Raw genomic sequence first — 57,671 nt, 5'->3', positions numbered from 1 at the left:
GCGCGGTGGTGCGCCGGTGGGACGGCGGCGACCTGCTGGTGCCCAACACGCGCTACCGCTTCGACGACGGCATCACGCTGGCGTTCGACAACATGGAAGGACGCGCGACCGAATACTGGTCCTTCTCCGTGCGAGTGCGCGCGGCGGACGGCGCGGCCCGGGGCGAAGTGGAGCAGCTCACGGACGCGCCCGTGCACGGTCCGGTGCACCACTGCGTGCCCCTGGCGCGAGTGACCGGCGGCGAGACGCGAATCTTCGAGGACCTGCGGCCGCGCTACCTTCCGCTCGCCCAGGTGCGAGACAGGTTGGTGGAGCTCTCCGAACGCGTCATCGGCCCGGGCGTCTTCACGGTGGTGGTGGGCGACGGCGTGCGCAGCTTCGGCGACGTCGACCAGGACCTGCTCGAAGGCATCACCGGCGACGAGGCGCTCCAGGCGGCGGTGGACCGGATGGGAGGGCAGGGCGGCTCCATCTTCGTGCGAGCCGGCCGCTACAAGCTGGAGCACCCGGTGCTGCTGCGCAACCTGTCCTCCGTGCACCTCCTGGGCGACGGAGAGGCCACCGAGCTGCGCACCCAGGGCTCCGGCGGCGCCTTCTTCGTGGACCGCTGCGGCCTGGATGGCGACGTGCGCATCGAGGACCTCAAGCTGGTGGAGGCCCCCTTCGAGGACGTGGTGATTGGCGGAGGCCTCCAGCCCGTGGTGAAGGCGGTGAAGACGAGCGTGGCCATGTCGAACGGCCAGCGCTTCGTGCCGCTGGTGGAGGTGGACGACGACCGGGTGCTGGAGGAGGACGACGTGAAGCACCCGTCCGCAGAAGCCGACTTCGTGGACGTGGTCGTCGACCGCATCAAGGCCATCGTCCCGGGCCAGGGCCGCGCGGCGGGCTCCGTGGTGGCCACCCTGGTGCAGCTGCGCAAGCTGCAACGCCAGCATCCAGGCCAGCCACTGGAGGACGTGCCGGAGGCGAAGCCGCTGCTCGACGCGCTGGCGGCGCTGCCTCACGGCGTGGTGACGCTGGCGGACTCCAGCGGCGTGACGCTGCGCCGCTGCCTCATCCAGGCGAACCAGGCCGGCTCCGAGGCGACCGGCGTGCTGGTGACGGGCACCTGCGCTCGCATCGTCATCGACGAGAACCGCGTCGGCGCGGCGACAGGCATCGCGGTGGCGCCGTATGCCCCGTATCTCGCGGAGCGCTTCCTCGCGTCCTTCCCGCGCGCGGGCCTCTTCGTGGACGCGCTGGCCATCACCAACAACCGGCTCCAGCCGCTGGGGGACGCGACCACGGGCATCCACGTGGCGGATGGGCGCCTGGCGGGCGTGGAGGTGCGCGGCAACCGCATCCAGGGCTTCCAGGTGGGCATCCTGGTGCAGGACCTGGCGGAAGGGGGACTCGCGGGGCCGGTGGACCGCGTGGTGGTGGCGGAGAACCAGATTCTGGGCTCCGCGGCCGTGGGCATCCAGGTCGCGGGCGACGGCGTGGACGTCGTGGGCAACGAGATCCGCAACGCCGTGTCGGACGGCCTGTTCCAGGTGGGCATCCAACTGGCGGGCCGGGCACTGCGAGTGCGCGAATCATGGATCTCCCTCCCTGCCGTGCCCGCCGCGTCCGTGCTGGGCGTGGTGGCCGGCATCGTCGTGGGCGACGGCCTGGATGACGGCGCGTCCAACGGCCGCCCCGCCTCGGACGTGGAGGTGGTGGACAACCGCATCGAAGGCGACGGCGAGTCCACGCCGGGCTTCGGCATCCTGCTGGGCGGTCCACAGCCGGTGTTCGACGTGCGCATCCGGGGCAACGTGGTGCGCGCGCTGGGGGACTCGGCCGTGCGCACCTGGGGCACGGGCGGCGCGGTGGGACGCCTGCGCGTGGAGGACAACCGCTTCGAACAGGTGGCGCTCGCGGACGTTCCGTCGCAGGAGGACAACACGCTGGCGCTGTCCCGCCTGGACCCGGGCCTGGAGGCCGTGCTGAGCGCGGACGCGAAGTCCCGTCCCCGGCCGCTCGTGGAGGCGCTGCTCGCCAACGCCACGACCCGCGTGCGCGCTCCCCTGGACGCTGCGCTGCGCTGGCTGGAGCGGTTGACACTCCGGGGCGCGGTGGTGCTCGCGGGCGTGGACGAGGCGCAGGTGCGCGGCAACCGGCTGCTCCAGGTGGGGCGCACGGAGGCCTACGGCGCGCCTGGACTCCCGGACGCGGAGGTGCGCGCGGCGGGCATCGCGGTGGTGTCCGGCTCCAGCATCACCGTGGAGGGCAACGAGGTGGACGGCGTGCACGCGCCGGTGACAACAACGCAGCCGCCGCCCGTGACGGGGCCGGTGAAGCTGCCGCCCATCACCGTGGTCCTCCAGCAACTCAGTGTCACGAGCGCCACCGTTCGCCCGGAGCGCGCGGACGTGCACTCCGCCGTGGTGGGCCTGTACGCCATCGTGTTGCAGTACACGGGCGCGAACGTGGACGGACGCCAGAAGCTTGGCCGGGGCCTGTATGGCCCGCTCGACACCCTGTTGGTGGAGCTGGAGGACCTGGGGACCGTGCCCGACTCCATTCTCTCCGCGCTGGAGAACGACGTCGCGGATCTGCGCGCCGCCCAGAGCTTCAACGACCACACCCAGACCGCGCACGCGGTGCGCTCGTCGCTGAGCCGCGCCTCCAGCTTCACCGCGCCGGACCCCGTGTCCCAGGAGGCGTGGGACATGGTGGCGCAGTTCGATCTGGCCACCGTGTCCGGCAAGGACGCCGTCGCGACGACGGCGGACCGCATCAAGGGCGCCTTCGACTCGCTGGTGCAGGGCCTGCCCTCCGACACGAAGGAGATCCTCCTCAAGGCCCTGGCCCGGGTGCAGGGCGGGCCGGGTGACCTGACCGCGATCGTCACGCTGGCGGGGGCGTTGAGCCAGGTGGCCCAGCTGCGCGAGGCGCAGGCGCAGCGCGCGCGGCAGCCCGTCATCGGCCAGGCCGTGGGACCCAAGAAGACCATCATCGGGACCTTCGCCCAGGCCGCGCTGCAACAGCTGCCGCTCCAGCCGGGCACGCGGGGCGCGAAGGCCAATACGGACGTGCTCGTGCAGCTGCGCCTGTCCAAGGATGCCCTGACGGATCAGCTCCAGCAGCTCCACCCCGCGCTGGCCTCGCAAGTGGAGGCGGACTACCGCGACGTGGAGCGCACCGGGGGCCAGATGCAGCCGGTGGTGGACCGCATGCGCGCCACCCTCAAGCAGGTGCTGGACTTCACCACCGGCGTGCTGCCCTCGTCGGACGTCACGCCGGAGGACGGCGCGCGCGTCGCGGCACAGGGGCTCACCGCCACCATCGGCCTGTACGCCACGAACCTGGACCGGCAGGCGGCGGGCCTCGTCTCTGAGTCCGACGACACGGTGGAGAAGCAGCTGCGCTCCTTCGGCACCGCGGTGGGCCAACTGGGCGAGCTGGTGAGCGGCGACGCGGAGCTGTCCGCGCTCTCGTTGCAGGCGCACCAGGCGGTGCTCGACGCCATTGCCCAGCCGCAGAAGCGCATGGAGCAGGTGGCCATCGCCCGGAGCCTCCTGGACCGCATCCGTGTGCAGACACTGGAGGTGCTGCCCATGCCCCTACCGCCCGTGCCGGTGAAGGCGGAGCCGCTGGAGCGCTGGGTCTCCGCCCTGGGCGCGCTGGTGCTGGCGGTGCGCGGCATGGCGCCGGGGCCGGTGCTCAGCGGCTCGTTGCAGCTCTACCTCTCCCAGTACGACCGCGTGCTGGACATCGCGGGCATCCAGGGGAGGCTCCGCACGCTGGCGCTCCAGCGAGTGAGCGACGCCATCACCGCGCTCACCAGCGGCAACGGCGGTGTGCCCGCGCGCCAGGCCCTGCACCTGCTGGTGGACGAGCCCGCGACCACCGCCGCGGAGGCCGTCGCCAAATCCAGCGCGGTGACGGCCGAGCTGGACGCCGCCGCGGTCCTGCTGCGCGCCGTGGAGCAGGCCCTGGACCCCGCCGAGGACGACGCATCACGAGTCGCGCGGCTCCAGGAGTACCTGCGTCAGCGCTCCGACAAGGTCTCCGCGTCGCTCGTCGCCGTCGTCACCGGCATGCAGGAGCTGGACGGCATCCTGGACATGCTGCGCAAGTCGCTGGAGCAGCTGGCGCGCGGCGAGGCCCCGGACCCCGGCGACCTGGTGGATCCCGTCTTCGACACCTTCCCGTTGCCAGCGGACGGCCTCTTCGTGTCCGGCGTGCAGGGCCGCGTGCGGCTGGCGGACAACACCGTGCGCGACACCGTCACCGGCATCACCGCCCTGGGCGCGGCGGGGCACCTGCTGACGGAGGCGCCCACGGATCCAGGCTCACTGCTGGACGTGGATGGCAATCGGCTGGAGGGCTGCGCGGTGTCGGGCCTGCGGCTGCGGCCGGACCTGTCCGTGACGGTGGTCTCCGACAACCACCTCTTCGCGTGCGCGGGCCTGCCCACCGCGGGCGAGCCCGGCATGGGCCAGGCGGTGGCCTCCTTCGTGGGCTCCGGCGAGCTGGTGGTAAAGGGCAACGTCTTCCTGGAGAGCGGCAACACGCTGCCGCAGGCGGTGCTCCACGAGGTGGCCATCGACTGGCGAGGCGAGACGGTGGTGCGCGGCAACACCGTGCGCCACGCGGGCGGTGGTGGCGGAGGCGCGGGCGTCCTCGTCGTCACCGACACGCTGCCTCCGGACCTGGTGACGAAGTTGTCGCGCGTGCCCTTCCTCGCCACGGACCCGGTGCCCAAGCCGAGCACGGATGGCCGCACGGTCCCCGGCAATTCATCGCCGTCCTCCATCGCCACGCTCGCGTCGGTGCCCCGCGTGGAGGACCTGGTGCAGCTGGGTTCGTTGAAGCAGAAGTTCGCCACGGGGCCGGTGCTCAACCGCGCGCTCGCGGTGACGGCCGCGGACTTCGCACCCACCCTGAGCGCCAGCGCGGCGGCCTCGCGCTATCTCACGGCGACGACGGCGCTGGTGCAGCCCGCGCTGGTGGACTTCCTCGTCAAGCCCATCCCCATCCTCCCGAAACCAGTGGTGAAGGAGAAACGGGGCGTGCAGGTGGAAGGCAACGACATCACCGCGCGAGGCCCTGCGCTGCTCCTGCTGGGCAACGGCGGCGCGGTCATCTCCGCGGCCGTGTCCGGCAACGAGCTGCGCAGCGAGGGCGGCGTGGGCGCGGTGTACTTGCGCCGCGCGGACTCCACCGTCTTCAGCGGCAACCGGTGCCAGTGCCTGGACGCGGTGAACGTCGTCGTCCTGCGCGTGGAGAAAGCGCCGGTGACCTTCACCGGCAACGTGGTGCTGGGAGCGGAGACGGTGACGCCGCCCCCGCCGGTGGTGCGTCCCCAGTGGCTGATGCCCTCGGACAGGCTGACGCTCCAGATTCCCGTGGGCGGAGGCTCCACCCTGGGCGTGCCCCTGGACCAGGAGCTGCTCCTGGGCGGCCTCCAGCGCCGCCGCGACGTGGCAAGCGATGCCTTCTCCACGCTGCTCGCGGAGCTCGTCTTCCAACCCACGCCCCTCCCTCCCCAGGCCCGGGCGGAGGTCCCCGCCAAGGGCGTGCTGGACAACGCGACGATGCAGGACGTCCGCTCGAAGCTGCCCGCGACCATGGACGTGAGCATGGCGGCCCGGACGCTCTACGGAATCGCGGTGACGAAGGACGACTCGCCCACGAGCGCGCTGCGGGACCTGGTGGACCGCGTCGCGATGCACGCGGACAAGCCCGAGGACGTGCAGGGCCAGGTGCGCTCCGTGCTGACCGCGGCGGACGGCGACCCGAAGAAGGCCCTCCAGTTGGTGGACAAGAGCGTGCTCGGCATCGACTCGGCGGCGTCCACCGTGAAGGAGAGCATCCTCAATGTCTCCGTGCTGCACGAGGTGCTGGCGGACTCGTTCTACACGGGCGGCACCACCGGCCCCATACCGGTGCAGGACGCGGGCATCCGGCCTCTCCCACCGGAGCCGCTGCCGGATCCGTATGCCCACTCCGTCATCATCCTGGGCGGCTCGCGCGTGGCGGCCGTCGGCAACGCGACCACCTCCGGTGTGCACGTCCAGGAAGCCGACGCCGTGGTGGAGCTCAACCCGTAGCGCTGGAAGTCCCTTTCGCGAGGACACCCCCATGCCCGACCCCTTCGCCCTCAGTGGCCGTGTCGCCCTCCAGCGCACCGCGCTGCCCGAAGTCTCCCTCTCCGCCACGCCGGACGCGCCCGACGCGAAGGCCGCGACGCTGGAGAACCTGGCCGGCACGCGCGCGAAGCTGGACCTGGACACCGCGGTGCTCAGGGCGCTGGACGTGCGCATCTCCCGCCTGCCGCCGGTGCCCACGGTGCCCGTGACGCTCCAGGACCTGGTGCGCGCCGCGCGCCGCAGGCTCGCCTCCGAGCGCCAGCGCGACGTGGGCATCTGGGTGGACACGCGCGTGAAGCTGGCCACTCGGCTGGTGCAGAAGCTGGAGGAGTGATGCGCAAGCTGCTCGAAGCCAGCATGGGGCAGCGCTGCTACCTCTTCACCACGTTGGGCCAGGTGTACGTGGGCCTGGTGGTGGAGCTCATCGACGACGTCGTCCACCTCACCGGGCCGGATGGCGCCACACCCGTCTACATCAACCTGTCGGACGTCTCCGGCGTGCGCCAGTACGACGAGGACGACGACCTGGGGAGCGCGCGATGATCGAACAACTGCTGCAGCAGCTCATCGAACGCACGGAGAGCCGCTACTTCGGCAAGTACCGGGGCTATGTGACGAACGTCTCGGACCCGCTCAACCTGGGGCGCATCCAGTGCGTGGTGCCGCGCCTGATGGGGGATGTGGCCACGGGCTGGGCCATGCCGTGCACGCCGTACGCGGGACCGGATCAGGGCCTCTTCGTGGTGCCGGACGTGGGCGCGGGCGTCTGGGTGGAGTTCGAGGGCGGAGACCTGTCCCAGCCCATCTGGAGCGGCATGTGGTGGGGGCAGCCCGCGCTCGCGGACCTGGGCCAGCCAGACTCCACCGCGCGAGTGGCTCCGGACGTCAGCGAGATTCCCAAGCACGACTACCCGCCCCAGTCCGCGGTGCCGGGCGTGCGGATGCTCAAGTCCGCCACGGGCCACTACATCGTCCTGGACGACCGGCCGGAGACCGCGCGTGTGGAGATCCACGACCGGCAGGGCAACCGCGTCATCCTGTCCGCGGAAGGCCTGGACCGGCTCATCAGCAACGAGCGCACGGTGAACGAGGGCAACCGCTCCGCGGAGGTGGACGGCGACGACCACCTGGAGGTCGCGGGCAAGCAGGACGAGACGGTGGACGGCAGTCACACCCGCGACGTGGGCGGGGACGTGTCGCTGCACGTGACGGGGTCGCTGACGGAGAAGGTGGACGTTGCGGGCTACTCGCGCACGGTGGGTGGCAGCGGCGTGAAGGAGATCGTGGGCGGTCCGCGCGAGGACCGCATCCAGGGCAGCCACACGCGCATCGTCTCCGGCGCGTCGCAGGAGACAGCGGTGGGAGGCTACGGCGTCACGTCCGGCGGCAACGTGAACCTCGCCGCGGGCAAGGCGGTGAAGGTGGCCGCGGCGATGCCGGACATGCCGGGCCCGTCGCTCAACGCTGTCTCCATCGACGCGCTGGCGGGCAACGTGTCCATCAACACGATGCTGGGCGTGTGCCAGATGGGAGGAATCACCGCCATCTCGCCCATGGTGTTGGGGGACGGGCTGGCCATCCACTTCACGATGCTGGCGCAGATCCTCAAGGCGGTGAACCCGATGACGGTGGCCGCGTACGGGCCACTGCTGGATGTCTGGGCGGCGATGACGCCGATGCTGGACTGGTCCTACTTCGGCTTCGTCAAGCGCATGCCGGTGGGGTGACGCGATGAAGGCTCCCGACTGGAAGCCACTGGAAGCCTCGGTGCTGCGTGAGCGGCTGGAGGAGGTGAAGGCCCTGCTGCTCCAGGCGGCGGCGGTGGGCGTGGCCCAGGACGCCGAGCGGCTGGAGAAGCTGATGGAGCTGGAACAACGCACCCGGGAGGACGCGCGTGGCCGAGTTCAACGACGCCGCTATCGCTGAACTCCACGGCGCGCTGGAGGCCTGCTGCGAGGACCTGGCGAAGGCATTGGAGGATGCGGAAGGCACGGACGCCACCGGCACGGACGCCGGGAGTGGGCCCGCGTGGCGGCCGCTGCTGATCGGCGTGCCGCCGGGGCTGGAGCAGTTGGTGGGCATCGTCAAGCCGCCGCTGCAGATCATCATCGCGGTGCTCCAGTTCGTGCAGGCGCTGCTCCAGGCGCTGGCGGCCATCCTCCTGGGGCTGCCGGATCCGTTCCGGGCGCTCATCCTCGCGGCCTACGAGCTGCTCAAGGACATCATCAACGACCTGCTCAACGCGGGCGCGTACCTCTACGCGGACGCGCCGGGCATCGGGCCCACGGAGACGAACCTGGCGGAGACCGGCTTCATCCCGAACATCCCCAAGGACTTCAAGGCGGGCTTCGCGCTGGAGCGCCCGCCGGTGACGCCGGACGGCTTCGCGCGCTGGGCGGGGCGGTTCGTCGCGTCCTTCGATGATCCAGGGGATGACTCACGCCCGACGGTGACGGACGGCGCGCCGGTGCAGGCGGTGTTCATCGTGATGGCGGCACCGTCGCTGGATGCGCTCCGGCAGGCGCTGTACCTGCTGGGCAAGCTGCTCAACATCAGCGCGTTCAAGAAGGCGTTCGAGAAGTACCCCAAGGGCGCGTTGGATCCTCGCCGCAGCCGGGCGCGCGGAAGGTCAGTGAATCCGGACTGGAAGTCCGCGCGCATGCGCGACCTGTTCCCGGACCTGGAGAAGCTGCTCATCCTCCCGGAGGCGCTGAGGGCGCTGCTCCTGTCGGTGGACAACCTGGCGACGCTTCTCCGGAGTCTCGCCGCCGCGATGCAGGACAAGGTGCAGGTGTTGATGAAGCTGGCGCAGGCGGTGCAGGCCATCATCGACCTGCTGAACGCGCTGAAGTCCGCGGGCATGTACGCGCTGCCGGTGTCGACGACGGGCGGAGTGGCGGGGCTGAAGCAGGCCTTCCTCACGGCGACGAGCCGGCCCCCCGGAGGCTACGTGGGAGGCATCTGCCTGCTGGCGGCGGGGCCCAACCTGGCGAAGGCCGCGATGCTCTGGGAGCTGCTGGGCCTGTCGTCCGCGATGGAGCTGGCGTCGGGAGACCTCACGCTCCAGGACGTGAAGAAGGCCCTGCTGGAGAGCGAGGCGGCGCAGGTGCTGGAGGCGAACACGGACGAGGTGAAGGACGCCTGGGGCAATCTGAAGACGACGGCCCAGAAGCAGGCGGACAAGTTCGTGAACGCGGTGGAGAAGGCGCCCCAGAGGTTCGTGAAGGCGATGGGGCGCACGCCAGATGAACTGAAGGCCGCCGCCGAGCGGAGCCGCTCCGCGCTGGTGGAGGTGCTGGACCAGTCGAAGGAGCACGTGGAGGAACAGAAGGAGATCCTGGAGGGCATTGCGTCCACGAAGCACGCCCAGCGCCGGGGAGGGCGTTCGCTGGCGATCGGCTTCGGAGGTCCGGGCGCGTCCGAACGTCCGCCGGGTCCGCAGCCCCCCGCGGCTGACGCGTCCACGCCGCCACCCGGCACGCCAAAGAAGGGAACTGGCCCGTGAGCGCGGTGACACGCCTGAGCGCGGAGCTGGATGGCTGGCAGGCGGCCTGGAAGCAGCTGGAGGCGTTCCTGGACCGCATGGACGGCGTGGCGGATCAGGACGCGCCGCACGTCCAGACGGTGTGCGCGCTCCTGCCCGTGTTCAACGTCATCGAGCGGGCCCGTCGTCGCGCGGTGGGCATCGCGCTCGCGCCAGCGCTGGCCTCCGCGCCCCGGGGCGAAGGGCTGCCGAATGTGTCCGTCGGTTCGCTCGTGGGGAGTGAGAGCCGGCTGCCGGGCGTGGAGGAGCTGGAGTTCGCGGTGGGCACCATCGGAGCGGATGGAGACGGGAAGCTCACGGGTGCGGCGTTGCTCGCGGGCACGGTGACGCTGTTCGCGTTCCGCGACGAGAAGCACGGCGGCGAGGTGGCGGTGCGAGTGCCCACGTATGACTTCGGGCCCCTGTCGGTGAGCGGCACCGTGGACGACGCCATCGACGCGGGGCTCTTCACCACGGACCAGCGGAAGGATGCGGCGGAGAGCGGCGTCGCGGAGCTGGGGACCTGGACGGGCCTGCGCACCACGAGGCGGGCGGAGTTGAAGACGACATCGGAGACGGTGTCCCTGAGCAGCGTGCTGAATGGGCTGTCCGTCTCGTCCGCGTCCAGCGCGTTCGACCCCGTGGCGTCAGGCGCCGCGACGCGCCAGAGCGAGTGCCTGGCGGACCGGAACGTGCTGCTCCAGGCGAAGGCCACGCTGGAGAATCAGGGCGCGGCCCTGGAGTTGACGGATGCGCTCCAACGCGCGGCGGATTCACTTCAGGCGTCGGCGACGGACTACGGCGCGGTGGCCACGGCGCTCCAGCCGCCACGCACCGTGATTGCGTCCGTGTCGGGGCTGGCGTCGTTGAAGACCACGCTGCGGAGGGCGGATTCACCCGGCATCCCCGGACAGCTGTCCAACGAGCTGATGACGTTGGACATCGAGGCGGGGAAGGGAATGGACGAAGCGGTGGCGTCGCGGCTGGCGTATCCGGACGGGTCGCTGCGGATGCTCCGGACGTTGGAATGGTCGCTGCGCTTCCACTGGGTGTTCCGTCAGCGATGGTTCGACGTGCGCAACCGGGCCGCGCTGGCACCGCTGCTGAAGCTCGTGCTGAAGCCATTCTGCGACAGCCTGACGCGGGTGCTCGCGGGACAGTCCACGGGAATCCCGCTGGTGGGACCGGTGGCCCTGGTGAAGGACACGCTCACGCAGGCGACGGCGTTGTCTGTGACGCCCACGGTGGACCTGGGGCAGGTGCAGGCGGGGCACGTGGCGAACGTGGGAGGGGACCGGCCCACGCTGGCGCTGGTGCTGGGCTGGGAGGTGAAAGGGGCCGAGAAGCGGCTGCTCATCGCGCCGCTGAATGTGTCCATCGCGACGGATGCGAAGCTGCCTGGAGTCGCCGGAATGGTGAGGATCGGGTCGCCCGTGGGTGGAAGCGCGGTGTCCATCTCCACGCAGGAGTTGCTGGATGGGCACGCGGCGGCGGGACCGCAGGTGGACGGGGTGGTGCAGGAGATCATCGCACTGGGCGCGAAGCTGAACCTGATCCTGGGGCAGGGCGGTGGCGCGCTGGGTCTGGTGCCGTCATCGGTGGCCGCGCCGTATCCAGGCCAGACGTTCAAGTTGCTGCCGCCGGTGGAGGTCGGAGCGACGCGGCTGTTCCTGGATGGCATCCCGCTGACGAGCACATCTGGCTCGAGCAAACCGGTGCAGGTCGCAAGGCCGGGGGAGCTGTTGCTCGTGCGCGGAGCGGACGACGAAGGAACGTGGTGGCAGGGCGTAGCCACCGTGGACACGGTGGACGTGCGCACAGGCGCGGCGGCCCGAGCGGACGACGAGGTGGCAACGACGCCCACGCCGCTGTGCTGCGAGGACGACGAAGAGGTCGTGGTCATCACGCTGCGCGATTTGCAGATGCCCAAGGCGCTGGTCCGCGACGTGACGCTACGACGCGACTTCAAGGGCTTCGGAGGCCCGAGCCTCGCCACGGGAGTCATGCTCCCCATCGAGCTGGATTCAGGCACGGCGAACATCACGGTGCAGGATGGCGGTGTGACGAAGACGGTGTTGCGGGATCCGGAGCTGAGGGCCGCGACCACGGTCCTCAAGTCCTGGCTGGGAGTTCCGACATGAGCGAAGCCAGAGACGACCTCTTCGTGGTGGCCGCGCTGCTGACGGAACTGGACCGGGTGCTCCATCCCCTGGAGCGAGGAGAGCGCGGAGACTTCAAGGTGGATCCGCCGCTGCCACCGTCCCTGCCAACGCCGGGTGCGCGGAGGCGGGAAGGGGAGCCAGGCCGCGCGGTGAAGACCGCCGCGCCCTCGACAGGCCCCAGGTCCATGGGATTCACGGAGCCTGACAACGTGATGCCACCCGTGTTCAAGAGTCCTGAGCGGGTCGAAGTCCCAGCCGCAACGGAACCCATCCCACCCATCCGCCGTCGCGTTCCCCGACCTGGCGGCACGTCGGCGCAGCTCCAGGAACCACGGCCACCGGTCGAACCCGTGACCCGGAGTCCAGACGGGAAACTGCCTCCGACGCTCGCGCTCCCCGTTGTCCCCAACGCCCCAGAACTCCAGACGGAGGTCGCGGAGCCACGACCACTTCGTCCTCGCACCGAGGGCACGGATGTCCCTTCACAACGAGGCGACCGGCCCAAACCTGAAAGCCAGACGGCCTCAGAGGTCCCTCTCGCCGTCGAAACACGCGTGAAGGCTCCAAGTCCGCGAAGGAGCCGGGTGCCGAGACCCGCCATGGAGAAGAACGCCGAACGCCCACGGATCAGCGCACGGGTCCCGGAGTCCTCAACACGCCGCCATCGCGTCGCGCGCGCCACCACACAAGCGTCACCACCCGCTCCCCCAGTGGAGCAAGGGGAGACGTCCGCACGGGTACCTCCACGGAGGAGACGGATACCACGAGCCCTGGACCGACCGCCGGCACCGGACACACGGAAGGCCCCACCGTTCCAGGAGGAACTCGGGCCACGTCGTCACGACCGACCTGAATCACGGACTCCGCGACCTTCCCAATCGGAGGAACAGGGCGAATCCATCCTCCCCCCATCACGGGCCACGAGGCACACAGCACCAGGCCCGGTGCACATCGAAGTGAAGACGTTGCTGCCTCCGCCGCGAGTCTCAGCACCGCCACGCCCCGAAGCACCGGATGAAGAACCCGTGTGGGAAGAAGCACCGGAATACGAACCAGAAACCAACGCACGGGCCTTCTTCGTGAACGGCCGCCGCCTCACGGCGAGGGACGCCGAAGTGCTCCAGCAAGCAGAACAGCGACTGCGGCGCCGGATGACCGGCCGCTCGCTGTGGAGGAGGCGAGGATGAACGCATTTCCTCCAAGACAGCGATTGGGCCATCTGCTGCGCTCCCTCGCGAAACAGCTTCCGGGCCAGCTCGACGGCCTGTTGGAGAACGCCCGGTTCAAGGACGGCGCAGCGGCGCTCCAACGACTGGCGGACCCTGCGCACGTGGATCAGGCTCTGACACGCATGTCGCCAGAAGAAGCCGGCTGGCTCGCGGACCTGCTCACCGAGCGCTGGTCCTGGCTCGCGGACATCCAACTGGATCCCGAAGTGGCCATCGTCGCGCCGGACGAACTCTGGCTGGGCGCGGAGCCCATCCGCGTGCCGTTGTCGCTCGCGGCGGTGGGACTGGACGAAGGGTTCGAAGCGGTCTGGGAAGGCGCGGTCCTCCCAGGTCCACCCTCGGACAGTGCCACGCTCCTCGCGAGACCTCCCGAAGACAAGACACCCGGAGTCGCCCGGATTCGGGCCCAGGTCCGAGCGAGCGTGAAGGGTCGGCGCTGCGTGCTCATCGCGCAGGCGCAGGTCGCATTGAGGCGCCCGTCGGTGGTGGTGAGCGACGACCGGCGCAGGCTGCTGGTCCAGGACCACGCGGGACGCCCGGCCGTGGGCTGTCGTCTGGAGATTGGCCCGGACGTGCACCTCACCGGCGCGGGGGGCCTGGTGAATCTGGAAGTCCCAGCGCAGCCCGGTGTGTCGCTCAAGCTGGAAGGCATCCCCGCCGGACGCATTCCCGGAGGCAACCCATGAAGACAATGACGTCCCAGACGCGGAAGACACCCGACCGCAAGCCCGCCATGAACAAGGCCATCGCGCCATCGCAGCAGCCCAAGACGGACACAGCCAGGGCCCAACTGGGAACCGCGGCCAAGGGGCCCACGATGAAGGCCGCGGCCGGTGGCAGCTTCAAGGCGAAGAGCACCCCCCGAGTCACGGCGAACCCCAATATCCGGATGCCGAAGAAGTAGCCCGCCCCGACTCGGCGGACGAGGACACTGGCTGGTGGTTCCGAGGGGAGAGGGCCTTGGGGCTGCGGCCTCGGGAAACTTGTCCGACAATCGGACAGGTTCGAGGCGCTTCGTCCCCGGAGGTGGCCGCCAGCCTGAAACTCCCCCGACATCCCAGGGGCCCCAGATTCGTGAGCGGCAGCCCCTGCGTCCTCGAACTGCCAGTCAGCCTCAGGGGGCCAGCACCCACCGCACGGCGCCCACCCCTGCCAACACCTCGCGGCGCGAAGCGCACAGCGGCTGTTCCCGTCCCCCGCACAGCAGTCCCGCCCGCGCCCACTGCGGAAGCGAAGCCACGAGCTTCTCCACGCCCCAGGGCGAAGCCCGAGCAGCCCCGTCGTCCCGCATCGAATTGCCCCACGGGAACAGCCGTCCATCAGGCCCACGGGCCGCCATCTCCCATTCCTCACCGGAAGGCAGCCGCAGCTCCACGCCTTCAATGCGTGACAGCGCCGAGTACAGCTTCTCTGCCTCCACGAGAGTGCACGGCAGCGGTTCCTCCGCGTCCGGCCCCGCAGTCCCCACCGGCCCCTGTGAAGCCGCCATCGCCCAGGCCGCCGCGGCCCGGCTCACGGGCACCCGAGCGACGAAGAACCCCGGTGACGTCACCCGCCGCAGCGTCGGCCCTGTCCCCAGCCAATGCTCTACCGGAGGCACCCAGCGCGCCTCCAACCCAGAGCGGCGCAGCCGGTACGTGCCTTCCCGTTCCACCACCGCTTCGGGCAGTCCCACCGGACGCGGCCCCGGATCCACCGGTGTCGTGAGCGCATGCAACAGCAGCGTGGGGTCGTCCCGAACTTCCGCGGGACCCGACAGCGCGCGCAGCAGCGGCGCCATCCGCTCACGCTTCGGCGAACCCTCCGGAGGCAGCGGCCGGCCCGCGAGTACATGGGCCACCAGGTCCCGCAGGTTTGAATAGAACTGCCGGTCCCTCGGGTCCGCGCCCTCCCGCGTCGACGTAGGCATCCGAGCCTCGCGCAGCGCCGGCAGCACCTCCCTCGCCTGGAGCCGGGCCGCCGCCATCACCGCCGTCACCCGCACCTCCGCGTCCGCGTCCACCAGTGCGGAGCGCAGCACCGCGTCGACGTCCGGATTCGACGCCGCCTGATCATGGATGAGCCAGCGCAACACCTGCCGCCGCTGCTCCTCCCCCGGCAGGTGCGCGAACAGCACGGAGCGATCCGGATGCGCCTCCTTCTCCGCCTTCAACCGCGCGAACGCCTCTTCCGTCCCGTCCGGCACCAGCGACGCCAGCACGCGCTCCGCTGTCCGAGACACGCTGAACTCCGGATGGAAGCGAAGCGCCGCCACGCGCTCCATCGACGAGCGCTCCCGCAGCGTCTCCGTGGCCATCAACCCCAGCAGCACCTCCCGTGTCTCCGACGACGCCAGCAGCGCCGCGAGCGCCGGGGCCTCCATCACCGGCACCGCCTTGCGCACGGCCACCCATTCCCCCACGGCGTTGCCTCCGGAGAACTCGAGCACCCGCAACCGGAGCACCGGGTTGAACGTGCAATGGAGCGTCGTGTCCGTCCCGCGCTTCACGTACACCGCGAACTCCGGCTCCCCTGGGATGAGCGGAGGCGTCTGGCTTTCGGACTGGAGGAACCAGCCCAGCGCGGACAGCACCCGGTCCATCACCTCGAACGAAACCTCAGGCCGAGCAACGAGGGCAGGGGAGCGCATCAGTCCGGTTTCACGAGCGCATGCAGCGACTCACCCACCCGCGCCACCGGCCGCCCCTCCACGCCCACGAAGTACGCGCGAGCCGCCCAAAGCAGGTCACTCCACGAGACCTGATCCGCGGCCTTCTTTTTCGGAAAGCCCTCCACGAAGGACTCCCACGCGGGCCGCACCGCTTCAGACGGTGCCCCGACCTTCATCGCCGTCGCCAGGTAGCGCACGAAGCCCTGGACGTTGAAGCCGAACCGCTCCCCGGGCGTGAGCGTCTCCGGAAGCTTCCCACCTCCCACCAGCTTCGCCGCCAGGTCCGGCTCCCCCAGACAGAGCGCCACCAGCCCGCAGCGATAGAGCAACACGTCATCCAGCTTCTTCACCTTCTTCGCCAGGGCCTCCAGCCACGCCTTCGCGGGCGACGCCTGCACCAGCCCCTGCGCGGCCCCGCACGCCTCCGCCGCGTTCACGAAGGACAGCACCTGGAGGGCGACTCGCGGCGGATCCACTGAATCGAAGAGCCCCCCGGCCTGCTCGATTCCAGCCGCACACAGTGGCACCAGGGGCGTGGCCGCCGCGCGGGCCTCCTCGGCTCCCGTCAACACGATGAGCGACGCGAGCACATCCGCCAGCGTCCGCAGGTATTGAACGGGCGTGTTCGCCTTCGTCAGCGCGATGGGCGAGAAGCGCTTCATGAGCTCGCGCGCGTGGGTGTCCTCTCCCCACTCGGCGGAGAAGAGCCCGGCCCAGGTGCCTGGAACGTTCACGGGGATTCCAGCCATGTCACTCCGCCTCGTTCACGGCTGCTGCCGTTGCTGGAAGAGGGCCATGTGGTGCTTCCACAGGGCGCGGTGCGCATCTTTGACGGTCGTCGCGGCGCGCTGCAATCGCTCGAAGAGGCCACCGTCCTCCGCCTCCTTGCGAAGCTTCGAGACGAACTTCGTCTCCGTCTTCAGCCCCGCATCCTTGCTCCGCTGGAGCCGCGCCAGGTTGCCCGACTCCCAGGACTCCAGGTCCAGTTCGCGCGCCAACGTCAGCAGCGTGTCCACCTCCGCCTCCGTGCGGGTGAAGCGCTCCAGGAACCGCTCTACCGTTCCGTATGTCTTCTTCTCCTCCGGCGCGCCGGCCTCGGTGAGCAAGAGGCTCTTGGCCACGCCCACGTCCAGCTTGGGGATGCTCCGCAGGGGCGCATCACAGAAGGGACAGGCCGACGGTTCCTGGAGGACGGTCCGTCGGCCTCCGGCCAGGTCCACCCGGTTGTGGACGGTGAACGTGGAGCCGCACACGAAGCAGGTGACGGAGGTGGAAGGAGCGACGCGCATGTCGGAACCTCATCATGGAGGAGGCCAGCGAGGCGGCAAGAGATCGATGACGCGGCGGCCGAAGCTCTCCGCGTCCGTTTCAATGGGCTGCCGGAAGTACCGGGGGTCTCCCGGCCCGTAGTAGTGGCCGCCGGAGCCAGGCAGGTTGCGCCACCACCGGCGTGAGAACGGATGCGACTGTCGGCCAATCGAATACTGGTAGGCCTGATACGCCTGATAGTAGTGACGCGACTCGTGGACGGCGGTGCCCACCGCGTCGCCCACGTCCAGGTTCTCGTTGATGACGATGACGCCACGCCGGCTCACGGGCGCGAGCCGGCCCTGGTGCGTGACGTTGAAGTCCCATTCCATCCAGCCGTAGTCCCCAGCCGGCAGGTTCTGGAACTGGACTTGTGGACGGCGCGACCGGGGGACGCCCATCGCGTCCATGGCCGCGCCCACCGACTTCTTGAGGGCCTGCTGCCGGTCCCGGAGCGACAGCGTGCTGAACGTCGAGGGGTCCAGCTCCGGGATGTCCTCCAGCCCCGCCTGCAGGTCCCGCATCTGCGCCAGCTCGAAGCGCTTGAATCGGCGGCTGCTCCAACTGCGCGAGACGGTGATGTCGAAGTCCCCCCAGCCCAGCACGTTGCCGGTGGGACCGATCGTGCGAATGCGCTTCGCGGTCTCGAACGGTTCGATGATCCGGGTGATCTCCCCCGGCTTCACGTTCGGATCCAGGCTGTGGATGAGCCCCTTCAGCTCGCTTGGATCGATGTTGTACTGGGCCAGCAGGCCTGGCTTGCGCTTCGTGCCCTTGAGCGCCTTCTCCACCTTGTCCAGCGCTTTCAGCGTGGACCCGACGCGGCCCTTCTTCAGCTCGTCCCTGAAGACAACCATCAGGGCATCGATCTCCGCGCGAGGGGCCGAACCGTGGGGCATGACCTCGCGGACCAGGGACATCTTGCGCCACGCGTCCGCGATGCGTTCGACGCGGTCGACGAGCTCCCAGCCCGGCGGAGGCATGGGGGTGATGGGCCCCACGCGCAGCTCGATGGAGATCCGCCACTCGTCGATGGCCTTGGTCAGCGCCTCCAGGTGCGCCGGTCCCAGGCCTCTCGCCCGGGCCCAGGCCAGGTCCGACAGCTGCGCTTGCAGGTCGTCCAGGTTCTTGCGGAGGTTCTCTCCCACCGCCGTGACGTCCTTGAGCCGGGGGGCGTGCTTGCCGCCCTTAACCTCGATGAGGTGGAGCTTCGCGCTCGTCGGATCCGCGGCGTGGTCGAACTCGACGATGATTTCATCGATGCCGCTGCCTTGCTCCTCGCCCCTGGGCTTGAAGTCCAGCCGCCGGAATCGCTCCGTCGGTCCCAGGTGTTCGCCGAGCAGCGCCTCCGTGAACGCCCGGGACTGCTTCTTCTCCAGCTCCTCGCCGGCCTTGGTGGTGAGCGTGCCGCGCGGCTCCCAGCGGTTGCCGGAGCGCTTGGACAGGATGAGCTCGATGTATTCCTTCTCACCGCTGGCGCGCGTCACCTCCACCAGCTTGTAGTAGCGGAGCTCCTTGGGGCGGTACTTGACCTCCTGCCACGCGGGGCCGATCTGAGCCACCGTGTCCGCCGGATCCAACTCCAGCGTGGTGCGCGCGCGCTGCGCCTCGGTGAACACCTGTCGCTCGGCGCCCTGGATGAACGGATCATCCGGCGCAGGGCCGGCCTTCGTGAACGGACCCACCTCCGGGTGGTCGGCGTGAAGCACGGTGTTGGGCCACACGTCGTTGGGCCGGCCTGACTGCCGGATGACAGGCTCCGTGTCCGTCACGGTGAGCTCCAGGGCCTTCTTCTTGCCTCCTCTCGTCTTCGCCGCCGTCTTCGCCGCCGGAGGCTTCTTGGTGAACAGCCGCGGCGGTTCCTTCAGGTACTGCGGCTTCGCGCGCACGCCCTGGGCGAACTCCGCCATGTCCAGGGGCGTGAAGGCGTCCACCTCCTTCATCCGCTGGCGCAGGTTCTCCAGCGTCGCTTCGCTCTGCCGGATGCGGCGAGTGGCCTCCGCCGGATCCATGGACACGCCGCGTTTGCCCTCCAGTGACGCCATCAGCGACTGCTGCGCGTCGATCTCCAGGAGCAGCTTCTTGCGGTAGAGCTCGAACTGCTTCTCGATGGGCAGCTTGTCCCAGTGCCGCAGCGCCCTTTCGTCCAGTGCCTTGATCAGGTCTCGCGTCGCCTTGTCGTGGCTCTGGAGCAGGTGCAGGCCCTCCTCGCCCAGGTCGGACAGGTCCGCGCCCGCCTTGACGACGATGGTGGGCTTGCCCCGCCGGAACATCGCGACGGCCTGGGCGGACTTGCTGTCGGTGAGCGCCTCGAAGTCCGCCTCGGAGATCAGCTCGATGGGCGTGTTCGCGAACGCCTTTCGCTGCGCGGGCGGGATGTGCTCCAGCAGCTCCTTGCGCATGGCGCGTTGGAGCTGCTGCCGGTCGAAGTCGCCCGACATCTGCTTGAGCAGGCCGTCGTCGAACTCGCGCAGGAACTCCTTCATGTTCCCGGCGGGGTTCTCCGCCTTCCACTTCTTGAAGAGGGTCAGCCGCTCCTTCGGCGTGCCCCGGAAGTGGAGCAGGTCCTGGGTGCGCGGCGGCACGTGAGGCTTGGAGATGCCGCCCAGCGCGCCAAAGGCCCCGGCCATCACCGCGCCCGGCGCCGCCTGCATCGCGGTGCCCGCCAGCACGTTGAAGAGCGCGTTGCCGCCCTTGTAGTTCTGGTCGTTGAGGACGTTGCCCAGGAACGCGGAGGGCACGGACTGGACCAGGCCTTCGGCGCCCTGGGCCAGGCCGTGCGCAGTGACCCGCGCCAGCATCCCGCCTTCCTCCGCCATGCGCGCCAGGAACCCCAGCTTGAGCAGCTTCGTGCCCATGCCGGCGGTGGCCGCGGCAGTGAGCGCGTCCACGGCACCCACGCCCGCGTCGGTGGCGGCCTCCTCCCAGCCGTAGGCGCTGCCCTTCATGGCGGCCTTGGTCAGCATCGTCACGGCGGCCGTCGCCACCGCCGTGCCCACCAGCACCGGCGTGCTGGCCATGAATGCGCCGAACGCGGCCCAGAACCCCGCGCCCACGGGCGGAGCGAAGATGCTGACGATGACGCCGATGATGACCACCACCGCCATCACCACCGCGGTGAGGACCATCACCAGCCGGTCGGTGATGAAGTCCACCTGCTCGCGGTGCATCTGCACCGACTCGTCGGCGTAATCACCCTGGCGCTGCACGCGCTCGGACTTCTTCTCCCAGTCCTCCTGCCACTTGCGCAGCCCGTCGGCGGTGTAGTTCTTGTCCCCGGGCTTGGGGCGCATCCGCTCGTGCAGCTCCAGCGCGCTCACCTCGGCGTCGAGCGCGGACGCCTGGTCCAGCACCAGCTGGTACTCCGAGGACGCCATGCTGTTGGTGGAGCTCGCCTCGAAGTGCACCCGGCGCCAGGCGCGGTCCGCCTTCTCGCGGGGCGTGACGGGCTCGCCGTAGTCCACCATGTCGAGGATGTCGAAGGCCTCGCGTCCGCTCAGCTCCTCGTCGATGCGCGCGCGGAAGCGCTCGAAGGGCGTGTGCGTGTCGCCAGGGTCGGCGGGGTGGTCCTTGGCCCACTCCTCGGCCATGGCCTGGATCTCCGCCTTCGTCTTCCCGGCGAAGACCTCCTTGAGCGCGTCCTCGTCCGTGCCCACGCCCTGCACGGCGTACTGAACGACTTCCGCGTCGGTGAGGTAGCCCTTCTTCAGCATCGCCGCGACGGCGTCCCGGTCCGCGCCGGACGTGTCCATCAGGACGGCCTGCTCGAAGCTCGCCTGAAGGTGCGTGCCCTCCACGTAGGCGCTGTCGTACTCGGCCGCCAGCGCCTTCATGTTCGCCATGGCGTCGGCCTGGGCCTGGGCCTTCGCCTTGACGTCCACCTCCTTGTGTTCCTTCGCGATGCGGGCCTGGACCTTCTCCGGGCTCCACTTGTCCAGGAACTCCAATTCACTGATGCGGCCCTTGCGGCGGTCCTCCTCGGTGAGCGGGCCCTCGCTGGCGGGCTTGACCTTCGCCTCGTCCAGCGTGCGCTCGATGTCCATCCGCTCCTGGATGTCCAGGTAGCCGTCGCGGCGCGCGTCGGCGATCTGCCGCTTGCCCTGCGCGGACATGGCGTCGCGGATGACCTTGTCGTCCGCGTAGAAGACGCTGGTGTGCTCGATGCGGATGCGCGCGGCATCCACCTGGAGTCCCTTGTCGTCGCGAAGGCCCTCAATGAGCTTGAGGTCCTCGCCCTTCATCTCGTCGTGGAACGCGGCGCTGAGCGCGCTCTCGCCCGCGGTGCGCTGGGTCCAATCCGTGCCGTATTGCTGCTCATACGACGCGTCGATGGCCTGGTTGCGCTTGAGCAGCTCCGCGCGGAACGTCTTGGTGTCCCAGCCGTACTGCTGCGCGTCGGCCTCCGTCTCCTTGCGGATGCGGTCGTAGACGTCCTCCATGGCCTTGCGGTCGGTGCCCAGACCGAAGAACCACCCGCCGCGCATGGCGCGGTCCATCTCGATGGCGCGAGCGTCCTCGGTGCGGCCCTCCACCAGGGCGTGCATCTCGTCCACGTCGTGTGTCTTGAGCGCGCCGCTGCGCAGCTCGTCGTCCATCTGGACGACCAGGTCCTTGCCGTACTTCTGCTGGTAGGCCTTCTTGATGGCTTCAATCTGCTCCGGCGTCTTGCCGCGAAGCAGGGTGAGGATGGCGGCCTCGTCCGTGCCCCAGCCCAAGCCGAAGAAGGTGCCCTCCATGGCGTCGTTCAGCTCGACGGCGGCGGCCTTGGATGCGTTGCCGGAGAGCAGCGCCTCCGCCTTGTCCCAGTCGTGCGTGGTGGTGCTGAAGAAGTCGTCCAGCTCGCTCTTGAGCCGCTCGCGCAGGTTCTCGTTGTGCTCTTGCTGGTAGAGGACCTCGATGTAGTGACCCTGGAGCGGGTTGAGGTTGGCGAGCGCGTCGAAGATCTTCTTCTCGTCCGTGCCCCACTGGTCCACGCCCTCCCAGACCTTGAGGGAGATGTTGCGCGCGCGGTTGCTGAAGAGGGGCTCCTGCTGGTCGACGACGGTCTTCAGCCGCTCCAGGTCCGTGGACGCGAGCAGCTCCTTCTCCAGGGACTCCATGAGCGGCTTGCGGCGCTGGCCGATGATGCGCACGGCCAGGCCCTCCGCGAGCGCCTGCACCGCGTCCTTGCCCCCCTTGCCGTAGTAGGAGAGCAGGATGGCCTTCTGCTCCTCGCTGAGGGCGTTGTTCCCCTTGATGGTCTCCGCGTCCAGCTCCTCGCCCTGGCGCAGGCGCACCTCCGCGAGGAACAGCATGTTCTGATCCAGCGACGTCTTGTTCTCCGCCGCGCGAGCGGTCTCCCACGCGCGGCTCTCGTCGTGGGCGGCCTCCAGCCAGTCGATGATCCACCCGAGCAGCCGGTCCCAGAAGCCGCGCTCGTAGCCGATCTGCTTCGCGTGCCAGTCGCGGATGACGTCCCGGGCCTCCCTGCCCGCGTCGCGCAGCTCCTGCTGATAGCGATCCACGCTCTGGTCGATGTCGCGCTTCGCCTTCGTGACGACGGCGCCAATCTCCTTGCGGCGGTCGTCCATCCACTTCTTGGTGGGGCGGTACGCCTCCGTGGCGGCCTTGAGCTTCACCGGATCATCGCCGGCGTCCTTCTTGAGCTCCCACTCGTCCTGGAGGGCGGCGAGCTCGTAGGCGTGCATCTGGTCGCTCGCGGCCTTCGCGAAGGCTTCCTTGAGGCGCTTGCCGTTCTGGTCGTACCGGACGACCCAGTTGCTCACCTTGGTGTCGACGGCCGAGATGAGCGCGTCGCGTTTGCGCCGGGCCTCGGTCAGGTCGACGCCGCCCTTGATGGCGGCGGCCTTCGCCTCGGACTGCGCGTCGAGCGAGGCGCGCATGCGCGACAGGGAATCAGCGAACGACTTGCCGCCCTCCTCCAGGCTCTTCTTCGCGTCCTCGTGCGCCTTGCTGAGCGTGCCGGTGGTTGCGACGTGCGAGTCCACCAGTTGCTTGCGGCGGGCTTCCACCTTCGCGTCCAGGTCCTCCTTCTTGATCTGTGCGGCGTCCGCGACGCGCTGGAGCTCCGCGGCGAAGATGGGACGCTCAGCGGTGATGAGAGCAACGCCCCAGGACGCATCCAGGCCGCCCGGGACATAGGCTTCGCGGGCCTTCTGGACGGAGGCGTCGGCGTACTTATCCGGAGCGGCGAGCAGCCGAGCCAGCACGTCGCCAATGTCCACGCGGGCGAAGTCCGGGACGTTGATGGGCGCGGGGGCGGCCTGTTCGAGGACGGTGATGCCCTTCGCGGGTTCCTTGGGCTGGACCTTCGCCTTCTTCTGCTTGTCGGCCTCGGCGGTGATCTTCTTCTGGAGGCGCGTCCAGTCCTTGAGCTTCTCCGGGTCGGTGGGCTTGGGACCGCCGGGCTTGTAGACGAGGTCGCCGAGCGGGCCCTTGATGAGCATGTGCCCGCCGTCGTCGCGCATGAGCTGCGCGCCAATCTCCGGCACGTGGCCCAGCGGGCTCTTCTGCAGGTCGGGGAGTTTGGCGTCCTTGACGTCCAGCTTCCGTTCGCACTTCGCATCCACCAGCGAGGAGGCCTTGCCGGTGGGATCGTCCGGGATGGCCGGAAGGTCCTTCGGCTGCTTCGCCGGGGTGATGGCCTTCTTGCCTTCGTCCTCCAGTTGCTTGAGGCGCGCGGCACGGACCGCGTTGGGGTCCACGGCGGCCTGGGTGATCTTGAACGTGTAGCGGGGCGCCGGAGGAAGCTGTGGCTCCGGGACCTGCGCCGTGCTGCTGGCGATGCGGCCCTTCCATGCGGCGACCGGATCCGCGTCCGCGCCTACCGCTGGCGCAGCGGGGATGGGCCCCGCCGTGACAGGTGCTGCCGGAGCAGGAGGCGGCGCGGGAAGGCTGGCAGGGGGCTCCACCGCCGTGATGGCACCCGTCGGATCCGGAGCGGTTTCGAGACCGTGCTTGATGCCTTGGACGCCCTGCGCATGGGCCGCGGCCAACTCCTTCTGCCACTCCATCGCGGCCGGAGGCACGGGCACCCTGGGGCCTGTGTCGACCGTGGCAGCCGTCTGGATGGGAGGAGGCTCCTGGGGCCCTGCGCCAGGGGAGGCCTGACGGACGACGATGTGGACATCGCTCTGGCTCGACAGCGTGGACACCCGCGTGTCGATGCGCGCGGCGTCGTCCATGCCGCCGGGAGCGGCCCCCGTGGGGATGGATGCCGGCGCGGGAGCTTGCTCAGGCGTTGCCACGTCGCCGCCCGCGCTGGGCGCTTCGACGGTGGTTGCTGCAATGGCATCAGGCGCTGGAGAAGTGCTGCCCCCGAGTCCCGCTGCTTCCGACTCCTCAGTGACCGTAGAGGGTTCGAGGTCTGAAGCACGGGCCTCGGCGAGCCGCGCGGCGGTGTCTCCGAGCTGCTCAGCGGAGCCCATAGGCAGGACGGCCATGCGCGCCGCATCACGCCGTCGAGCATCCTCCTCCTGCTGCGCGAGGGTCGCGGGCTGGGACGCGCCAGCCGCCTGCGCGAGCCCGGTGTTCGGCTGTGGCGCGAGCCCATGGATGCCCAGCTCCGCCTCGACGGCGCCGGGAGTGGAGAGCAGCGCGACCTCCGGCGGGTGGACCGGGCAAGGCTCGAAAAGATGCGAGCGCGGACCGCCCAGCATCCGCCACGCTGGGTCGCTCCACCGGCGCTCCATGTCGCGAGCGGCATCACGGAGCACAGGCCCGTGGAGAGCAGGGGCCGCGCCCTTCAGCGACGCGAGCCGCGCCGCCAGCTCACGCGCGGGATTGGACGAGGAAGGGCCCCGGGGAACGACACCCGGAGCACGAGGAAGGGCCGCGGAGGACGAGGGAGTGCGCCCGGAGTTCTTCCGGAGCATGGCCTTGGCGGAGGCCTTCGGGCCCTGGTCACGGATGCGCACGGTCCCCCCGCACCATCAGCGCGAGGGACGCTAGGTCATCTCCACATCGAGGACCAGCGAGGCCCGGATGGGATGTCCATGACTGCTCCAGAAGCGATGGAGCAGGTCAAAGTCATAACTCTCCTGGACGCGAGGTGTGAGCTTGCGGCCATCCAGCTCGTGCGGGAGTCCACGGGAGAGCAACCCATGCAACACGCCAAGCAGCTCATGTTCCTCCTCCGCGCGGTGGGACCACGCGGAGACGATGAGCCCAAGCCGCAGCGCACCGTTCTGGGTGACAGCCAGCCGGTAGAGCGCGAGCGACACGGCCGGCCGCTTCCCCGCGAGCGCCTCCCGGGTGGGGGAGCCGTGGAGGATGTGGACCTCCTTGAGGAAGTGTTGTCTGAGCTGCGAATCCAGTGCCTCCTGGAACACTTCCGCCACGCGGCGCAAGCGTGTGCCCGCGTCCGAGGGAGCCTCCGCCTCCGGACGCCGCGAGAGCCGGCCCAGTTCATACAACTCCAGCGCGACGGCGCGCTCCAGGTGCTCCTGGGCCAGCGGAGCACCCGCCTGTTCGGCGAGGAAGATGGCCTTGAGCGCGGCGTTGCGGATGTCGCCGCCCGCCAGCCGGTGCCGCTGCGCCAGTCCCGCCAGGTCGAGAGCCCCCGCGCGAGGCACACCCTCCGGAAGCATCAGCTCCCAGATGCGGCGGCGCTCGTCGACCTCGGGGAAGGGGAACTCGATGCGCGCGTGGAAGCGCCGCAGGAAGGCTTCATCGATGGCCGTCTGCAGGTTGGTGGCGAGGATGATCAGCCCGTCGTGACGTTCGATGCGCTGGAGGAGGAAGCCGACCTCCAGGTTGGCGAAGCGGTCATTGGCGTTGCTGACCTCCGTGCGCGCGGAGAACAGCGAGTCCGCCTCGTCGAAGAACAGCACGGCGCCGGAGCGCTCGCCGTGGGACAGCACCTCGTCGATGTTCTTCTCCGTCTCGCCCACGTACTTGCTGACGAGCCGGGACAGGTCGATGACATACAGCGGCCGGCCCACCGCATGGGCGATGACCTCCGCGGCCAAGGTCTTGCCAGTGCCGGAGCGTCCAGAGAACAGCGCCACCGGGCCCGTGTGCATCCGGAAGCGACGAGACAGGCCACGCTCTTCGGCGACACGGTCGCGCTGGGCCACGTAGAACAGCAGTCGCTCCAAGGCCGCGCGAGTGGTGTCACGCACCACGAGGTCCGCGAAGGTCCGCGACGTCTCCAGCCGGTAGCCATGGCGCAAAGGCACCTGGACAAGCCGAGAGGCAGCGGCACGAAGCGCATCCGCGTCACCGCCCGGAGCCGAGTCGAACACGCGGCGGATCTCCTGAAGCCCGCCCCGAAAGCCAGACGCCAGCCGTCCCGCATCCGCCTCCGTCAATGACAGTCCCCGAACCTGGGCCTCCTCCAGCCACAGGGTCCGCCGCTGGACGAAGCCTGGAGCGGGTGCCTCATGGTGCGGCACGGCGAAGGGCTGCGCGGAGTCCGCGAGCACCAGGGCCCGCCCGCCAAACCGTTGGCACAATCCAGACAGCGTCTCCGTGACGGAGAGTGCCAGCCCCCGCTCACCACCGGACATGTCCACGGCCAGCATCGCGCCGCGCACCGACGCCAGACGCCACAGGGCCCGGGCCATGGAAACCGGCTCCGGTGCCCCAGCCCACCGAGCGACGACCAGCGGCACACCGGCTTCGTCAGCGAGGCTCAGCGCCACGCCCAGCCGCTCCCCCTCGCCATGCACGACAGCGAACGTCGCGATTGAGGAAGAAGGCAGCGCCTCCGGCCCATGCCACTCCAGCGAGAACTCGCCCAGCACGGACGGACGGGGCAGTTCCAGCAGGGCCTCGCGGACCTCCGGAGCCAGGTCCACGGGCCGGAGCATGGGAGGAAAAGCGCCAGCGCCCGTCTGCAACAATCCACCGCCCACCAGGAGTCCGCTGTCGGTCAGGGACGCCAGCAAGCGCTGCGCGCGAGCAGGCGTGCGTCCCAGGACGGTGAGCAGCAATCGCTCCACGTTCCATCCCTGCGCGGTCTCGTCCTGGAGCACGGCGAACAGGCGCGAATACCGGGGCTCCAGCCACGTCGCGAGCAGGAGCAACAGCGCCTCCTCCTCCACGGTGTCGACGCGAAGTGAAGCCCGCAGCCGGGCGAAGGGAAGGGGAGGAGAAGTCCCCAGGAGCGGCGTCTCCGCGAGCGCCGAGCTGAAGGCGAGCTCGGCGGTGGAAGGGCGCACGGTGGTGCGCACGGCATCCCAGCCATTCTCCTGCTCCCCCCGGAGCTTCGAAGCGCGGGCCTCCTCCAGGTCACACACCTGGACGAGCAGCGCATCCAGACGCCTCAGCGTCTCCCCCCACAACGGATCCATGGGCGCCTCCAGCCGGCCAGCATACGGAGGGCGGGTGGATCCGGCCATGGACGGGCCCGGAGGGCAGGTTCCACTGCGTTGGTATTCCGCCAATGGATTGGAGGAAGTGCTGACCGGGTGGCGGGGCGGGTGGTAGAGACTGGCACATGACTCAGAGTGGTACTGAAGGGGTGTCGGCCCTGGACTTCCGGGACGCGATGTCCCGGTGGGCGAGCGGGGTGGCGGTGGTCTCTGTCCGTGACGCGGACGGGATCGCGGCGACGACGGTCAGCTCCTTCAGCTCCCTCTCCCTGACGCCTCCGCTGATTGCCCTGGCGCTGCAGCAGTCCTCCCGCACGCTCAAGCGCGTGGAGGCCGCCCGCCGCTTCAGTGTGAGCGTGCTGTCCACCATCCAACGCGACGTGTCGGTCCGCTGCGCGAAGGGGGAGGCCGAAGGCCGGATGTTCGACGAAGGTGCCTTCGTGCAGGACAGCCTGGTGGGTCTGGCGTGCGCTCTGTTGGATGTGCACCGTTACGGCGATCACCTGTTGCTGGTGGGCCGTGTGGAGCGCATCCAGCGGGGAGTGGACGAAGAACCGTTGCTCTACTGGAACCGGGCCTATCGCGCGCTGACGGCGCACCCGGAGCCAGGGCCCGCCCCGAAGTAGCGAACGAGTAGCCGAATCTCACTGAACCCGGAAAGGACGCACCCGATGCCCTTCACGCTGCCCGAGCTCCCGTACAAGAAGGACGCGCTGGCCCCTCACATGAGCCAGGAGACGCTGGAGTTCCACCACGACAAGCACCACGCCGCGTACGTCAACAAGCTCAACGAGCTGACCGCGGGCAAGCCCGAGGCCAGCAAGTCGCTGGAGGACGTCATCCTCAGCAGCGACGGCCCCGTGTTCAACAACGCGGCCCAGGTGTGGAACCACACCTTCTTCTGGAACTGCATGAAGCCGGCCGGCGGTGGCAAGCCGACGGGTGACATCGCGGCCGCCATCGACCGCGACTTCGGCTCCTACGACGAGTTCAAGAAGCAGTTCACCGAGGCCGCCATCACGCAGTTCGGCTCCGGCTGGGCCTGGCTGGTGAAGGACGGCAACAAGCTGTCCATCATGAAGACGTCCAACGCGGACCTGCCGCTGAAGCACGGCAAGAAGGCGCTGCTCACCATCGACGTCTGGGAGCACGCCTACTACATCGACTTCCGCAACCTGCGCCCCAAGTTCATCGAGACCTTCCTCAACAGCCTCGTGAACTGGGACTTCGTGAACGAGAACCTGAAGAACGCCTGATGTGAAGTGAAGTGACGGGAACCGCGCGGCCCGGCTCGGCACGGTCCGGAGCGGCGCGGTTCTCGGATGCGTTCAGCGCGGTTCGCACCAGTCAATGCGGCACTTGTCGAACTGGACGTAGCAGGCCTCTTCCTGCGCCGGAGTCGTCGCGTTGCGCATGCACCGGGCGCGCATGTCGATACAGTACGGACAGGGACCTGCCGCCTCGGCCTGGGTGTTGGTGAATCCCGCCGCGAATCCCAGACATGCCGCCAGCGCCATCTTGAGCTTCATCACGACCTCCGGTTGGGTTTGGTCCGCAATGGAAGTCTAGCACCGTTATTGCGGGGAAGACCGGGCTCCCACCAATCCTTTCACCAGATACAGCCGGGAAAGCGCTTCGTTGTAACTGTATGTGTAGAACTTTCCGTCCTCGGAGATCGCCAGCGTCATCACGGAGATGAGGCCCGGCATGACGCCCCCCGCCGGAAGGGTCAGGTGTGGCGTGCTCGCGCCAGTCTTCACGTCGACCCTGGAGACGCGCACCGGGAGCGAGACGCTTCGCAGATAGAGCGCCGTTCCGCTCGCGTCCCAGCCCGCCACCCATTGATTCGTGAACCGGCCGGGGACGGTGCCTTGCGCCTCACCCGTCTGGGAGAACAGGCGGAGGCTTCCCTCCGCGTCCACGGTCGCGAGGCGGAGGCCATCGGGTGAGATGACCGTGTGGAAGCCCGTGCCTTCCTCTGTGATGGGCCTGGGGGCTCCGGAGCCGGGTTCGAAGACCCAGAGCCGGGCAGGACGTCCCTCTTCGTGCGCGCGAAGGAGCAACCGCTTCCCATCCGGGAACCAGCGCGCCGTGAGCACCGTGGTGACAGGAGCGAGCGACAGCGACCGAGGCTCGCCCGCGCCCGTGGGCAGCAGCAGGAACTCCATCTGTTCGCCGTAGCGCACCAGCAGCACCTGCTTGCCGTCCGGAGACAGCGCCATGGGGATGCCGTCGCCCAGCCGGATCGGTGGTGCGCCATCGGAGGTGCGCAGATAGGCGCCGTAGGTGGGGCCCTCCACCTCCGCGCCCTCGGTGAAGAGGAAGGTCCGGCCATCGCGGGACATGTCCGTCATGAACGACGAGTCCGACCACGTCAGGTCCCGCTCCGTGCCCGCGTGCCCGAACGCCAGCCCCGTGCGGATCACCGGGTGATCCACCAGGATGGAGCCGTCCTGGGAGATGTCATGCAGCACCATCCGCCCGGCGATCCGATCCACCGGCCGCGTCGTGCCGCGCAGGTCGACCGCGAACAGCTCGGAGTCCGCGCCTGTACGCGAGGCGGTGAACCACACCTCGCTTCCATCGGGAGACCACGCCAGGCCCCGGATGCTCGCCCAGTCCGACGAAAGCTCGCGGGGCGGACCGTCCTTCTCCAGCACCCAGACCCCGCCCCGGTCGTCCTTGGGATGTGCATGGAACAGGAAGGCGATCCGCGCTCCGTCGGGGGAGACGCGTGCGTGGCTGATCCATCCCTGGGATTCGAAGCGCACCGTGCCGGGGGGCTGCTCCAGCCGGAAGTTCTCGCCCACGCGGCGCACCACCGCGAGCGGTCCATCCGCACGTCCCCAGTCCGCCTCCAGCACGCCATCGAGCACGGCCCGGGGCGCGCCGCCCGCGAGCGGCATCAAGCCGAGCGTCCCGCTGCCATGCTCGGCGTCGAAGAACCGGGGCTCGAGCAGCACCGCCAGCTCCCCCTTCGAGGACGCGGCGAGCACATCCGCGTGCTGCCCCAGCGGTTGTGACAGCGGACGCTCCGTGCGCGCGCTGTAGAGCTCCGCGGGTCCTCCCTCCCACGCCGCGCCATAGAGCAACGTGTGTCCGTCCGCGGAGAACCGGGCGTTGAGCACGTGGCCCCGGCGGAACGTGACGGGGCGGTACGTCGGGCGTGAGGACTGCGCCGTTGGCACCGCCGCAGTCGCCGGCCTGTGTCCGAACGCCAGGAAGCCACCCACGACAGACAGCAGCACGGCCGCCGCGGCCACCCACAGGGCAGGACGTGGGAACACTCCGCGCCGCAAGGCCAGGGGCGCACCACGAGCCGCGATGGACTCCAGGGCGAAGGCCAGGTCCTGCGCGGACTGGAACCGTTCGCCTGGATCCTTCGCCAGACAGCGAGCAATCACCGTCCCCATCTCTCCCGGCAGCACGGGAGGCGCATCGCGGAGCGCGGCGCTCATCCGCTCCACCGGGCTGTCACCGCCAAAGGGAGCACGGCCGCTCACGGCCTCGTAGAGCACCGCGCCGAGCGAGAACACATCCGCGCGAGCATCCACGCCCTGGCCGCGGATCTGCTCCGGAGCCATGTACCCGGCGGTGCCCACCACCGCGCCGCTCTGGGTGAGCGAGGCGTCCCCGGTGTGCTCGACGCGCTCGGTGAGCCGGGCCAGCCCGAAGTCGAGGACCCGCGCGCTGCCGTTCGAGCACAGGAAGATGTTCGCGGGCTTGAGGTCGCGGTGGATGACGCCACGCGCGTGCGCGGCCGCGAGCCCCTGGGACAACTGGATGCCCAGCCGCAGCGCCTGCTCCGGTGGCAGCGGCCCACGCATCAGCCGCGCCCGCAGGGTGACGCCCTCCAGCCACTCGGTGACGAGGTACGGCACGTCCTCGTGGGTCCCCACGTCGAACAGCGTGAGCAGGTGGGGATGGGACAGCGCGCCCGCCGCGCGGGCCTCCTGTCGGAAACGGGCCAGGCGCTCCGCGTCCTGCGCGAACCGGAGCGGGAGCACCTTCAAGGCCACGTCCCGTCCCAGCCGCCCATCGCGAGCCCGGTACACGTCCCCCATCGCGCCACTGCCCGCATGGGCGACGATGACGTACGGCCCCACCCGCTCCCCAGGAGCGAACGAGCGGGGCGGAGCCGCCTCCACGAACCGGCCCTCCGCGTGCCACGTCGCCGCGACGGCCGCGAGCAGCGACCCGCAGGAATCGCAGCGGGACAGGTGCGCCTCCGCGAGGGCGCGCTGCTCATGCGGCAGGCGGTCCTCCACGAAGGCGAGAATCGTTTCCTCGGAGGGACATCCCGACATGGTGGGACGCGACTCTAGGATTGTTCGCGCTCAGGGCAGAAGAGGGGGGACGGCGACCCGGTACGCGCGGAAGGGCAGGGCCGGGGTCCCCGGCGTGCCGAAGAAGAACCCCATCTGCGACTCCAGCACCCACGCGCCGTCCTTCGTGATCGCGGCGGCGGTCGGCTCCACGAAGCCGTTGGCGAGCACCTCCTTCGCGCCAGCGCCTTCACCCAGCGTCACCAGCGAAGCCCGCCCCACCGTGTTCTCCACGACGAACAGCCGGCCCGAATCCACCCACTCGACCCCGTCCGGCGTCTCCAGCGCCGGCGTCACCGGGATGTTCACGGGCGCCGCCGCGCTGCCATCCGGCTGGATATCGATGGAGAACAGCGCGCCCGTGTCGCTCTTCACGACGTAGAGCCGGTTCGCCCCGTCGTAGGCGATGCCGTTGAGCGTGATGAGGCCCGGCTCGGAGGGCTCGTACGCGGCATCCGAGGACCACGTGTCGAGCGCCGTCCCACCCACGGCCAGCCGGAAGACCGCGTTCCCGAACGAGTCCGTCACGTACACGTTGCCCGCGGCATCGACGGCGACGTCGTTGCAGAAGCTGACCTGGCTAGGCATGGCATGGCTGGCCTTCAGGGCACCCGTGGAGAGCGCATACCCGTTCAGGTACGAGGCCTGCGCGGGCAGCAGCAGGTCGTCGTAGGTGCAGGCCCAGAGCGTGTCGTGGGCCTCATCCACCTCGAGCCCGTAGACGCCGAATGAGGCCCGGCCCGGGACGAAGACCTCGGCCCCCAGCGAGCCCGGCTTGGCGCGCGCGATGGCGCCGGTGCCCAGGCTGCCCGCGTAGAGCGTGCCGTCCTTCGAGGCCGCGATGCCCTCTGGAAAGAAGGCCTCGCCGGGCCACTGCACCTCGGTGGGGATGGAGGGGGCATCGTCGGGGAACGGCTCGCAGGCGGAGACGGTGGCGGCGAGGGTGACGACGGACAGCCAGGAAGAGACGCGCATGGGGCTTTCCTCGGTGAGGCCCGGAAGGGGCCTTTCGACGCCCTGACACCGGCCGGGAAATCCCTTGCAGCGAAAGTTCAGCCCCCCGGACCGAGCAGCCGCGTCAGGCTGAGGTCCACCTGGCTCACGACCAGCGCCGCGATGCTGTCCACCGAGGACGCGCCCACCCCCAGGCGTTCGCAGAGCCGCCGCGTCGTGGCCTCCGCCACCTGCTCCCGCGCGCGGCTGAGCCACCGCGAGACAGTGGACATGTGCACGCGGTAGAGCGCCGCGATGGCGTCCAGGGACAGCGCCTCCACGTGATACAGGCGCATCAGCGTGCGGTCCCGGTCGGACAGCTCACCCAGCGCCGTGCGCACGGCCTCCGTGAAGGCCTCGCGGTACCGCGAGCGCAGGTGTTCGAGCTCTGGCCCCAGCTGCTCGCCGAACGCGGACTCAACGGAGTCCTGCGCGGCGGTGTCGGCCCGGGTCTCGGAGCGCTTGAGGTTGAGCGCGATGCGCAGCGCCGCCACCCGCACCCATCCGCCCAGCGCGCCGCCGCCGGTGAACTCCGAAATCTTCGGCTCACAGCCAGCGGCAGCCGTGAACAGCTTCTCCCGGAGCACCTGTCGCACCTCCGCGACGAAAGCGGGCGAGCGGTCCACGCCGGACACGAACGCGCCGACATCGCGCAGGTAGCCGTCCTCGAAGAACTGAAGCGCGGCGCGGTCATGCCGCAGGCACCCGGAGGCCAGGTACAGCTCCGAGAAGGCAGGCGAGGCCCCTTCGAGCGCCTCCAGCAGCCCCTTCGGAGACGTCAATCGCTCAGCGACGAACACCACGAAGGCGAGCGCCTCCAGCTCCAGCCCGGGCCAGCGCGACCGGGCGCGCTCGAGCGACGCGCGGAGCAGCTCCTCCAAGCGCGTGGGCTCCGCAAGCGAAGCAGGCGCGTGGCCAGAAGCCGCGAGAAAGGCGGAGGCCAAAGGAGTGGGCGCAGGGGACACGCCTGGGACGCTACCACCCCCACCGGGCGGACGAAGGCCCCCGTCCGCTTGAGCCCACGTTGCTCGTGACCCCCGGAGTTCCACCGGCGAGAATGCCGGAGCGGTTCACTTGCCAGAGGACACTGCCATGCGCGTCATCAACTTCAATCCCGGCCCGGCCGGTCTCCCCACGGCAGCGCTGGAGCGGGCGCGGGACGAGCTGCTCGACTTCCAGGGCACGGGGATGTCGATCATCGAGCACAGCCACCGGGGCAAGGCGTTCGAGGCCGTCCACAACGAGACCCTCGCCCTCGTGAAGGAGCTGCTGGCCGTTCCGGACACCCACGAGATCCTCTTCCTCCAGGGCGGCGCCTCGCAGCAGTTCGCGCAGGTGCCCATGAACTTCATGCCCCAGGGCGGCTCCGCGGACTACGTGGTGACGGGAGGCTGGAGCGAGAAGGCGGTGGACGAGACGCGCTACTACGGCACGCCGCGCATCGCCGCGAACACGGTGGACAAGGACAAGCGCTTCACGCGGGTCCCCACCCAGGCCGAGCTCCAGTTGGATCCGAAGGCCGCCTACGTCCACATGACGAGCAACAACACGCTCTTCGGGACGCAATGGCACACCTTCCCGGAAGTGGGGCAGGTGCCCCTGGTGGCGGACATGAGCTCCGACATCCTGTGGAAGCCCATCGACGTGAGCCGCTTCGCGCTCATCTACGCGGGAGCCCAGAAGAACATCGGGCCGTCAGGCATCGTCCTGGTGCTGGTGGAGAAATCCTTCATGGCGAAGGGCCGCAAGGACATCCCGAAGATCTTCCGCTACACGACGTACGCGGAGAACAACTCGCTCTACAACACGCCGCCCACCTTCTCCATCTACCTCTGCCGCAACGTGCTCGCGTGGATCAAGGGTGTGGGCGGTCTGAAGCAGGTGGAGGCCTGGAACCGCGAGAAGGGCGAACTGCTGTACACGGCCATCGACCGCAACGCGGGCTTCTACCGGGCCCCGGTGGAGAAGGCGTCGCGCTCGTACATGAACGTGGTGTTCCGCCTGCCGGACGAAAAGCTGGAAGAGGCTTTCGTGGCCGAAGGCGCCAAGGCCGGCATGGTGGGTATGAAGGGCCACCGCATCACGGGCGGCATCCGCGTGTCCCTCTACAACGCGGTGACCGTGGATCACGTGAAGACGCTGGTCTCATTCATGGACGACTTCGCGAAGCGCAACGGGTAGTTCCCGGCGTTCTTCCCAAGGGGCCTGGGGCGCTCACCGGCGCCCTGCCCACGATGAAGTGCAAAGCTGGACGCCGCCTCCAATGCCTGGCGCCACTGAGGACTCCGCCACAGCCCAAGGGTATTCACCGTATGGAGCAGAGACTCAGTCATACCTGGAGGCAAGAGGTCCAGCGCACCGGACAGTGGTTTGAGCCACGGTTCTGGCGTACTTCCACTTATGCGCAGGGATCGCCTTGGTCGGTGGAAGAACTCGATGATGCCTTCAAAGTCCTGACAGAGCATGTCTACCCAGTGCCATCCGCGTCCGCTTAGCGTGATGGGGAAAAGCCGAGCAGAATCAAAGACATAAGGGCAGCCGAGCAGACAGGTTCTCGGGAACGGGGTGCCAGGAACACTTTGTCGATATGAAGAAGAGCACGCCGAGGACGAAGGTGGCTGAGGGATTGCGCGCGCTGGTGTCGGCCGAGGACATTCTGGAGGCCGCGCGCTCACCGGGCAGAAGCTGTCGCCCAGCGCCTTCTTCGAGCGTTTCAGCGACGCCTTCGGGCAGTTGATGCGCGAGGTGGCGAGCCGGGCCATCCGTGCCGTACGAGAGGCCGTCGGCGAGGACAAGCCCTTCAACGAGTTGGGGGCACTGCTGGATGAGTTCACGGACGTGCAGGTGGCCGACTCCACGTGCCAACTGCTGCGGCGGCTGGCAGCGGACTGGGCCCCGTCCACCAGCGAGGCACGGCCGGCCGCCTTCAAGTGGCACGCACTGGTGTCGCTGCGCGACGAGTTACCGGTGGCCGATGACGTGACGTCCCAGCGCACCCAGGACACGCGCGCCCTGCCCGAGGAGGCGCTGGCGCCCGGCACGCTCACCTTCATGGACCTGGGGTGCACGGACACGGGCCGCTACCTCGACGCCATCGAGGCCGGGGCCCACTTCCTGGTGCGGCTGAAGGCCCAGCATGACCCGAAGGTGCTGCGGGTGCACGTGGGCAAGGGCGAGCGCGTCCGGGCGCGTGGCATGCGCCTGACTGACGCACTCCTGCAAGGTGTCCTCAAGGAGGAGGGCGGCGTCATCGACGTGGACGTGCGGTTGGAGAAGCACGGGCGCACGGCCTGCGCGCGCGTGGTGGCCGTGGAAGGGCCGCAGGGCGAGCGGCGCTGGTACCTGACGACGGTGGGCCGCGAGGTGCTGACGGCACACGAGGTGGCCGAGGCCTACCGGTTGCGCTGGAGAGTGGAGCTGCTCTTCAAGGCCCTCAAATCCGGCGTGGGGATGTCGGCGCTGCGCGCCACCCGGCCTGGCGCGGTGCTCTCGCTGGTGTACGCCAAGGTGATTGCCCTGGTCCTCTCGCGCCTGCTGGAACTGTCGCTGCGGCAGAAGGCAGGCGAGCCGGACTCGCAGCAGGCGACGGGGCGGCTCGCGCTGGTACTGGCACTGGCTCGCTGCGCCCCGTTGCTACTGTCTCATGCGATGATGAGCCGGGGCGTGACGCTGGAGCAGTTGGAGGAGCGCATTCTGCTCATCGCGGAGGTGACGGCGCGTTCACTCCAGCAGCGCCGAGAGCGCGAACGCCGGAAGCGAGAGGCTTCCCTCGGGAGCGGCGGCTAAACCGGAAGCGGATGGGACAGGCCCAGGTAGCTCAGCCCGTTCCAGTGGTACCGGGCGGGAACACTGCGCTGATACGCCCACGACAGACAGGTACAGCCCACCAGGGCATGAATGAACCAGAAGATGGCGTACGGAGGGAACCACGCGGCAGGGAACTGGCCCAGCAGCGCCAGCCATCCTCCAAGCGTTCGCGGGCGCGCCTGGGAGAGTTCATGGGCGTAGAGGAAGACCGGAGCCCACACCACCATGGGGATGACGAGCTTGCGCAGCTTCTTGTGCGCGAACTCCCGGAAGGACGAGTCCGGCGCGCCGAAGAGTGACACCGCCGCTCCCGAGCCAATGATCATCACCGCCATGTTGAAGCTGTGGATGAGCTCCGCCGCGAACCGCAGCTCCGCGCGTTCCGGAGCGAAGAGCTTGCGCAACCCCTGGAAGGGCTCCACGCCAATCACATGGACCAGCACCACGAGCAGCAGGCTGACGCCGCGGACGAAGAACAGTTCCTCGGAGAGCGCCTTGCGAACCCGTGCAACGCGCGTTTCAGTGGGTACGTCAGGGAGCGTGAGCATGGCAGGCCGGAGTCCTCAACGGAGGACACGCCCTGTATGCAGATATCGTGCGCCACGCTTCCCGGATTCACGGCCGGTTGCCAGCCGCCGCTGTCTCATTTTGAGACGTCAATCTGTCTCGCGTTGATATTGGCGGTAGGGCACGGGAATCGAACTCGCCAGGGACTGCTCTCGCAGCCCCTCACGGACCGGTGAAAGCCGTGAACTGCGCGCCGGAGATGCCCGCGCGCGCCATGGCCTCCTCAGCCACGATCAGAACTACTCAGGATCGAGCGCCCAGGTTCCTTCTTCCCAGCGTTTCAATGCCTGCTGCGCTCCGAACGGGACCAGCCCCTGCCCCTTGGCCGCTTCCTCCAGGACCGCTTTGGCTTCGGCCGTCCGATAGCGGAGCAGATGCGCGGCAGCCATCACGCGCACGTCCATGCGCTCATGCTTGAGCAGTACGGCGAGAGCGTCACGTCCGGCATTGCCGTGGGCCAGGAGCTTATCGACGGCGGCACCGTACTTCCTGGCGTGCTTGTTTCCCGTCTTGGCGTCTCCCCGGAAGATGGCCTCGTTCTGCGCGACTACGTCCTCGACGAACTGCTCGACAAGGTCCTGCAACTTCATCACCAGAGCCCCTTTCCGACGTTCTCAATGGCCAGAAGCCCGAAGTCACGTTGGTCCTCGTAGGACTGCGTGCTCAACCATTGCCGTACGGTCAATGGCGAGCCGGTGATATCGCGTCGAATCGACGAGAAGAACGCGCTGACGTCGCTGTGCAGGCTCTTGTCCAGTGGGATGAGGTTCTCGGTGTTGTGGAGGCCTGGACCGCCGCCTGCGCGGCGCCTGGGAGCATTGGCACCTTCGACCCCAGCCCCGCCGCCGTGTTCCCAAGGGCGGCCGTTGCCAACATGGCGAACGCGCGCGCCGCGTTGCGGCCCATGACCTTGCCGTAGCGCTCACCCGCCTCGCGGAGTTCGTCAAACGTGGTGGCCCGCTCCGCCTTCGTGTCAAGGCTCGGCTAATCAGGTCGCTGTTCGGTCCGGCCAATGAGGTCCGGACGTGAGGAGCCCGGGAAGCGTGACGGCGTGGACCGCGCGGGTTCGGCCAAACCGGTCCGGCAGGGGCTCCGCCAGGTGTCAGCGTGCGGGAGTCTCGACCTGGGCCGCGCGCGGTGCGCGGGTGCGCTTGGCGAGTGGCGGGTTGCGGTAGCTGTCACCCTCGATGGTGAGGACGTGGGAGTGGTGCAGCAGCCGGTCCATGGCGGCGCTGGCCAGCAGTGCGTCACCAACAGCGGCGGCCACTCCTCCAGGGCGCGATTGGAGGTGATGCAAGTGGCCTCACCGCGGGGGGCGGTGCTCTTGGACTCGCGAAGATGCACGGGATACCTGGCCGGGTAGGCGCTCACTCCACCTCCCAGCCGTGTTTCTTCCAACTGTCTTCCGGGGGAACGGACCGCCGTCCCGACTGCTCCGACTCAAGGTCCGCTTGGCCGACCCGGGGGCGATCCGCTTGGCCGACCCCGCTACGAACTGCTTGGGTGACCCGCCTGCGATCCACTACCCCGGTCCGTTACACCAGGCGGAGAACGAGGTGCTACGCCAACAGCCGCGCTCTGTCCCTGTCCTGGTTGTGGTGATGGCGGTGGTGCTCGGCGCCGGGGCAGGCTTCGCCCTCGCCCAGGTGAGGTGATTGCCCTTTAGAGTCCAAGATTATGGACTTTAAAAGTCAATTGGACCCAAACTCCTCGGGAGGCGCCGCCGCGCCACTTCTCCCGCCTCCCGAGGAGCCATGCCCGACACGACAACCGATAACCTGGCGCGCACCGAAGCCTCCGCGCGCCGCAGGCAGCTCCCGCCGACGCCTGAGCGCCCGCTGCACCTCTTCACCATCGACGGCATCCGCTACGAGTCCGTCCGCGAACTGGTGCGGATGGAGACGGGCGAGGTGCTGATGATGGCCCAGCGCTTCACGGAGCGCGGCAACAAGCTGCCCGGTTACTGCTTCGTGCGGCGGCTGGCGAACCCCTCCACCTTCATGCAGCGCACGCGGCTGGGGGAGGAGATTCAGCTGGCCTTCCGTCTGCGCCACCCGGCCATCGCCACGGTGTTCCACCGCAAGGTGCACAAAGGCGCCCTGCACGCCGTCATGGAGTACGTGGACGGTCCCTCGCTGGAGACGCTGGTGAGTGCGGGCGTGGCGCGTGGCCGGCCCGTCTCCGAGTCCTTCGCCCTCTATGTCGGCGCGGAAATCGCGGAGGCCTTGCACCACGCGCACACGCTGACGGACGTGGACGGCAAGTCGCTGGGCGTCATCCACCGCGACGTCAACCCCCGGCATGTCTACGTAGGGACGCAAGGCGAGGTGAAGCTGACGAACTTCGGCGCGGCGTACTCGCTGGTGGTGGGGCGCGAGGAGTCACCCGCCAGCCTCGTGCGTGGAGACGTGGCCTACGCCTCGCCGGAGTACCTGACACGTAAACCATTGACGCCGCGTTCCGACGTCTTCGGCCTGGGCGTGCTGCTGGTGGAACTCTTCACCGGAAAGCACCTCTTCGACGTGGAGGACGTGCCGGGCCCGCTCAAGGGGATGGTCCACCTCCAGCCGGAAATCATCCCCTCCCTGCCGCTGACGCAAATGCAGGTGCTGCTGGCCAGCTTCGGGCCGGAGGACGTCGAGGAGGCCGTGGACTCACTCTCCCCGGACGTGAAGGCGATGCTGCATGTCGCGCTGCGCGCCAAACCCGAGCAGCGATTCGCCACGGCGGCGGACATGCGTGATGCGATGCGCGTCGCCCTGGCGAGGCGCCACCCGGGCTACGGCCGGCAGGAAGCCGCAGCGGAGTGGGCCCAGGTGCTGGCGGAGGGCAGCGTCCTTCGCGACGAGGTGGAGTTCGGTGAGGAGGGCTTCTTCCCCGAGGGGTTGGAGTCCCACGAACTGGAGGGCTTGAAGCGGGAGTAGGGCTTCAGCGCGCCAGGGCCGAGGCGACGTGGAGGAGGGCCGCGAGGTCCTCCGCGTCCAGCTTGCGCGCGAGGTGGAGGAGACGCCGCAACTCTGGAGCGTCCTCTTCCTTGGGCTTGGGCTTCGTGCCCTACAAAGGTCGGCCAAGGGTGAATGCTGGAGGTCCTGTGGAGTTGGATAGACTCCATGAGTCCTTTCTGGAGGGGGCAGCCAGAGGGAGGGATTCCCGGGCTTCTCACGCTTCTGGTAGGGTCCGCGCCCCGCTGGGAGGACGCCGCATGCGAGAGGCCTGGGAGCCCGAAAGAAGGTCGCCATGATGCGGGGGCCACCTCCGGCCGTGCTGTCTCCTGGGGCCCAGGTGCTGGGCTACACGGTGGATCGCCAGCTGGGGCAGGGCGGCTTCGGCACGGTGTATCTCGCGCATTGCGAGGGTCAGCGCTTCGCCCTGAAGCTGCTGCACGTGCCTCGCGTGGGGGAGCGGGCGGAGCGCGAAGTCTCCATCCTCACTCGCCTGCATCACCCCAACGTGGTGCGGATTCTGGGCCATGGCTACTGGCCGGTGCCCCAGCCGCAATTCATCGTCATCGTCATGGAGTACGTGGAAGGGCGTCAGCTGGACGCCTGGGCCGACGCGGAGAACCCCACGGCGAGGCAGGCGGCGCGCGCGCTGCTGGGCGTGGCGCGGGCGCTCGCGGCTGCCCATGGGGACGGGGTGGTGCACCGGGACGTGAAGGAGGCCAACGTCATGGTGCGCGCCTCGGACGGCCTGGCCAAGCTGGTGGACTTCGGCATCGGCGACTACACGGGCGCGCGCGAGCTGACGGCGGACATCCTCCCACCCGGGACGGTGGACTACCGCTCCCCGGAGGCGTGGCGCTTCCTGCGGGCCCACCGCGAGGCGCCGGACGCTCGTTACACAGCGGGGCCGGCGGACGACTTGTGGGCGCTGGGCCTCGTCTCCTACCGGCTGCTGACGGGGCGCTTCCCCTTCGATGGCGAGGACGGTGCCAGCTTGACGGAGGCGATTCTCTCCAGCGCGCCCACGCCGCCGCACGAGGAGAACGAGCGGGTGCCTCGGGCGCTGAGCGACGTGTGCCTGCGGTTGCTGGAGAAGACCCCCGAGGCGCGCACGCCCAGCGCCCAGACTCTCTGCGAGTCGCTGGAGCAGGCGCTGCGCGGCGCGGACGCGACGTGGGACGTGCCGCTCTGCGACGCGTATGCCGAGGACTCCGCGACGACAGAGGGGGAGGACATCGACAGCTTCGAGCAGTGGCGGCACCAACCCCGGCACCGCCCTCGTCGAGGCAAACGCATTCCCCGGAAACAGATGCCAGCGGTGGACGCGGATGCTGCGGCGAGCGAGATGCCACCTCCCGCGACGACCGTGCGTGTGTCGCCCGAGAAGCGTGGGGCCTTCCTTGCCTGGGTGGCGCTCGCAGTGGTGCTCGTCCTGACGGGGGCAGCGTGGGGCCTCGGGACGTCGCGCGTCGCGCGGCCTGTCCCCACCCGTCAGGAAGTAGCGCCCTCTGGCAAGTCGACTCAAGCTGACCGCGCCGCAGCTCCTACCGGGCCGGAGGCCACCGCTGCGGCCGTCGCTCTCCCTGCGACGCTCCAGGAGGTTTCAGCCACCGTGACGATGCAGCCCAAAGAGACGCAGCCCCTTCAGCTCCCCTCGAAGCCCGCGAAGAAGGGCATGAGCGTCATGGCCCGTGCTGTCGGCACGGTGGCGGCTTGCTCAGCGCTCATGGGTTGTCCTGGTCCGCAGGTGCGTCCGGCTCCGCCTCCTGAGCCGTGCCCTGCAGGGTCAGTGAAGGCCATGGCGAAACGTGAAGTTGAGATAGGACGCAGGCTCCCTGCTGTTTTTGTCAAAGGCCGCCCTAGAACAGTTTCCGTGGGAGATGGACCCATTGAAATTCATCTCCTAGGTGGATGGGGAGGCATGCCTGCTAACACGGTGCTGTCGGGCCGTGCTGTCGTGAGCGACCGCGTTTATGGCCGGCTCACCTGGGCTACGCCTCCGCAGGGGGATAGCTTCCCGGTGTGCTTTGAACTGCTCAGTGAAGAGGGTGTCAAAGGGATGGAACGTGAAGCTGGTGATGACTCTTCGATTCGTGCTCGTATTTTCTCCGTTGCTGATGTGAGAGCCGTCAGTGAATTCGAATAGCATGTCCACTCAGGAGTAACCGCAGCGTGTCTTCGCGTATCTGGGTTCTTCTCCTGGGGTTCGTGCTGCGGAGTGGAGTCGCCCTCGCAGAGGCCGATTCCGCGGTTTCAGTGCAGGCGATCCGCCGCATTGAGCTGCTGCCGGAAGGTGTTCAGGCAGCGCCGGAGATTATTGTTAGCCCTGGCCTCTCAACCGGTCTGTTCTTCGACGCTGAGCTTGTGCGCGATGCGGTGACGCTAGAGGGCCGTGAGTCCTTTTCCATTTTGGATGCAGGGCAAACCGTAATTCGTGTGATGCCATCATCGAAGGTTGCCCCGGGCGAACGGTTTCTTCTGACGGTTCGCTTCCGAGATGGTGCAGCGCCTGCGAACGCGTCGTTCCTGCTGAAGGTGCATCCCGCGAGAGCAGAGCCTCTAGTCGAGGTGTATCGCGAGAAGAGGACAATAGAGACGTATCAGCAGGAAGCGCGGGAAGCTCGCGCGGTTGCGTTGCGTTACCAAGAAGAGAATGCTCGACTGATTGCTGAGCGTGCTGCGCCCGGTGGGCTGACAGGGCTCATTTCTACAGGGGCCATGGATGCTGAGGGTGTGTCAGTACGCATCTTGAGCAAAGCAATCTCCCAGGTGTCTGGCAGTGGCGTCGAGGCAACCAAGCTCCAGGCCTACCGCTCTACTTGGCGGGTGGCGGTGGAGGTATGGCTCTCCGTGAAAGCTGGTGCCCCGCCGTGGACGGCAATAGGCGCGACGCTTAAGAGCAAGACAGGTGAGGAGCTGAAGGTTTTGCGAGTGTGGCAGAGGGAGCCCATCACCCCCGGCGTTTCAGGTCTTGTCGTTGTGGAGGCCGAATCCACTCTGGCGTCATCCCGAGCAACCTTCGCCCTGAAGCTATGGGAGGAGGCCGGCCCCCGCACCGTTACACTCGGGAACGTGACGTTCCCATAGCGCCTTCCGCTAACGACACGCTAACGACGTCGGGTAGACTCATGCGGACGCGTGTGGACGAGTCCGGTACTGCCAAGGTGGCAGTACGGGGGCGTAACCCCTCGGAAGTATTGGCGGTAGGGCACGGGAATCGAACTCGCCAGGGACTGCTCTCGCAGCCCCTCACCGGTTTTGAAGGCGAGTTCTAGCCCAGAGGCCATCAGAGGGAAAACGCCCCCATCTAGCCCTTGGAACGCACCGGTAACGCACCGGTAACGCACCGAGGGACAAATGGGAGCGAAGTGGGTCGGGAAGTGGCAGGGCGGCCGGGTTCGAGAGGTTGCAGGTCGCATGGTGTGGGTCATCGAGCGCCAATGGGCGGGCCGCCGATTCGGGGTGGCCCTGGACGCTAGGAGCGAACGGGAGGCGCTAGCGGAACTCGCGCTCTGGGAGCGCAATCCGGACGGCTACCGCACGCGGCGGCAGGCGGCGGCCGACGATGCGCCGGTCCGGATCGATGAGGAGGTGCTGGCGGGCTTGATGGCGCACCTCACCGAAAAGGGTCGGAGCCGGGACTACCGGCGCGACGTTCGGAACTACCTGGCGGCCTGGGCCGATGTTCTTGGCGGGCGGGACCTGCGCAAGGTTCAACTCCGCGAGTTGCGCCGGCACCTCTCCGAATGGGAGACGGCGCGGAAGAGTCGCATCATCGCACTGAAGACGCTGACCGCGTGGCTCCGCGAGGAAGACAGGCTCAAGCCGGCCGAGGACCCAACGTTGGAACTCAGGGTTCCGCCTTCCGTAGCCGAGAAGGGACGGCGAACGAAGGGCTACCCCATGAAGTTGGTGGAGCGCTTCTATGCCGCCATCAAAAGCCAAGCGGTCCGGGACGTCCTTTGTCTTCGAGCGAAGACGGGGATGCACGACTCCGAAATTGGGCGGATTGCTTCTGGATCTGGAGTGCTGCTGGAGGTGAAAGACCCTTGTGGCATTTGGGGGACCGTCAGCTTTCGCCACAAGAATGGCCGCGTGCACGTTGTCAGCTTGGACGCGCAGGGATTCGCAGCTGCACAGCGGCTCCAGGCTCGGAAGAGTTCTCCTCGCAGAAATACCGTCCGCGAAAGCATCGGCTATGCAGCGGCCCGGCTCCGGAAGACGGTTCAGGACGACGAGGTGATGCCCATCAATCCTGGCGAGCTGCGGCACTGCTTCGCGACATGGTCAGCTGAGTGCGGGCAGGTCGTGAAGCCAACCTCGGGCGGCGTGCCGGTAGAGATGGTGGCCGCTGTCATGGGGCACCTGAGCACTCGGACGACCAAGCTCTTTTACGAGGGCGTGCAGGTGCCTCCGATGATCGTCTTCCCATTGCGGCTGGAGCATCCTGACGACCCTGGCAACGTCAACGCGGAGTCCCGTCAGGTCGCTTGATGCCGCCGTCCAAGGGGACGGTGCGAAGGGCCGCCGCGCGACGCCTGGAGCGCGTCGCGCGGCGCTGGACGGGCATGGGGAGCGACGTGCCGACCTTCAGGACCGCCAGGACGGATGCGGTGACGAGCGTTGTCTCCCGCCCAAACCGGGGTGCACGAACGAGGCGCCCCTCCTTCAGCAGCGCGAAGACACGAGCGCGGCTGCAATGCAGCAGTTCCGCCGCGCGCTCCACGGTCACGGCAGGGCCATCGAGCCCCGGGCCGGTCGGTGGCGTGGCCATGGTCACCTCGGGAAGACACGGCGAGGCGCGAGACGGCCGAGGGCGTGGAGCCCGATGCCGATGGCGTCCCAGACGTTGTGGTGGAGGTCCTTCGCGGCTGGCAGCTCGACGCGAAGGTGCTCGGTGGAGTCCAGGCGCTGTTTGATGCGCTCGATGAACGCGTCCGCGTCGAGGGTGCCCTTCCAGTCCCGTGGGAAGACGCTCCGGCGCCCCGTAACGGGCGCCAGCGCGCCCCCGAGCGTGCCGACAATACCGGCAAGCTGGATGAGGTCGTTCTGGTCGCCCCGCTGGTGCGCGGCGGCGTAGACGCGGGGCAACTCGATGACGAGTTGGAAGGGCTCGTCCAGAACGCGTGGGCGCAGCCAGGTCTGCACCGCTCCGGCCATGGCCGCCCAGGAAGCTAGGGAGAGCGCGCCGTGGGCGGGCTCGGGGTTCTTCGGCAGTCCCGCGCAGAAAAGGGAAGCGGAGGGGACGTCGAAGAGGGCGACACCGCAATGCCGAAGCCCAGGGTCGATGGAGACGAGCTTCATGGCGTCGCCTCGTCGCAGCCCTGCTGCATGGCGTGCTCAAGGCGCGCCTTCGCAAGCGCCAGGTATTCAGGCTCCCGCTCAATGCCGACGAACTCGAAGCCCTCGGCGAGTGCCGCGACGCCCGTCGTGCCGCTACCCGCGAAGAGGTCGAGCACGGTGCCACCCGGGGGGGTCACCAGCCGGCACAGCCACCGCATGAGCGCGATGGACTTCACGGTGGGATGGGTGTTGCGCCCGGTGCCCGCGTGTCGTTCCGAGCGCGAGGGCTTGGCCACGTAGAAGAACCGCGACACCTCGTCGGACAGGAGCGCGGCAGCTTCCTCGTCAAACGTGACGTGGGCCGGCCAGCGCTCCTTTCCATCACCGGAGACGCGGCACGCCGCGATGTTGAGGGCCCCGGTGCCGTGGCTCAGGACGTTCGCGGCCACGGTGCCGGTGAGTGGCTTGCGCGCGAGAATCCAGTGCTCCGCAGCGGGCTTGAGGGCGGTGCCCCATCCCTGCCATTGGCGTGCAGCCTCCGTGGCGGGTTCGTCGCGTCGCTCCTTGGGCGCGAGGTTCGCGTTGAGTCCGTTCCTGGCGCGCCAGCGCTGGCCGCCCGCCGCGTTGTCGTGCTGACCCGTGACGGCCCGCTGGAACCAGTTGGGGCCCGGCTTGCCCTTCTGCTCGATGATGCGCTCCGCAGTCGAGCGGATAGGCTCTGGCACCTCGGCGACGCCAAGAAGCTTGAGGAGCGTCGGCCAGTATTGTTCGTGCGGCACGTAGGGCTGAGCGGCCTGGCTCGTCCAGTGACCGGCCATCCCGTTCATGCCGAACGCCGCATCGATTTGCGCATTCGTCAGGCCGGCCTTGTCCCGCATCTCCGCAATCCAGCGGGTGACGACGAGCACCTCGGCACGGTTGTCCTTCTGCTTGTCGATGGCCTGGGCAACGTCGAGCGACTTCGGCAGGCCCGTGCCGAAGAGGTGCATGAGAATGTCGCGCACCTCGAAGCCCGCGTCCTCAAGCGCGGTTGCTGTCCAGTGCGACGTGCGCGGCAATGCCCAGACGAGAGCATGCCCTCCGGGTTTGAGGACGCGGAAGGCTTCCCGCATGACACTCGCGAGCCAGGACACCCACGGGGCGCGGCCTCCTCGGTCGCTATCCCATTCCTTGTCCATGAGCCCGATGCCGGCCGGTGGATCCGTGACAATGGCATCGATGCTGTCAGGGGCCAGCACCTGGGCGACGTGTGCGGCATCACCCTGAAACAGTGCGATTCGTTCCGTGAGGAGTTCGGTCTTCACCACACTGGAATGGGGGCAGGGCGCGCTGGCGATTTACGCCGCGCCCCTCGCCTCTGGCTCCCACACCAGAAAGCGCCCTGCAGCGTCGCGCACGGTGGCTGCGTCCTTCGAGAGCACGCGCGACAGGGCAGGCTCCGCCTCAATGGCATCGGCGAGATCCGGAGTCGTCTCACGCATAGCCTGCCGCATGAGGTGCGCCATGCGCTCGGCGGCGTCGTGCAGCCGGTTGGGGCAGTCTGCGCGTAGCTCCGCCACCAACTCGTCGTGCACCATGAGGACGAGCCGGGAGCCCCAGAGAGGGGAGCGCCGGGCCGTATACATCTCGCGGGCGACGCGCCAGGTGGCCAGCTTCGCGCCCACGGCGCCAAGGGCCTGAAAGGGCGTGTTGAGCCACTGCGTGTAGCCGCACCCGCCCCGGAGGATGTTGGCCCCGGGAATGAGCACGCCCACGAGCTGCCCGCCGTAGGTGAGGCGGCTGGCGCGGGAGAACAGTTCCCGCTGCTCGGGCCATGCGTCCAGCCACCTGTCGCCATAGCGCTGGGAGACTTCCACGCACGCGGCGCAGACCATCTTCACCTTGCCCTGGACGCGCACTGGCACGCGCTCCACGCCGCACGTTTCCGCCACCTTGGCCAACAGGCAGAAGCGGACGTCGTCCTTCGCGCGCGCGTGGTAGGCCATGGCGCCAGCGCCCATGCCGCCGCCCTTGCCGAAATTGAAGACCTTGGCCAGCGCGCGGAAGGACGTGGCGGTGGCGTCCTTCGCCTTCACACGCGACAGCAGGGCGGCGTAGCTCTCCCCCAGGAATGTCGCAGCGGCGGACGTGTGGACGTCTTCCTTGGACAGCAGCGCCTCCGCCATGCGCGACCAGCCCACGTCCCAAATGGCCCGCTGAGCCATGGTGCGCAGCTCCAGGCCCGCGTAGTCCACGGAGCAGTAGGCGAAGCCAGGGCGGGCCTCGTGGCACTCGCGGACGCCGCCTTTCTGGGGGAGTTGCTGGTAGTCGCTAGAGACGCGCGTCGTGGAGACGAGGACGTTGAAGCGCGGGTTGAGGGGCACTGCGACGCCGGCTTCCAGCTTGCCCAGGTAGGTGGAGCGGTACTTGTCCACCTTGCCGGCCTTGCCCAGTTCCTCCAGTAGCGGGTCGCCCGAATCGATGAGCGTGTCCCTGTCGGTGGCTACCTGGCCGTCCGGAAAGCGCTCCGAGGGCGAGGTGACGGGCGGAGTGCCGTTGTAGGCGGCGGAGACGAGCGCGGAGAGACGTTTCGAGTCCTTGGACCCGTCGGGCCGGAAGATGCCCGCTGCGAGGAAGCGGGTCCGGTTGGCGCTCCACTCCGCCTCCACTCGCTGCCGAAGCTCCGCGACGCGCCCACCGTTGGTGCGCAGCCCCCAAATGGAAGCGAAGTGCAGCGCCAGGGCGGCACGGACCTGGTCGCCTTCCGCGTGAAGGTTGCCGCCGTTGGGGACGGTGGCCGCGACGCGCTCTTGGGCGAGGTGGACGTCCAGGGTGAAGCGGGCGTCCCGCTTTGGGTAGGCCACGGCGGCGGCGGGCCACTGCTCCAGCGGCACGCCGTCGAGTTCCGCGTAGCGCAGGCGCCACGCGTCCGTGGCCTTCTTCTCCGCGCTGATGTCGAGGCCCAGATGGCGCTTCACCAGCAGGGAGAGCGGATAGCGGGCGCCCTCGTCGTCGCCCAGCTGGCGGCCCGTCTCCGGAACCACGCCGTGCAGCCCTCGGGCGATGTCGATGAGCGCCTCGCGGATGGCGATGTCGTGAAGTCGTCCGGTTTCGGCAGCGTCAAAGACGGCGTCTACGAGCCGCGCGTCGTGCGCGCACATGACGCCCAGGTCGTAGGCGAGATTGGCGCCCGTCAGGTGGATGCCTGGGGCGGAGAGGGCATCCCGGAACCAGTCTCGTGCCTGGGCTGCGGAGAGGAGGCGCTCGCTGTCCGGTTCCGCGTGCGCGATGGAGGCGCAGACGAGCGGCGGGGCGAGGAGGCCAGGTTGAATCAGGTGCGTCTCAGTGTCGAAGCTGAAAAGGGAGGTGGGCACAACACGAAGAGGCCCGTGTCGTGGGCCAGCCGTGGCGGTAGGGGAGTCGCGCCAGGTGCTCAGCAGCTTTGGGGGAAGGGACTACTTAGGCCAGGGCGACGGCGAGGGCCGGCAGCTTCGCCTCGGCGCGCTTCGCTTCGATGGCGGCCAACTCGTCGTCCGTGGGGATGACGGTGCTCCAGCGGTAGCCCTCGATGACCTTCCCGGGCTTGCCGTCCTGCTCGGGCAGCGTCTTGGGGAAGACCTCGCAGTCGATGAGGAGGAAGGCCCCGGCCTGCTTGTCGCCCGTGAACTTGGCGAGCTGCTCCAGGGACAGCTCCTGCTCCTCGGCGCCGGTCAGGGCCATGATGAAGGCCTTGAAGCGCCCGCCGCCGTTCTTCTTCGCCTCGGAGAGCTTCTCGACGTAGGAGGCCACCATTCCGATGCGGCTGGGCTCGCTGGCGGGCTGCGTTCGCTCGGCGGACACCACCTTCAGCTCAGCGATGGCTGACAGGCCCTTGAAGCCGTCCTTGGTTCGGATGGACTGCACTTCCAGCCGGTAGCGGCCGGCCTTGAGGTACTGCGCGCCGAGCGCCGCCTGGGCGCTGACGATTCGAGAGAGTGCTGCGTTGCTCATGTCCCGTTACTCCCATTGCGGTAGGACGTCGAAGGGTGTCTCCACCACTTAAATGGGGGCAGTCTCTAGAAGTGACACACGGAGTGGGATGGCCTGTAGCGATTCGCCGTGAGGCGAAGCAGTTGCAAATTCTCCGACTAGAGTACAGCCACAGACCTATTGAGGTGATCCGGTCCAACTTGTGCGCAGACTCCCCGGGGTCATGAGTGACTCCGCGCGAGTTTGGTCCGCATCATGAAGTCATTGGTTCTAAAGTAGCCAAACTTCGGCCAGCCTGGGAGTATGCTGGCGCACACGGGTGGGCACTTGGGGGCTCGAAGATTGTGGACAGTGTGACTCGTAGGCGGGAGCTAATTCAAATTTGGCTGGGGGCCTTTTTTGTTTCTCGGCGTCATCCGGATTGAACGGGCGTCCGCGAAGCGAGAAAGAATTAATCGGCAATTTCGCAAGGCCCAATTGCCCCTCTCAGGATTGGAAGCGGAGCTAAGATGGCTTCAGAAACGGCCGACAAGTTCACGTACTTTGATTTCCAGATGTATGTTTTGCCGGGCGCAATCATGCTTACGGCTTTGTTTTTCATGTGGTCTATTGCTGGCAATGATCTCCCAGGTCTCCTTGGCGAAGGAGGGCTTTTTGCCAGTGTAATTTTCATCCTTGCCGCATTCGTGCTTGGGCATCTCGTTCAAGCTCTAGCCCACATGATTGTTGAGCCGCTTGTGAAGAGAGCGTTCTGGGGTGGTCAATTCCCATCGCAAATATCACTTTTTAATGGGCCTAAGCTTCTCACAAACACAGAGCGAATAAAGTATATCGAGCTTGCCAGGAGCACTAAAGCTGCAACAAACGATGTTGCGCAGATCTGGGAGTCGTCTTTAACTGTTGGGTGGTTCCGATGCGGCGGGCTGGATGATGACCGGAGTAAAAAAGGACTTGAGGTGGCTCAGTTCTTCTTTAATAGGGCACGACGTGCATTGGCTGACCATGAGGCTGGAAAAAGGATTGAGTCCGCCGAAGCGCATTATCAGTTCTTTCGGGGAAGTTCTATGGCGCTGCTGATTTCGGCAGCCATGTTGGCGTGTGAAGCCATGGTTCTCCCCAGTGAACAATTTATGCGGCCGGGAATTCTGAGCATAGAGCAGCGAGCTTGGATTGCAGCAATCGCCTCTCTGGGTGCCGCGACCGTCTTTGCTTGGAGGCTTAGGGGGGTTGGTCAGAATCTCGTTCGATTGATTCTTAGCAACTACGAGGTGATTTCAAGTGCGAGCGATCGGGGAGGCAAGTAGCAATGGGTACTCGGTTTAGGGCGTATCAGCTGGGAAATGAGGGTTCGTCGTTTAGTTATTTTTATAATGGATATTTCACACTAATTGAGGCTCGTCTAACCAGAGATAGCATCTCTAGTGTTCTTGCGGAGATGTTTGTGTGTGGCAAGGCTGAAATTGATTGTCTCCATATAACGAGTTGGGATCGCGACCATTGCAATCCCTCTGAGTTGGAGATTATTCTAAGGAGCCTTAAACCCAAGCGGATTGAAATTCCAGGTTGCGTCCCCCATACGGATAGTGCGGAAAGGTCGTTTGCGATAATTGAATTCTATCAGTCTTCCGGTGCGCGGGTCGCACAGTATAGTCCGTCGTTCATGGCAACTCTTGAAACTGCGGCTCCGTTGAAGCGGAATGACGTTGTGCTATGGCCATGGGAGGTAGGTGATTGTTCGAACGATAATTCTACTGCTAAGATTTTCAGAAAAGGGCGGTTTGCGGTGCTGAGTCTTGGCGATTTGGAAGATCCAGCCATTGCACGCAAAATCATGCTTGGCAATATCGTCCGAGCTGAAGTGGATGTGATGATTCTGGCTCACCATGGTGCTGCCAACGGCTTTACAAGTCGCGAGTTTCTTGAGGCGGTGAAGCCGCGGGTGGCGATTTGCTCGTCAAATTATGACAACCAATACGAGCATCCCGACCAAGAGATTCGCGATCTTCTTTTTGAGATGGATATTGACCTTTTTACGACAAAGACCGGTGATGTTGTTATTGAGTCTTTGGACGAGACAAGGAATACGTACAGGGTCACAAACTACATCGCCGGAGGGGAAGAAGTTTCGTCAGTGCGCGATTATCAATCGAAGACGTGGTGACATCGCGCGAAGTTTGGAATGCAAGTAGAAGCTTTTGCGGCTGTCCGTCGGTTTGCTGAATGAAGCGGGCTCGTTCCAGGGCTGTGGTGAAAGCTTCGCTGTAATCCCAAGTATGGAGGCATACCTCTATTTCGACGCAAGCCGCCCGCTGCCCAGGGCGATGCGTTCGCGCGAGGAGCTGCTCCCAAAGGGCCCCGTCTGACGGCGGGGTCGCCACGAGATTGCGGCAGAACTGCTGGAGGTTCTTCCCCGTCGCGTGGGCCTTAATGCTCGCGACGATGGACCGCTGTCCGGACTCTTGGAGGATGGCTTCGGACGCGGCCCGTCCTCCGCCGTAGAAGGGCACGCCAGCGGCGCGGGCGATGCGCTCCCCCAGTTCCGGAAACTCTACCCAGATGATTCCCACCTGGGTCCGCGCCCACTCCGCCGCATCCTGCACCAGGAAGTCTGACACCCACACGGCTTGGGGCTCGGGCTGCACCGCGTCGTGAATCCCCGCCCAATCCGTCCACATCGTCGCCTGCCACACCGGCTTGTCGCCCTCGTAGGCCGGCACCATGTGCGCGCGGATGGCGGCCTTGGTAAGCAGCCCTGGCGAATCCACGTGCTCTTGCCGCTCGCCCTTCAGCTCCTCCCAGACCTCCTTGTTCCAGGCCTTCCGCTTCGCGAACCACTCCTCGATCAGCTCCGGTGCCTCGCCCCGGGGGTAGCGCCAGCGGTGGTAGAATCCGGCCGACAGCTGCCGCGCGCAGGCCATGGCCTGGAGCTGCTCCTGGAACTGCTCGCCGTCAGGTCGCTCTCCACCGTGCGCAAGCTCGATGAGCGCCAGCAACTCGGCGGGCACCGGACCCGGGTAGCGCGGGCGGATGATGAGTGGCTTGTCCAGGGCACTCTCGTCCGTGGCGACGACGCCGCGCGTGTCGTTGCGGCGGCGCCGGAAGCCCTCGCGGACGTGCTCCTCGGGCTTGCACAGTCGTTCCAGGGCGCCTGGTGGGGCAATCACCTTGCCCGGGTCCAGGGCGGTGCCCCATTCCTCCACGACGTGATGGGCCAGCGGCAGGGGCGAGCCCTCGCGCAGAGCCAGCCGCGACAGGTGCGCGTAGTCCTTGATGCTCTTGGACGCGAACGTGCCGGACAGCGCCACGAGCCGCGTCTCAGGACGCTTCTCGAAGTAGCGGAGGAAGCGCCCGGTGCGCGAGGCCTTCGGGTCCTTGAGGTTGTGCGCCTCATTGAGGATGACGAGGTCCGGGCGGATGCGCTCCAGCAGGTCCGTCGCTTCCTGGCTGGAGAGCTTGTTGTAGGTGATGACGTGCAGCACCGGCAGGCCCGGACGGAACCAGCGTCCGCCCGCGAGGTTGGGGAGGCGCCAGTGCGCGCCGTAGTAGTCCCATTCCGCTGTGAACTGGGGCAGCAGGTTGGCGGGGATGAAGAGGCAGGCCACGCGGCAGCTTGGCATCGCCATGGGCATGAGGAAGGTGGTCAGCTCCTTGCCGTGCCCGGTGCCGATGGGCCCCAGCAACCCGCCCACGCGGGATGCCTCCAGCAGTGCCAGGGCCTGGACGCGCCGCAGCCGCGTGGGGCACGGACGGGCAGGGGACATTGACGCGCAGCCACACGGGCCTGCAGGGGCGCGCAGCTGGGCCTCCAGCGCCTCGACATCCGTTGCCGTGTAGGACGCGGCCAGGTCGCGGCGGGGCAGGGCGAGGATGCGGGCCAAGTCAGAGGACCAGCCCACGGGTGAGCGGCCCGTGCGCGAGTAGTTCTCGGCTACCTGAGGCACGTCGCTCGGGGGCAGGGATGGCGGCAGGGGCACGCCGAGGCGCTGGAGGAGCTTCACGGGCTGCCCTCGCTACCGGACGCCCCGGACGAAGTGCCCCGTGCCGCAAAGCGGCTCCAGGGCCTCCACGGTCACCTGCATCAGCTCGCTGCCGGCCACGCCCAGGGCGGCGTAGGTGCCGGACTCGGGCGGCTCCGCGCGGATGGTAGCGGCCAGGACGCCCTTCCACTTCCCGTAGGCCAGGGGTGAGTCGTTGGGGGCGACGCGGATGTCCACGACGCCGCACTCCTGCTCAATCTTCGCCACCATGCGGCCGACGTAGCCGGCCAGCGGCTCGACGGGGCAGTTGGGCACGCAGTCCACGAACAGGGACAGGCTGGCCTCGGCGGGACGTGTGGGCTCGCCAGCGCGGGTGGCCTCCATCTCCGACTTCGTCCGACGTTTGCGGCGCGGGGCCTCGTCGCTGGCCGCCTGGATGAGCTGCTCGGGCGCGGCGACGGACGCCAGGGCCGGGTTGCTCTTGGGGGCGTCCGGAGGCAGCACCGCCTCCAGCTCCGGTGCGACCTGGGCGGGCGCGGGTGGCGGCGTCACAGGGGCAAACGTGGTGGGCTGCGAGGGAGGAGTTTGGGGCTTGAGGATGCGATCCATCAGGGCCATGGGCTTGATTCCTTGTGACTGCGAGTTGAGGCACTGCGCCTGGAAGGAGCACCCGCCGTACTTCTGGCAGGCGCTCCAGGTGGGTTTGACCTGGCTAGGGGACGTGGCCCGCGCGACGTCGCGCATGCGGCGCGCCAGCGGCTCGACGTGCGTGTGCCACTCGTCGCGGACGTGCTCGACGCTGACGGTGGCGACGACGGAGCGGGCGAGCTTCGCGCCGTGGGTCTGGAAGTAGAGGTGCTCCAGCTCCAGCCGCTTCAGTCCCGGGAAGCGCTCGGCGGCGAGGACGGCCCAGTAGCCGTAGCCCACCATCTGGATGCCTGCGTCATGGGCTGCGGATGCAAGCTGCTCGGGCGTGGCGGCGTAGCTGGCAATGGACTTCGTTGTCTTGTGGTCCGTAACGCGCAGCACGCCCTCGGCGAGGCGTCGCGGGTTGACGAGGTCGATGTAGCCAGTGAGCGGGATGCCGTCCGCGAAGAGCGGGGATGGCTCGCCGAAGTGCTCCTCCACCAGGAGGTCGGGCCCTGGCGTGGGGAGCAGGTGCTTGCCGGACGCCGCGAAGGGGCCCAGCACGTCCTGTCCCGTGCGTAGGTAGTGCTCCAACTGGGCGTGAACTGCGGTGCCAAGGTCCCGGGCCTTGAGGGGCCGCTCAGGCAGCCGGAGGACCTTGGTGAAGAACCACGCGCGCTCGCAGAGGGCGAACTTCCGCAGCTGGGAGACAGACAGTCTGCGGAGGACGCCGCTTTCAACAGCGTGGCGTGTGACTTCTTCGGCGGAGTGACTCACCACCCATTTAATGGGGGCAACTTCCGGCTGTGGCTCCGATCGCAAGCGACGTGAAAATCTCGGGGACGGAGAGCCGCGCTGCCAAAGGGGCCAACAATCAGGCCATCTCAGCTTAGGCTATGCCAATGCGGGAGAAGCGCCGGAGCCTGCCCGCTTGGTTCAACGTCCCCTGAGGGAACCCGCAGTGAGACTGCCTGGCGGAGCATTGTGAAGCTTTTCGTGGCAGCCAAATTCCTTGTCTCGGTGAAGGGGGACTAAGTTTTCGGGAGAGTGAAGGTTGGAAACCCCTCGCCGCAGATGGTGAAAAGTAGCACCTGTGATTGCGCCAATCGGGACCTCGCAGAGCCAGCATCGTGCCCCCCACTGTCTGAAGCTCTTCTTTTTTTCGGTCTGCGTGGGGTTTGTGCGCCATTGGGAGGTTGATTGTTGCCAATATCTAATTTCTTGCGTGACTGCTTCTTCGGGTAGTCCAAATTTGCGTGCATGTTCGACCACAAATTCGGAGAGCGCCTTGTCGAGCAATTTGCGTTGAGTGTAGGTAAATCCTGTTTTGTAGGTCTTTTCCTTCATGGCTCAAGCTCCTTTCTTGGTGGGATGCGATTTGGTTGTTGTGCGTTGAGTGGTTTCTGGCTGGTGTGCGGCGATATGTTCCCATTTGTGTTCGTATTGCGTGAATTGTTTGTCCACGTTCTTTGGTTTGCTGCTGGGGTCTCGATAGCTGGCTCGAACGGTTATCGTTCGTGTTCCGCCCGGTCGGTCTACCTTCTTTTCATCAAGCAGCTTCGATACGTCCCTTTGAGGGATTACGAGGAAGATTGATGGTTTCTCGCCATTCAGAAGAACAATCACGAGAACGTCGAATTTGGCGCTAGGTCTTATTTGGGTGGAAATTTTTTGGGGCCAGTCGACGGATTTTACTGATACGCGAAGCGGTGCGCTTCGGTTGTGCAGGATTACTCCGATGTCCCAGTCGCGCTGTGTTTTTCCGAGGGCAAGATATGCCTCTATTTTTCTTTTTAATAGCTCCCCAAGCACAAGAAATTCACCCGCGTTGCCATGGAATCTCTTGGTCTCTTCTGGACTGCCTGCATGTGTCGTGGTCGATTCACTCATTCTAAGCCTCGCTGGTTGCCACCGCTGTATCGAATGTCCCGCATGCTCTAGGATCCTGCCATGCCTCTATCTATCCCAGCGGGCGGTGCGGCATAGTTACTTCTAATGCAGCCTCGTGTGGGCGCCTGTCTCTTGGGAAGGTTTGCAGTTCAATCGTGCGTGGTCCAGTTCAACAGCTTCAAGAAGCCGGAGAGCTAATTGTGGGAGACTCGGGCTTCCAGTGCGGCAGATGCAGGGCCCCGCTCCTCAGGCGCGGTACGGAGCGCCTCAGGCACAACCCAGACTCGGCGTCGCACGGTGGCCACGCTCTGGATGCGCTTCCGGAAGCCGAGGTCACGCAGGACGCTAGCAATTTCCCTGTCCGTGGCCGCGTTGAGGTTGCCCTTCATGACGCCCAGCGCCTCCTCCGCCACCGTCAATAGGGGCACGTCCACTGGGCGCCGAGCAGGCGGCATGCGCAGGAGCCACTGGACGATGGCATCCCGCTTCCCATCGTTTGGCGTCTCGCTGCGTTCCTTCGCCTGGGACTCGGCGCGCGGGACTTCTTCCTCCGAGAGCCACCACTTCTCACCCGTTCGGAAGCGCGCCACGGCCTCCGCCCAGAGCTGCGCGCGGTCTGCCTTCAGTGCCTCGATGTCGATGGACGTGCAGCGCACCGGCCACCAGCGCCGATAACCGCTCGGGTCATTGCGCAGGTACTCCTCGCTGTTGGTGGTGCCAACGAAGACGCACCGCCGCGCAGTGCGCACCGTCACGCGCCCGTAGGGCGGCCGATACGTGTCCTCGCTGCGTGACACGTAGGCCTTGAGGGCCTGCACGTCCGCCGCGCGCCGGACGGCGTCCAGTTCCGCCAGCTCGATGATCCAGAACTGCGACGCGAGTGCGGCGGAGTCCTTGTGTCCGATGTCCAGCGTCGCGTCGCTGAACCACTCACCCGCCAGCACGCGGAAGGCCGTGGACTTCCGCAGCCCCTGGGCGCCCTCCAAGATGAGGACAGTGTCCACCTTGCAGCCCGGCCGCAGCGCCCGTGCCACGGCGCTGATGAGCCACTTGGGGCCGATGGTGCGTAGGTGCGTCATGTCGCCCGTGGCGCCCAGGTAGCGCTCCAGGAAGGTGTCGATGCGCGGCCTCCCATCCCAGGCGAGGCCCTCCAGGTAGTCGCGGAGCGGGTCGTAGGCGTTTGCGTGGGCCACCTGGCGAAGCACGTCGCGCACCTGGGCAGGGCGGGGCATCAGGCCCAGGCGCCCGTAGCTGCTGCCCTGGACCCAGACGGCAATCTCCGTGTCCAGGTCGTCCTGTCGCACGTCCGCGCGCAGGGGGCTGCCCGCGAACTCGATTTCCTTCGAGGTCTCGTTGAAGCGCAGCGTGCCCCGCCACTCGGGCGAGCGCAGCAGCACCATGGATAGGTTGGCCTCGCAGTTGCGCAGCTTCTTCTCCCCGTCTCGCGTCTCGTAGGTGAGCAGTTCCTTGCCCCATGCCTCCGGCGTTTCCTGCCCCTCGTCCACGGTCGGCAGCTTCTCGGCGGACGTCGGTGCCCCCAGGGGCGTGCCGAGCAGGGCCACGAGGTCGTGGTTTGCCGCGAGCCGCTTCGCGTCGCGCTCAGCCTTACGTGCGCGGGCCCGGTGCAGCTTCTTTAGTGCCTCCGCCGCCAGGTGCTCCGTCCCCTGGCCCCAGTCCGTCGCGACGAAGGACGGGCGCAGCAGTTCCACGATGGCCGCGTCCGGCGTGTCGTTGGGAAGGCAGAAGGCCACGGTGCTCATGAGCTGCTGCAGGGACGTGTCCTGGCTGCCACGCGGTGCCAGGGGCTCGCCGCGAAGCGCCCGGCCCACGAGCGGCTTGTTCTCCGGTCGCGCGTGGCGGCGCAGCAGCGTGGCGAGGTGCTGCATGTCCACGGTGGCCAGCGGCGACGCCGGCGCAATGCTCGCGCGTGAAGGCGCCAGCAGGGCCTCCACGTCCAGCGGCTTGCCCACCGCGCTCTCCGCGAAGCACTCGGCACCCTCGGGCG

Annotated in this window: 40 protein-coding genes and 1 pseudogene (1 of these 41 running past the window's edge); 19 read left to right on the top strand and 22 right to left on the bottom strand. The window is 67.9% G+C overall.

Going from position 1 to position 57,671, the window contains the following annotated elements:
- The 9 genes from D7X99_RS11210 to D7X99_RS11170 form a co-directional block, all read left to right on the top strand.
- Positions 1–6,080 carry the 3' portion of a right-handed parallel beta-helix repeat-containing protein gene (locus D7X99_RS11210; RefSeq protein WP_121777763.1) on the top strand. 1,528 nt of this gene lie to the left of the window's left edge, so the window shows 6,080 of its 7,608 coding nt (coding positions 1,529–7,608); its start codon lies beyond the left edge, outside the window; its stop codon occupies positions 6,078–6,080.
- A gap of 31 nt (positions 6,081–6,111) precedes the next feature.
- Positions 6,112–6,453: a hypothetical protein gene (locus D7X99_RS11205; RefSeq protein WP_121777762.1), complete on the top strand. Its 342-nt coding sequence runs from the start codon at positions 6,112–6,114 to the stop codon at positions 6,451–6,453.
- Positions 6,453–6,662, top strand: a complete 210-nt coding sequence (locus tag D7X99_RS11200; RefSeq protein WP_120565664.1) for a hypothetical protein — start codon at positions 6,453–6,455, stop codon at positions 6,660–6,662. Before D7X99_RS11205 ends, D7X99_RS11200 begins: the two co-directional genes overlap by 1 nt.
- Positions 6,659–7,846 carry a phage baseplate assembly protein V gene (locus D7X99_RS11195; protein ID WP_121777761.1) on the top strand — a complete coding sequence of 396 codons (1,188 nt, stop codon included), beginning with the start codon at positions 6,659–6,661 and terminating at the stop codon, positions 7,844–7,846. The genes D7X99_RS11200 and D7X99_RS11195 overlap by 4 nt, the downstream gene beginning before the upstream one ends.
- Positions 7,847–7,850: 4 nt before the next feature.
- Positions 7,851–8,045 (top strand): hypothetical protein, encoded by a 195-nt coding sequence (locus tag D7X99_RS11190; protein ID WP_120594156.1) that lies wholly within the window; start codon positions 7,851–7,853, stop codon positions 8,043–8,045.
- Positions 8,014–9,624 (top strand): hypothetical protein, encoded by a 1,611-nt coding sequence (locus D7X99_RS11185; protein ID WP_121777760.1) that lies wholly within the window; start codon positions 8,014–8,016, stop codon positions 9,622–9,624. Before D7X99_RS11190 ends, D7X99_RS11185 begins: the two co-directional genes overlap by 32 nt.
- Entirely contained in the window at positions 9,621–11,783 is a 2,163-nt protein-coding gene (locus D7X99_RS11180) for a hypothetical protein (protein ID WP_121777759.1), read from the top strand. The genes D7X99_RS11185 and D7X99_RS11180 overlap by 4 nt, the downstream gene beginning before the upstream one ends.
- Before the next feature lie 1,204 nt (positions 11,784–12,987).
- On the top strand, positions 12,988–13,719 hold the full coding sequence (locus D7X99_RS11175; protein WP_147476123.1) for a hypothetical protein: 732 nt from the start codon (positions 12,988–12,990) through the stop codon (positions 13,717–13,719).
- On the top strand, positions 13,716–13,937 hold the full coding sequence (locus D7X99_RS11170) for a hypothetical protein (RefSeq protein ID WP_147476122.1): 222 nt from the start codon (positions 13,716–13,718) through the stop codon (positions 13,935–13,937). The genes D7X99_RS11175 and D7X99_RS11170 overlap by 4 nt, the downstream gene beginning before the upstream one ends.
- 210 nt (positions 13,938–14,147) lie before the next feature.
- Here D7X99_RS11170 and D7X99_RS44445 read toward each other — a convergent pair whose 3' ends face one another.
- The 5 genes from D7X99_RS44445 to D7X99_RS11145 are packed head-to-tail and all read right to left on the bottom strand — an operon-like array spanning position 14,148 to position 27,286.
- Positions 14,148–15,662 carry an SUMF1/EgtB/PvdO family nonheme iron enzyme gene (locus D7X99_RS44445; protein ID WP_199756335.1) on the bottom strand — a complete coding sequence of 505 codons (1,515 nt, stop codon included), beginning with the start codon at positions 15,660–15,662 and terminating at the stop codon, positions 14,148–14,150.
- Positions 15,662–16,432, bottom strand: coding sequence for a hypothetical protein (locus tag D7X99_RS11160; protein ID WP_147476121.1), 771 nt, complete (start codon positions 16,430–16,432; stop codon positions 15,662–15,664). The genes D7X99_RS44445 and D7X99_RS11160 overlap by 1 nt, the downstream gene beginning before the upstream one ends.
- A gap of 15 nt (positions 16,433–16,447) precedes the next feature.
- Positions 16,448–16,972, bottom strand: coding sequence for a hypothetical protein (locus tag D7X99_RS11155; protein ID WP_121777755.1), 525 nt, complete (start codon positions 16,970–16,972; stop codon positions 16,448–16,450).
- Between the two features lie 12 nt (positions 16,973–16,984).
- Positions 16,985–24,907, bottom strand: coding sequence for a hypothetical protein (locus D7X99_RS11150; RefSeq protein WP_158626983.1), 7,923 nt, complete (start codon positions 24,905–24,907; stop codon positions 16,985–16,987).
- A gap of 30 nt (positions 24,908–24,937) precedes the next feature.
- Positions 24,938–27,286 carry an AAA family ATPase gene (locus tag D7X99_RS11145; protein WP_158626982.1) on the bottom strand — a complete coding sequence of 783 codons (2,349 nt, stop codon included), beginning with the start codon at positions 27,284–27,286 and terminating at the stop codon, positions 24,938–24,940.
- A 146-nt stretch (positions 27,287–27,432) separates the two neighbouring features.
- Here D7X99_RS11145 and D7X99_RS11140 point away from each other — a divergent pair, with 146 nt between their 5' ends.
- Together D7X99_RS11140 and D7X99_RS11135 are read left to right on the top strand one after the other, a co-directional pair.
- A complete protein-coding gene (locus D7X99_RS11140) occupies positions 27,433–27,933 on the top strand; it encodes a flavin reductase family protein (protein WP_121777752.1) in 501 nt (166 codons plus the stop codon).
- A gap of 45 nt (positions 27,934–27,978) precedes the next feature.
- Positions 27,979–28,563 carry a superoxide dismutase gene (locus D7X99_RS11135; RefSeq protein WP_120574520.1) on the top strand — a complete coding sequence of 195 codons (585 nt, stop codon included), beginning with the start codon at positions 27,979–27,981 and terminating at the stop codon, positions 28,561–28,563.
- Between the two features lie 72 nt (positions 28,564–28,635).
- On the opposite strand, the gene D7X99_RS11130 is transcribed toward D7X99_RS11135, so the two are convergent.
- The 4 genes from D7X99_RS11130 to D7X99_RS11115 form a co-directional block, all read right to left on the bottom strand.
- Complete coding sequence (locus tag D7X99_RS11130; RefSeq protein ID WP_121777751.1) at positions 28,636–28,836, bottom strand: hypothetical protein; 201 nt, start codon at positions 28,834–28,836, stop codon at positions 28,636–28,638.
- 45 nt (positions 28,837–28,881) lie between these two features.
- On the bottom strand, positions 28,882–31,614 hold the full coding sequence (locus tag D7X99_RS11125; protein WP_121777750.1) for a serine/threonine-protein kinase: 2,733 nt from the start codon (positions 31,612–31,614) through the stop codon (positions 28,882–28,884).
- Positions 31,615–31,644: 30 nt separating this feature from the next.
- Positions 31,645–32,607 carry an SMP-30/gluconolactonase/LRE family protein gene (locus D7X99_RS11120; RefSeq protein WP_120574523.1) on the bottom strand — a complete coding sequence of 321 codons (963 nt, stop codon included), beginning with the start codon at positions 32,605–32,607 and terminating at the stop codon, positions 31,645–31,647.
- A 77-nt stretch (positions 32,608–32,684) separates the two neighbouring features.
- On the bottom strand, positions 32,685–33,506 hold the full coding sequence (locus D7X99_RS11115) for a sigma-70 family RNA polymerase sigma factor (protein ID WP_158626981.1): 822 nt from the start codon (positions 33,504–33,506) through the stop codon (positions 32,685–32,687).
- A gap of 211 nt (positions 33,507–33,717) precedes the next feature.
- Between D7X99_RS11115 and serC the strand changes: the two genes are divergently transcribed.
- Together serC and D7X99_RS11105 are read left to right on the top strand one after the other, a co-directional pair.
- Complete coding sequence (gene serC, locus D7X99_RS11110) at positions 33,718–34,806, top strand: 3-phosphoserine/phosphohydroxythreonine transaminase (protein ID WP_121777748.1); 1,089 nt, start codon at positions 33,718–33,720, stop codon at positions 34,804–34,806.
- 444 nt (positions 34,807–35,250) lie between these two features.
- Complete coding sequence (locus tag D7X99_RS11105) at positions 35,251–36,411, top strand: IS4 family transposase (RefSeq protein WP_121777747.1); 1,161 nt, start codon at positions 35,251–35,253, stop codon at positions 36,409–36,411.
- Here D7X99_RS11105 and D7X99_RS11100 read toward each other — a convergent pair.
- The 4 genes and pseudogenes from D7X99_RS11100 to D7X99_RS11080 form a co-directional block, all read right to left on the bottom strand.
- Positions 36,408–36,980 (bottom strand): acyltransferase family protein, encoded by a 573-nt coding sequence (locus D7X99_RS11100; protein WP_121777746.1) that lies wholly within the window; start codon positions 36,978–36,980, stop codon positions 36,408–36,410. The genes D7X99_RS11105 and D7X99_RS11100 overlap by 4 nt on opposite strands.
- Positions 36,981–37,238: 258 nt before the next feature.
- The gene (locus D7X99_RS11095; RefSeq protein WP_121777745.1) at positions 37,239–37,589 is read right to left on the bottom strand and encodes a DUF2019 domain-containing protein; all 351 of its coding nucleotides are present in this window, start codon (positions 37,587–37,589) and stop codon (positions 37,239–37,241) included.
- Positions 37,589–37,965, bottom strand: a pseudogene (locus D7X99_RS43625) (hypothetical protein); the annotation flags it as partial. The gene D7X99_RS11095 and the pseudogene D7X99_RS43625, both read right to left, overlap by 1 nt.
- Positions 37,966–38,101: 136 nt before the next feature.
- Complete coding sequence (locus tag D7X99_RS11080) at positions 38,102–38,266, bottom strand: ATP-binding protein (RefSeq protein WP_199756334.1); 165 nt, start codon at positions 38,264–38,266, stop codon at positions 38,102–38,104.
- Positions 38,267–38,753: 487 nt separating this feature from the next.
- On the opposite strand from D7X99_RS11080, the gene D7X99_RS11070 reads away from it, so the two are divergent.
- The 4 genes from D7X99_RS11070 (at position 38,754) to D7X99_RS11050 (ending at position 44,435) form a co-directional block, all read left to right on the top strand.
- On the top strand, positions 38,754–39,923 hold the full coding sequence (locus D7X99_RS11070; protein WP_121777743.1) for a serine/threonine-protein kinase: 1,170 nt from the start codon (positions 38,754–38,756) through the stop codon (positions 39,921–39,923).
- A gap of 313 nt (positions 39,924–40,236) precedes the next feature.
- Positions 40,237–42,087 (top strand): serine/threonine-protein kinase, encoded by a 1,851-nt coding sequence (locus tag D7X99_RS11060; protein ID WP_306414322.1) that lies wholly within the window; start codon positions 40,237–40,239, stop codon positions 42,085–42,087.
- A gap of 26 nt (positions 42,088–42,113) precedes the next feature.
- Entirely contained in the window at positions 42,114–43,028 is a 915-nt protein-coding gene (locus D7X99_RS11055) for a DUF2381 family protein (protein ID WP_121777742.1), read from the top strand.
- Positions 43,029–43,358: 330 nt separating this feature from the next.
- Positions 43,359–44,435, top strand: a complete 1,077-nt coding sequence (locus D7X99_RS11050; protein ID WP_216671973.1) for a site-specific integrase — start codon at positions 43,359–43,361, stop codon at positions 44,433–44,435.
- Positions 44,436–44,717: 282 nt separating this feature from the next.
- Here D7X99_RS11050 and D7X99_RS11045 read toward each other — a convergent pair whose 3' ends face one another.
- From D7X99_RS11045 to D7X99_RS11030, 4 genes are all read right to left on the bottom strand, one after another.
- Positions 44,718–45,245: a hypothetical protein gene (locus tag D7X99_RS11045; protein ID WP_121777741.1), complete on the bottom strand. Its 528-nt coding sequence runs from the start codon at positions 45,243–45,245 to the stop codon at positions 44,718–44,720.
- Positions 45,242–46,528: a DNA methyltransferase gene (locus D7X99_RS11040; protein ID WP_121777802.1), complete on the bottom strand. Its 1,287-nt coding sequence runs from the start codon at positions 46,526–46,528 to the stop codon at positions 45,242–45,244. Before D7X99_RS11040 ends, D7X99_RS11045 begins: the two co-directional genes overlap by 4 nt.
- 33 nt (positions 46,529–46,561) lie before the next feature.
- Entirely contained in the window at positions 46,562–48,577 is a 2,016-nt protein-coding gene (locus D7X99_RS11035; protein ID WP_121777740.1) for a DNA polymerase, read from the bottom strand.
- Positions 48,578–48,662: 85 nt separating this feature from the next.
- Positions 48,663–49,193 (bottom strand): hypothetical protein, encoded by a 531-nt coding sequence (locus tag D7X99_RS11030; RefSeq protein ID WP_121777739.1) that lies wholly within the window; start codon positions 49,191–49,193, stop codon positions 48,663–48,665.
- Between the two features lie 488 nt (positions 49,194–49,681).
- Between D7X99_RS11030 and D7X99_RS42285 the strand changes: the two genes are divergently transcribed.
- Both D7X99_RS42285 and D7X99_RS42280 read left to right on the top strand, forming a co-directional pair.
- On the top strand, positions 49,682–50,476 hold the full coding sequence (locus D7X99_RS42285) for a hypothetical protein (protein WP_147476119.1): 795 nt from the start codon (positions 49,682–49,684) through the stop codon (positions 50,474–50,476).
- A 356-nt stretch (positions 50,477–50,832) separates the two neighbouring features.
- Positions 50,833–51,333 (top strand): ComEC/Rec2 family competence protein, encoded by a 501-nt coding sequence (locus D7X99_RS42280; protein ID WP_147476118.1) that lies wholly within the window; start codon positions 50,833–50,835, stop codon positions 51,331–51,333.
- Here the strand turns inward: D7X99_RS42280 and D7X99_RS11025 are convergent.
- From D7X99_RS11025 to D7X99_RS44440, 5 genes are all read right to left on the bottom strand, one after another.
- Positions 51,266–53,170 carry a DEAD/DEAH box helicase family protein gene (locus tag D7X99_RS11025; protein WP_233613291.1) on the bottom strand — a complete coding sequence of 635 codons (1,905 nt, stop codon included), beginning with the start codon at positions 53,168–53,170 and terminating at the stop codon, positions 51,266–51,268. The two genes, D7X99_RS42280 and D7X99_RS11025, sit on opposite strands and share 68 nt — an antisense overlap.
- Positions 53,171–53,182: 12 nt before the next feature.
- Positions 53,183–54,553: a PD-(D/E)XK nuclease family protein gene (locus D7X99_RS11020; RefSeq protein WP_121777801.1), complete on the bottom strand. Its 1,371-nt coding sequence runs from the start codon at positions 54,551–54,553 to the stop codon at positions 53,183–53,185.
- A 159-nt stretch (positions 54,554–54,712) separates the two neighbouring features.
- Positions 54,713–55,123 (bottom strand): hypothetical protein, encoded by a 411-nt coding sequence (locus tag D7X99_RS42275; protein WP_147476117.1) that lies wholly within the window; start codon positions 55,121–55,123, stop codon positions 54,713–54,715.
- 3 nt (positions 55,124–55,126) lie between these two features.
- Positions 55,127–55,666: a hypothetical protein gene (locus D7X99_RS42270; protein ID WP_147476116.1), complete on the bottom strand. Its 540-nt coding sequence runs from the start codon at positions 55,664–55,666 to the stop codon at positions 55,127–55,129.
- Positions 55,667–55,860: 194 nt separating this feature from the next.
- Positions 55,861–57,671: virulence-associated E family protein (locus D7X99_RS44440; RefSeq protein WP_121777738.1), on the bottom strand; the 1,811-nt coding region annotated here is incomplete at its 5' end.

The organism is Corallococcus sp. AB032C, from assembly GCF_003668935.1.
GTDB classification, from domain to species: domain Bacteria; phylum Myxococcota; class Myxococcia; order Myxococcales; family Myxococcaceae; genus Corallococcus; species Corallococcus exiguus.
This window is presented reverse-complemented; position numbering and strand designations above follow the sequence as displayed.

What these genes read in the sequence shown, in the direction of transcription:
- D7X99_RS11190 (WP_120594156.1), top strand. Translation starts at nt 7,851, where the DNA reads ATGAAGGCTCCCGACTGGAAGCCACTGGAAGCCTCGGTGCTGCGTGAG.
- D7X99_RS11205 (WP_121777762.1), top strand. Translation starts at nt 6,112, where the DNA reads ATGCCCGACCCCTTCGCCCTCAGTGGCCGTGTCGCCCTCCAGCGCACC.
- D7X99_RS11130 (WP_121777751.1), bottom strand. Translation starts at nt 28,836, where the DNA reads ATGAAGCTCAAGATGGCGCTGGCGGCATGTCTGGGATTCGCGGCGGGA.
- D7X99_RS11030 (WP_121777739.1), bottom strand. Translation starts at nt 49,193, where the DNA reads ATGAGCAACGCAGCACTCTCTCGAATCGTCAGCGCCCAGGCGGCGCTC.
- D7X99_RS11175 (WP_147476123.1), top strand. Translation starts at nt 12,988, where the DNA reads ATGAACGCATTTCCTCCAAGACAGCGATTGGGCCATCTGCTGCGCTCC.
- D7X99_RS42275 (WP_147476117.1), bottom strand. Translation starts at nt 55,123, where the DNA reads ATGAAGGAAAAGACCTACAAAACAGGATTTACCTACACTCAACGCAAA.
- serC (WP_121777748.1), top strand. Translation starts at nt 33,718, where the DNA reads ATGCGCGTCATCAACTTCAATCCCGGCCCGGCCGGTCTCCCCACGGCA.
- D7X99_RS42285 (WP_147476119.1), top strand. Translation starts at nt 49,682, where the DNA reads ATGGCTTCAGAAACGGCCGACAAGTTCACGTACTTTGATTTCCAGATG.
- D7X99_RS11140 (WP_121777752.1), top strand. Translation starts at nt 27,433, where the DNA reads ATGACTCAGAGTGGTACTGAAGGGGTGTCGGCCCTGGACTTCCGGGAC.
- D7X99_RS11045 (WP_121777741.1), bottom strand. Translation starts at nt 45,245, where the DNA reads ATGAAGCTCGTCTCCATCGACCCTGGGCTTCGGCATTGCGGTGTCGCC.
- D7X99_RS11060 (WP_306414322.1), top strand. Translation starts at nt 40,237, where the DNA reads ATGATGCGGGGGCCACCTCCGGCCGTGCTGTCTCCTGGGGCCCAGGTG.
- D7X99_RS11145 (WP_158626982.1), bottom strand. Translation starts at nt 27,286, where the DNA reads ATGGATCCGTTGTGGGGGGAGACGCTGAGGCGTCTGGATGCGCTGCTC.
- D7X99_RS11120 (WP_120574523.1), bottom strand. Translation starts at nt 32,607, where the DNA reads ATGCGCGTCTCTTCCTGGCTGTCCGTCGTCACCCTCGCCGCCACCGTC.
- D7X99_RS11125 (WP_121777750.1), bottom strand. Translation starts at nt 31,614, where the DNA reads ATGTCGGGATGTCCCTCCGAGGAAACGATTCTCGCCTTCGTGGAGGAC.
- D7X99_RS11100 (WP_121777746.1), bottom strand. Translation starts at nt 36,980, where the DNA reads ATGCTCACGCTCCCTGACGTACCCACTGAAACGCGCGTTGCACGGGTT.
- D7X99_RS11095 (WP_121777745.1), bottom strand. Translation starts at nt 37,589, where the DNA reads ATGAAGTTGCAGGACCTTGTCGAGCAGTTCGTCGAGGACGTAGTCGCG.
- D7X99_RS42270 (WP_147476116.1), bottom strand. Translation starts at nt 55,666, where the DNA reads ATGAGTGAATCGACCACGACACATGCAGGCAGTCCAGAAGAGACCAAG.
- D7X99_RS11200 (WP_120565664.1), top strand. Translation starts at nt 6,453, where the DNA reads ATGCGCAAGCTGCTCGAAGCCAGCATGGGGCAGCGCTGCTACCTCTTC.
- D7X99_RS42280 (WP_147476118.1), top strand. Translation starts at nt 50,833, where the DNA reads ATGGCAACTCTTGAAACTGCGGCTCCGTTGAAGCGGAATGACGTTGTG.
- D7X99_RS11050 (WP_216671973.1), top strand. Translation starts at nt 43,359, where the DNA reads ATGGTGTGGGTCATCGAGCGCCAATGGGCGGGCCGCCGATTCGGGGTG.
- D7X99_RS11195 (WP_121777761.1), top strand. Translation starts at nt 6,659, where the DNA reads ATGATCGAACAACTGCTGCAGCAGCTCATCGAACGCACGGAGAGCCGC.
- D7X99_RS11070 (WP_121777743.1), top strand. Translation starts at nt 38,754, where the DNA reads ATGCCCGACACGACAACCGATAACCTGGCGCGCACCGAAGCCTCCGCG.
- D7X99_RS11170 (WP_147476122.1), top strand. Translation starts at nt 13,716, where the DNA reads ATGAAGACAATGACGTCCCAGACGCGGAAGACACCCGACCGCAAGCCC.
- D7X99_RS11155 (WP_121777755.1), bottom strand. Translation starts at nt 16,972, where the DNA reads ATGCGCGTCGCTCCTTCCACCTCCGTCACCTGCTTCGTGTGCGGCTCC.
- D7X99_RS11135 (WP_120574520.1), top strand. Translation starts at nt 27,979, where the DNA reads ATGCCCTTCACGCTGCCCGAGCTCCCGTACAAGAAGGACGCGCTGGCC.
- D7X99_RS11160 (WP_147476121.1), bottom strand. Translation starts at nt 16,432, where the DNA reads ATGGCTGGAATCCCCGTGAACGTTCCAGGCACCTGGGCCGGGCTCTTC.
- D7X99_RS44445 (WP_199756335.1), bottom strand. Translation starts at nt 15,662, where the DNA reads ATGCGCTCCCCTGCCCTCGTTGCTCGGCCTGAGGTTTCGTTCGAGGTG.